The 57,671-nt window shown below is 43.6% G+C and carries 50 protein-coding genes and 1 pseudogene (2 of these 51 cut by a window edge); 18 read left to right on the plus strand and 33 right to left on the minus strand.

Annotation, left to right across the window (positions count from 1 at the left end):
* Positions 1 to 1,004: the 3' portion of a monovalent cation:proton antiporter-2 (CPA2) family protein gene (locus WR49_RS10565; protein WP_046223962.1), read on the plus strand. It extends 922 nt beyond the left edge of the window; only the last 1,004 of its 1,926 coding nucleotides appear in the window; its start codon lies off the left edge, out of view; it ends in the stop codon at positions 1,002 to 1,004.
* Positions 1,005 to 1,544: 540 nt separating this feature from the next.
* Positions 1,545 to 2,768, plus strand: a complete 1,224-nt coding sequence (locus WR49_RS10570) for a DUF819 family protein (RefSeq protein ID WP_046223963.1) — start codon at positions 1,545 to 1,547, stop codon at positions 2,766 to 2,768.
* Between the two features lie 86 nt (positions 2,769 to 2,854).
* Here the strand turns inward: WR49_RS10570 and WR49_RS10575 are convergent, their stop codons facing one another.
* From WR49_RS10575 to WR49_RS10585, 3 genes are all read right to left on the minus strand, one after another.
* Positions 2,855 to 3,715, minus strand: a complete 861-nt coding sequence (locus WR49_RS10575; RefSeq protein ID WP_046223964.1) for a hypothetical protein — start codon at positions 3,713 to 3,715, stop codon at positions 2,855 to 2,857.
* A gap of 196 nt (positions 3,716 to 3,911) precedes the next feature.
* Positions 3,912 to 4,943 carry an L-threonine 3-dehydrogenase gene (tdh, locus tag WR49_RS10580; protein ID WP_046223965.1) on the minus strand — a complete coding sequence of 344 codons (1,032 nt, stop codon included), beginning with the start codon at positions 4,941 to 4,943 and terminating at the stop codon, positions 3,912 to 3,914.
* 110 nt (positions 4,944 to 5,053) lie between these two features.
* Complete coding sequence (locus WR49_RS10585; RefSeq protein ID WP_046223966.1) at positions 5,054 to 6,247, minus strand: glycine C-acetyltransferase; 1,194 nt, start codon at positions 6,245 to 6,247, stop codon at positions 5,054 to 5,056.
* A gap of 431 nt (positions 6,248 to 6,678) precedes the next feature.
* Between WR49_RS10585 and WR49_RS10590 the strand changes: the two genes are divergently transcribed.
* Both WR49_RS10590 and gloA2 read left to right on the plus strand, forming a co-directional pair.
* Complete coding sequence (locus WR49_RS10590; protein WP_046223967.1) at positions 6,679 to 7,611, plus strand: LysR family transcriptional regulator; 933 nt, start codon at positions 6,679 to 6,681, stop codon at positions 7,609 to 7,611.
* Positions 7,611 to 7,994: an SMU1112c/YaeR family gloxylase I-like metalloprotein gene (gene gloA2 / locus WR49_RS10595; protein ID WP_046223968.1), complete on the plus strand. Its 384-nt coding sequence runs from the start codon at positions 7,611 to 7,613 to the stop codon at positions 7,992 to 7,994. The genes WR49_RS10590 and gloA2 overlap by 1 nt, the downstream gene beginning before the upstream one ends.
* Positions 7,995 to 8,106: 112 nt before the next feature.
* Here gloA2 and WR49_RS10600 read toward each other — a convergent pair whose 3' ends face one another.
* The 6 genes and pseudogenes from WR49_RS10600 to WR49_RS10625 all read right to left on the minus strand — a co-directional run bounded on the left by WR49_RS10600 (position 8,107) and on the right by WR49_RS10625 (position 14,623).
* The gene (locus tag WR49_RS10600) at positions 8,107 to 9,642 is read right to left on the minus strand and encodes a PepSY-associated TM helix domain-containing protein (RefSeq protein ID WP_046223969.1); all 1,536 of its coding nucleotides are present in this window, start codon (positions 9,640 to 9,642) and stop codon (positions 8,107 to 8,109) included.
* 111 nt (positions 9,643 to 9,753) lie between these two features.
* Positions 9,754 to 10,104 (minus strand): hypothetical protein, encoded by a 351-nt coding sequence (locus WR49_RS10605; protein WP_046223970.1) that lies wholly within the window; start codon positions 10,102 to 10,104, stop codon positions 9,754 to 9,756.
* Positions 10,105 to 10,351: 247 nt separating this feature from the next.
* Positions 10,352 to 11,660 (minus strand): annotated as a pseudogene (locus WR49_RS10610) (IS4 family transposase).
* Between the two features lie 175 nt (positions 11,661 to 11,835).
* A complete protein-coding gene (locus tag WR49_RS10615) occupies positions 11,836 to 12,231 on the minus strand; it encodes a cytochrome b562 (RefSeq protein WP_017058552.1) in 396 nt (131 codons plus the stop codon).
* Positions 12,232 to 12,397: 166 nt separating this feature from the next.
* Complete coding sequence (locus tag WR49_RS10620) at positions 12,398 to 13,144, minus strand: phosphatase (RefSeq protein ID WP_046223971.1); 747 nt, start codon at positions 13,142 to 13,144, stop codon at positions 12,398 to 12,400.
* A gap of 156 nt (positions 13,145 to 13,300) precedes the next feature.
* Positions 13,301 to 14,623 carry a GGDEF domain-containing protein gene (locus WR49_RS10625; RefSeq protein ID WP_017094971.1) on the minus strand — a complete coding sequence of 441 codons (1,323 nt, stop codon included), beginning with the start codon at positions 14,621 to 14,623 and terminating at the stop codon, positions 13,301 to 13,303.
* Between the two features lie 358 nt (positions 14,624 to 14,981).
* Between WR49_RS10625 and WR49_RS10630 the strand changes: the two genes are divergently transcribed.
* Complete coding sequence (locus WR49_RS10630) at positions 14,982 to 17,999, plus strand: HD domain-containing phosphohydrolase (RefSeq protein WP_046223972.1); 3,018 nt, start codon at positions 14,982 to 14,984, stop codon at positions 17,997 to 17,999.
* 15 nt (positions 18,000 to 18,014) lie between these two features.
* On the opposite strand, the gene WR49_RS10635 is transcribed toward WR49_RS10630, so the two are convergent.
* Positions 18,015 to 19,034 carry a DMT family transporter gene (locus tag WR49_RS10635; RefSeq protein WP_046223973.1) on the minus strand — a complete coding sequence of 340 codons (1,020 nt, stop codon included), beginning with the start codon at positions 19,032 to 19,034 and terminating at the stop codon, positions 18,015 to 18,017.
* Between the two features lie 91 nt (positions 19,035 to 19,125).
* On the opposite strand from WR49_RS10635, the gene WR49_RS10640 reads away from it, so the two are divergent.
* Complete coding sequence (locus WR49_RS10640; protein WP_017058556.1) at positions 19,126 to 20,025, plus strand: LysR substrate-binding domain-containing protein; 900 nt, start codon at positions 19,126 to 19,128, stop codon at positions 20,023 to 20,025.
* A gap of 104 nt (positions 20,026 to 20,129) precedes the next feature.
* On the plus strand, positions 20,130 to 20,450 hold the full coding sequence (locus WR49_RS10645; protein WP_004730185.1) for a heavy metal-binding domain-containing protein: 321 nt from the start codon (positions 20,130 to 20,132) through the stop codon (positions 20,448 to 20,450).
* Positions 20,451 to 20,593: 143 nt separating this feature from the next.
* Here WR49_RS10645 and WR49_RS10650 read toward each other — a convergent pair whose 3' ends face one another.
* The 6 genes from WR49_RS10650 to WR49_RS10675 form a co-directional block, all read right to left on the minus strand.
* Positions 20,594 to 21,433 (minus strand): tetratricopeptide repeat protein, encoded by an 840-nt coding sequence (locus WR49_RS10650; protein ID WP_017058557.1) that lies wholly within the window; start codon positions 21,431 to 21,433, stop codon positions 20,594 to 20,596.
* A gap of 151 nt (positions 21,434 to 21,584) precedes the next feature.
* Positions 21,585 to 22,019: a hypothetical protein gene (locus WR49_RS10655; RefSeq protein ID WP_046223974.1), complete on the minus strand. Its 435-nt coding sequence runs from the start codon at positions 22,017 to 22,019 to the stop codon at positions 21,585 to 21,587.
* Positions 22,020 to 22,092: 73 nt separating this feature from the next.
* Positions 22,093 to 22,377, minus strand: coding sequence for a hypothetical protein (locus WR49_RS10660; RefSeq protein ID WP_046223975.1), 285 nt, complete (start codon positions 22,375 to 22,377; stop codon positions 22,093 to 22,095).
* A 233-nt stretch (positions 22,378 to 22,610) separates the two neighbouring features.
* On the minus strand, positions 22,611 to 24,395 hold the full coding sequence (locus WR49_RS10665) for an ABC transporter ATP-binding protein (protein ID WP_046223976.1): 1,785 nt from the start codon (positions 24,393 to 24,395) through the stop codon (positions 22,611 to 22,613).
* Positions 24,389 to 26,155, minus strand: a complete 1,767-nt coding sequence (locus WR49_RS10670; RefSeq protein ID WP_046223977.1) for an ABC transporter ATP-binding protein — start codon at positions 26,153 to 26,155, stop codon at positions 24,389 to 24,391. Before WR49_RS10670 ends, WR49_RS10665 begins: the two co-directional genes overlap by 7 nt.
* Before the next feature lie 246 nt (positions 26,156 to 26,401).
* Positions 26,402 to 26,920 (minus strand): NUDIX hydrolase, encoded by a 519-nt coding sequence (locus WR49_RS10675; protein WP_046223978.1) that lies wholly within the window; start codon positions 26,918 to 26,920, stop codon positions 26,402 to 26,404.
* A gap of 371 nt (positions 26,921 to 27,291) precedes the next feature.
* On the opposite strand from WR49_RS10675, the gene WR49_RS10680 reads away from it, so the two are divergent.
* Entirely contained in the window at positions 27,292 to 27,546 is a 255-nt protein-coding gene (locus WR49_RS10680; protein ID WP_046223979.1) for a putative hemolysin, read from the plus strand.
* Between the two features lie 234 nt (positions 27,547 to 27,780).
* Entirely contained in the window at positions 27,781 to 28,458 is a 678-nt protein-coding gene (locus WR49_RS10685) for a hypothetical protein (protein ID WP_046223980.1), read from the plus strand.
* A 4-nt stretch (positions 28,459 to 28,462) separates the two neighbouring features.
* Here WR49_RS10685 and WR49_RS10690 read toward each other — a convergent pair whose 3' ends face one another.
* Entirely contained in the window at positions 28,463 to 29,359 is an 897-nt protein-coding gene (locus WR49_RS10690) for a YdcF family protein (RefSeq protein ID WP_046223981.1), read from the minus strand.
* Between the two features lie 290 nt (positions 29,360 to 29,649).
* On the opposite strand from WR49_RS10690, the gene WR49_RS10695 reads away from it, so the two are divergent.
* Positions 29,650 to 31,020, plus strand: a complete 1,371-nt coding sequence (locus WR49_RS10695; protein ID WP_017058616.1) for an L-serine ammonia-lyase — start codon at positions 29,650 to 29,652, stop codon at positions 31,018 to 31,020.
* Positions 31,021 to 31,348: 328 nt separating this feature from the next.
* Positions 31,349 to 32,131 carry a siderophore-interacting protein gene (locus WR49_RS10700; RefSeq protein ID WP_017058617.1) on the plus strand — a complete coding sequence of 261 codons (783 nt, stop codon included), beginning with the start codon at positions 31,349 to 31,351 and terminating at the stop codon, positions 32,129 to 32,131.
* A 126-nt stretch (positions 32,132 to 32,257) separates the two neighbouring features.
* Here the strand turns inward: WR49_RS10700 and gntR are convergent, their stop codons facing one another.
* The 13 genes from gntR to WR49_RS10765 all read right to left on the minus strand — a co-directional run bounded on the left by gntR (position 32,258) and on the right by WR49_RS10765 (position 46,944).
* Positions 32,258 to 33,259 carry a gluconate operon transcriptional repressor GntR gene (gene gntR / locus WR49_RS10705; RefSeq protein WP_077681652.1) on the minus strand — a complete coding sequence of 334 codons (1,002 nt, stop codon included), beginning with the start codon at positions 33,257 to 33,259 and terminating at the stop codon, positions 32,258 to 32,260.
* A gap of 177 nt (positions 33,260 to 33,436) precedes the next feature.
* Complete coding sequence (gndA, locus tag WR49_RS10710) at positions 33,437 to 34,945, minus strand: NADP-dependent phosphogluconate dehydrogenase (RefSeq protein ID WP_046223983.1); 1,509 nt, start codon at positions 34,943 to 34,945, stop codon at positions 33,437 to 33,439.
* A 3-nt stretch (positions 34,946 to 34,948) separates the two neighbouring features.
* Positions 34,949 to 35,446 carry a gluconokinase gene (locus WR49_RS10715; RefSeq protein WP_017058620.1) on the minus strand — a complete coding sequence of 166 codons (498 nt, stop codon included), beginning with the start codon at positions 35,444 to 35,446 and terminating at the stop codon, positions 34,949 to 34,951.
* A 118-nt stretch (positions 35,447 to 35,564) separates the two neighbouring features.
* Positions 35,565 to 36,887, minus strand: coding sequence for a TRAP transporter large permease (locus tag WR49_RS10720; protein WP_046223984.1), 1,323 nt, complete (start codon positions 36,885 to 36,887; stop codon positions 35,565 to 35,567).
* Positions 36,880 to 37,437 (minus strand): TRAP transporter small permease subunit, encoded by a 558-nt coding sequence (locus WR49_RS10725; RefSeq protein WP_017058622.1) that lies wholly within the window; start codon positions 37,435 to 37,437, stop codon positions 36,880 to 36,882. Before WR49_RS10725 ends, WR49_RS10720 begins: the two co-directional genes overlap by 8 nt.
* Positions 37,438 to 37,502: 65 nt before the next feature.
* On the minus strand, positions 37,503 to 38,519 hold the full coding sequence (locus WR49_RS10730) for a TRAP transporter substrate-binding protein (protein WP_017058623.1): 1,017 nt from the start codon (positions 38,517 to 38,519) through the stop codon (positions 37,503 to 37,505).
* 200 nt (positions 38,520 to 38,719) lie between these two features.
* A complete protein-coding gene (locus WR49_RS10735; protein ID WP_046223985.1) occupies positions 38,720 to 39,622 on the minus strand; it encodes a multidrug transporter in 903 nt (300 codons plus the stop codon).
* Positions 39,623 to 39,757: 135 nt separating this feature from the next.
* A complete protein-coding gene (phnR, locus tag WR49_RS10740; RefSeq protein WP_046223986.1) occupies positions 39,758 to 40,462 on the minus strand; it encodes a phosphonate utilization transcriptional regulator PhnR in 705 nt (234 codons plus the stop codon).
* Positions 40,463 to 40,530: 68 nt separating this feature from the next.
* The gene (locus WR49_RS10745; protein WP_443083157.1) at positions 40,531 to 42,240 is read right to left on the minus strand and encodes a putative 2-aminoethylphosphonate ABC transporter permease subunit; all 1,710 of its coding nucleotides are present in this window, start codon (positions 42,238 to 42,240) and stop codon (positions 40,531 to 40,533) included.
* Positions 42,241 to 42,261: 21 nt separating this feature from the next.
* Entirely contained in the window at positions 42,262 to 43,371 is a 1,110-nt protein-coding gene (locus tag WR49_RS10750) for a putative 2-aminoethylphosphonate ABC transporter ATP-binding protein (protein WP_046223988.1), read from the minus strand.
* 307 nt (positions 43,372 to 43,678) lie between these two features.
* Positions 43,679 to 44,320, minus strand: a complete 642-nt coding sequence (locus WR49_RS10755) for a haloacid dehalogenase-like hydrolase (protein ID WP_046223989.1) — start codon at positions 44,318 to 44,320, stop codon at positions 43,679 to 43,681.
* Positions 44,321 to 44,394: 74 nt separating this feature from the next.
* Complete coding sequence (locus WR49_RS10760) at positions 44,395 to 45,813, minus strand: FAD-dependent oxidoreductase (protein WP_017058628.1); 1,419 nt, start codon at positions 45,811 to 45,813, stop codon at positions 44,395 to 44,397.
* 120 nt (positions 45,814 to 45,933) lie between these two features.
* Positions 45,934 to 46,944, minus strand: a complete 1,011-nt coding sequence (locus tag WR49_RS10765; protein WP_046223990.1) for a putative 2-aminoethylphosphonate ABC transporter substrate-binding protein — start codon at positions 46,942 to 46,944, stop codon at positions 45,934 to 45,936.
* 326 nt (positions 46,945 to 47,270) lie between these two features.
* On the opposite strand from WR49_RS10765, the gene phnW reads away from it, so the two are divergent.
* The 4 genes from phnW (at position 47,271) to WR49_RS10785 (ending at position 52,163) form a co-directional block, all read left to right on the plus strand.
* The gene (phnW, locus tag WR49_RS10770; RefSeq protein WP_046223991.1) at positions 47,271 to 48,374 is read left to right on the plus strand and encodes a 2-aminoethylphosphonate--pyruvate transaminase; all 1,104 of its coding nucleotides are present in this window, start codon (positions 47,271 to 47,273) and stop codon (positions 48,372 to 48,374) included.
* A complete protein-coding gene (locus WR49_RS10775) occupies positions 48,374 to 49,795 on the plus strand; it encodes an aspartate aminotransferase family protein (RefSeq protein WP_046223992.1) in 1,422 nt (473 codons plus the stop codon). Before phnW ends, WR49_RS10775 begins: the two co-directional genes overlap by 1 nt.
* A gap of 84 nt (positions 49,796 to 49,879) precedes the next feature.
* Complete coding sequence (gene phnX, locus WR49_RS10780) at positions 49,880 to 50,722, plus strand: phosphonoacetaldehyde hydrolase (RefSeq protein WP_046223993.1); 843 nt, start codon at positions 49,880 to 49,882, stop codon at positions 50,720 to 50,722.
* 373 nt (positions 50,723 to 51,095) lie between these two features.
* Positions 51,096 to 52,163, plus strand: coding sequence for an OmpA family protein (locus tag WR49_RS10785; protein WP_046223994.1), 1,068 nt, complete (start codon positions 51,096 to 51,098; stop codon positions 52,161 to 52,163).
* Positions 52,164 to 52,288: 125 nt separating this feature from the next.
* Here WR49_RS10785 and WR49_RS10790 read toward each other — a convergent pair whose 3' ends face one another.
* Positions 52,289 to 52,687 (minus strand): OsmC family protein, encoded by a 399-nt coding sequence (locus WR49_RS10790; RefSeq protein WP_046223995.1) that lies wholly within the window; start codon positions 52,685 to 52,687, stop codon positions 52,289 to 52,291.
* Between the two features lie 198 nt (positions 52,688 to 52,885).
* Between WR49_RS10790 and msrB the strand changes: the two genes are divergently transcribed.
* Positions 52,886 to 54,028, plus strand: coding sequence for a peptide-methionine (R)-S-oxide reductase MsrB (msrB, locus tag WR49_RS10795; protein ID WP_046223996.1), 1,143 nt, complete (start codon positions 52,886 to 52,888; stop codon positions 54,026 to 54,028).
* A gap of 97 nt (positions 54,029 to 54,125) precedes the next feature.
* Here the strand turns inward: msrB and WR49_RS10800 are convergent, their stop codons facing one another.
* On the minus strand, positions 54,126 to 55,493 hold the full coding sequence (locus WR49_RS10800) for a TrkH family potassium uptake protein (protein WP_046223997.1): 1,368 nt from the start codon (positions 55,491 to 55,493) through the stop codon (positions 54,126 to 54,128).
* 19 nt (positions 55,494 to 55,512) lie between these two features.
* The gene (locus WR49_RS10805) at positions 55,513 to 56,169 is read right to left on the minus strand and encodes a potassium channel family protein (protein ID WP_017058637.1); all 657 of its coding nucleotides are present in this window, start codon (positions 56,167 to 56,169) and stop codon (positions 55,513 to 55,515) included.
* Between the two features lie 186 nt (positions 56,170 to 56,355).
* Between WR49_RS10805 and WR49_RS10810 the strand changes: the two genes are divergently transcribed.
* Both WR49_RS10810 and WR49_RS10815 read left to right on the plus strand, forming a co-directional pair.
* Positions 56,356 to 57,468: a mechanosensitive ion channel family protein gene (locus WR49_RS10810; protein WP_046223998.1), complete on the plus strand. Its 1,113-nt coding sequence runs from the start codon at positions 56,356 to 56,358 to the stop codon at positions 57,466 to 57,468.
* Positions 57,469 to 57,526: 58 nt separating this feature from the next.
* Positions 57,527 to 57,671, plus strand: the start of a protein-coding gene (locus WR49_RS10815) for a mannose-1-phosphate guanylyltransferase/mannose-6-phosphate isomerase (RefSeq protein ID WP_046223999.1). Its footprint extends 1,391 nt past the window's final position; the window shows 145 of its 1,536 coding nt (coding positions 1-145); it begins with the start codon at positions 57,527 to 57,529; its stop codon lies off the right edge, out of view.

Below are 57,671 nucleotides of genomic sequence, written 5' to 3' on the forward strand. Positions count from 1 at the left end.
TCAACGACTTTGGTTTGATCATTGGCCTCACTCTTGGCGTTATGCTTCTTAAAGCCTTGGTGCTATTTACGTTGGCATTGATCTTCAAAATCAAAAACAGTGACCGTTGGCTGTTTACACTGAGCTTGGCGCAAGCAGGTGAGTTTGGTTTTGTACTACTGAGCTTCTCAGCTCAAAACCACGTATTACCTGCTGACATCGTCCAAACATTGTCGCTGGTTGTGGCACTTTCAATGTTCCTAACGCCAGGGCTGTTCATTCTATTTGATAAAGTGATTCTTCCTCGTTACGAACAAAAATCTAACGACCGCGAAGAAGATACCATCGAAGAGAAAGGTACCGTTATCATTGCGGGCATTGGTCGATTCGGTCAAATCGTTAACCGCTTGTTGGTGTCGAACGATGTCAATACGGTGGTTCTGGATCACCAAGCGAACCAAGTAGACTTACTGCGCTCTATCAATATCAAATCTTACTTTGGTGATGCGACACGTCACGACTTATTGCATACCGCCGGAATCGAAGAAGCCGCGATGCTAGTAGTAGCAATCGATAATCAAGACTCAAGCGTTGAGTTAGTGAATTACGTTAAACACACCTACCCTAAAGTGAAAATCTTAGCCCGCGCATTCGACCGTGGTCATAGTTATCGCCTAAGAGAAGCGGGGGCAGACTTTGTGGAATCAGAGACCTACCATTCTGCTCTTGAAATGGGTGCTGAAGCCTTGCGTTCTTTGGGTCATCACCCATTCTTCGTCGAGCAGCAAAAATCGACGTATCAACGCGTTGAGAGTCGTAAGTCTGAAAAGCTTTACCAAGCTTGGTCTGAAGCAGAAGAGAATCCACGCTACGACAACAACTACCGACAAATCTTCATTCACCTTGAAGAAGCAATGAAAGAAGATATGAAGAAAGACCGTTCAGACAAACACTCTCGATCTGAGCGTGGTTGGACACCTCCACCAAAAGGCTATGCAGATGGCTTTGAGGAAGAAGAGTCTTAAGCAGCATCTAGACTTCAGCTCTAGATAACCATGCAATTCAACCATCAAAAGCGGCTATTTAAGCCGCTTTTTCTTTCATTTACCCCCTACAAAACGTCAAATCAGCATAAGTATCAGGTGCTGAAACTCGTAATCCGAGAGATTTGTGTGATCTAGCTAAAATTTCTAATTTCTGACCACATAGCAAAAGTGGATTCAATTTTTACATTATTGAAACATTCTAACCCTGCATAAACCACACCATAAACATGGCTATATATGCACTCATTCCTGCCATTCAAGCACCAACCCAATTCATAGCGACCACTCGCTAAGGCTTGAATTACATTGCATATATCGAAATACGCCGCAAAAGCCCCAACAAACCCATTCATCAATCAAATAAATAACGCACGACATTCACAAATTCAAACCATCAAAATTAACATAAACATTTCAAAGTATGTCTATCGTTACAATTTGTAACGAATGACGGTTGTCGGTATAGTCCTGCAATTCAAAAAGTGAGACCTTTGCGCTCACCTTAAAGGAGATATAATAATGATTACTAATGATGCTGTAATAATGGGCATGTTAGCTGTTATTCTTGGCGGTGTTTTTATCACGGAAAGTAGCCAAAATAGCGCACTGAAAAAATTCTACTCGTTCGTTCCGGGTCTATTGCTCTGTTACTTTGTTCCTTCTCTATTGAACAGCCTAGGCATCATCGACGCATCAAACTCAAAGCTGTACTTTGTTGCAAGTCGTTACCTATTACCAAGCGCACTCGTTCTACTGATCATCTCAGCTGACTTACGCAAAATCTTCGGCCTTGGCTCAAAAGCCGTCATCATGTTCCTAACGGGTACTGTCGGCATCATCATTGGTGGCCCTTTGGCGATTTTAATTATCGACCAAGTTAACCCTGACCTCGTATCTGGCGATGTATGGCGTGGCCTTACAACTGTGGCTGGTTCTTGGATCGGCGGCGGTGCGAACCAAGCAGCAATGAAAGAAGTGTTCGAGGTTGATGACCAACTCTTCTCTGCAATGATTACGGTTGATGTTATCTGTGCGAACATTTGGATGGCCGTTTTGCTTATCATGGCTGGTCGTCAGAAGAAGATTGATGCATGGTTAAAAGCGGATACTTCATCTATTGAAGAGCTAAAAGAGACGGTATCTAAATACCAAGAAGAGAACGCGCGCCCAACAACTACAACCGATCTCATGAAGATCACGGCAATTGCCTTTGGTTTAACAGGTTTGGCTCACTTATTCAGTGACATGATTGCACCGTGGATCTCAACCAACGCGCCAGAACTTGCGAAATACAGCCTAACATCTGGCTTCTTCTGGCTGATCGTAATGGTAACAACGTTCGCGCTGATCGCTTCATGCTTCAAATCAACACGCAGCCTTGAGCACAGCGGCGCGTCTAAAGTTGGTTCAGCATTCATCTACATCCTAGTTGCAACTATCGGTATGCAAATGGATGTGACAGCTATCTTAGACAACCCAGGTTACTTCTTCATTGGTATCACATGGTTAACTATTCATGCCCTTCTGATGATTGTAATGGCGAAGCTAATTCGTGCACCATTGTTCTTCATGGCTGTAGGTAGCCAAGCTAACGTAGGCGGCGCTGCATCGGCACCTATCGTCGCGGCTGCATTCCACCCAGCATTGGCACCAGTAGGTATCCTAATGGCGGTATTGGGTTACGCTCTCGGTACATACGGCGCTTACATCTGTGGCCTCATCATGCAAGTTGCTGCTGGTTAATAGAATCGCTTAATCCAATAACACCAAAGGCTGAACGATGATCGTTCAGCCTTTTTCGTTTCTAAAACTGTATTTCAAATAACGGCTTAATCGAACAAAGATGTCAGTTTATTTTCCACCACAGGGCTGATATTAAAGCTCAACATAAAATCTGGACGCGTTTTTTCGTCTTTCTCAAGGTAATAGTTCGCTTCAATGCCAAACTTCCAAGGGCGTCCATTCAGAACCGTTGTTTTACTAACACTGATGTTTAACGGAATTTCCGCCTGATCCTTATTCCAGTCGTACGAGAATGTTGGTGCAGAGCCCACCGTCCAACCACCTCCTAATATCTCTACCCAAAACACTTGTGTCGATGTCTTGTTGATTCGAGTATCAGAATGGTCGGCTCCGTCTCCAGAAATACCATACAAGTGATTTGGGAACATACCGACAACTCGTTCACTACTCGCCTTCCCGACCATAAATTCAGGCCCGACAGCAAATTGGTCCGCCGTTAAGTCACTGCTGCCCGTTGGCAAAGAAGCAAAGAGACCGAAAGCGACAATGGTACCGCCCTCCATTTTAGGCGCATAAGCTAAATCAAATGAGATGTCTGTAACGCCAGAGTGATCCATATTCTGCGAGCTTACTGGCGTATCCACATGGAAATCGTTCTGTACATAAGAGATAGCCGGGCGGAAGATCACTTTGTCGCCGTTATCCATGGGGAAAGGAAGAGTTGGTTGTAATACTGTAGCGAAACTGTCCCCTCCACCATCGTAACCACCTGAATACTGGAGCTTTAGATTGAGGCTAGCGTAAGCTGTGTTTGGGTTTGCAAGTTCCTTTGCTGCCTGTTCTGCCGCTTGATCGCTTTCAGATTTCGAAATGTCGACCTTAGCGCTAGCAAAATTCGGCGTTAATAATAGTCCAGTTATTATCAGTGCAAGTGGTTTACAAGCCATGAGCCCTCTCTTCAATAGTAAAACAATAAGATGTAACTGCTTATTGAGTATTTTAGAGATTACCGGGCAGTAAAATGGCCATTAAGTGACAGAGAGATAAGTTAACCCTAGTTAGAATTTAGATACAAAAATGCCCCAAATCGCTTTGAGGCATTTTCAATTAATCAGGAAGCTCGGGAGTGTTTACTCCTTTTGCTTATTCCCAATCAAGAATTACTTTTCCTGACATACCAGAGCGCATCATGTCGAAGCCTTTCTGGAAGTCGTCCACTTTGTAGTGGTGAGTAATGATTGGTGTTAGATCTAGGCCAGACTGGATTAGTGAAGCCATCTTGTACCAAGTTTCGAACATCTCACGACCGTAGATACCTTTGATAACCAAGCCTTTAAAGATTACTTGGTTCCAGTCTACCGCCATATCTGATGGTGGAATACCTAGTAGAGAGATCTTACCGCCGTGGTTCATGTTAGTCAGCATGCTGTTGAACGCAGATGGGTTACCAGACATTTCTAGGCCTACGTCGAAACCTTCAGTCATGCCAAGATCTGCCATTACGTCTTCAAGCTTCTCTTCCATCACGTTTACTGCGCGAGTCACACCCATTTTCTTAGCAAGATCTAGGCGATATTCGTTTACATCAGTGATTACAACGTGACGAGCACCAACGTGCTTAGCAACAGCTGCAGCCATGATACCGATTGGGCCAGCACCAGTAATTAGCACGTCTTCACCTACTAGGTCAAAAGAAAGTGCTGTGTGTACTGCGTTACCAAACGGGTCAAAGATTGATGCTAGATCATCAGAGATTTCAGCAGGGATCTTAAATGCGTTGAACGCAGGGATCACAAGGAACTCAGAGAACGCACCAGTGCGGTTAACACCAACACCTGTTGTGTTACGACAAAGGTGAGTACGGCCGCCACGACAGTTACGACAGTGACCACATGTGATGTGACCTTCGCCAGATACACGGTCGCCGATTTCAAAACCACGAACTTCTTGGCCGATGCCAACAACTTCACCCACGTATTCGTGACCCACTACCATAGGTACTGGGATTGTGTTTTGTGACCATTCATCCCAGTTGTAGATATGTACGTCAGTACCACAAATTGCGGTTTTCTTAATACGGATAAGAAGATCATTATGACCCATTTCAGGTTTTTCAACCTCGGTCATCCAAATGCCTTCTTCAGGCTTATGCTTAGAAAGTGCTTTAATTTTCATAATGTTACCTAGTTCATCTCGCCTAACTGTAAGGCGAGAATCAAAAATCTATATGTTCTATTGGACGTTGTTCTATCTAATTAAAAGGATGCCGTGGCACCTCTTTAAAATTAGATGATACCCATGTCTTTACCAACTTGGATGAACGCATCGATTGCGCGGTCTAGTTGCTCACGAGAGTGTGCAGCAGACATTTGCGTACGGATACGAGCTTGGCCTTTTGGTACTACAGGGAAAGAGAAACCTACCACGTAGATGCCTTTCTCTAGTGCGCGCTCTGCGAACTCAGCCGCTACTTTTGCATCACCAAGCATGATTGGGATGATTGCATGGTCTGCACCGCCCATAGTAAAGCCAGCTTCTTCCATGCGAGTACGGAAGTGAGCAGAGTTTTCCCATAGTTGAGTACGTAGGTCGCCAGATTCCGCTAGAAGATCTAGAACGCGGATAGACGCCGATACGATTGCAGGTGCAACAGAGTTAGAGAATAGGTATGGACGAGAACGCTGACGTAGCCAGTCGATCACTTCTTTCTTACCAGAAGTGTAACCGCCTGAAGCGCCACCCATTGCTTTACCTAGCGTACCTGTAATGATGTCGATACGGTCAACAACGTTGTGGAACTCGTGAGTGCCCGCGCCGTTTTCGCCCATAAAGCCCACTGCGTGAGAGTCATCAACCATCACTAGTGCATCGTACTTGTCTGCAAGGTCACAGATAGCAGGAAGGTTAGCCACTACGCCGTCCATAGAGAACACACCGTCAGTTACGATTAATGTGTGACGAGCGCCAGCTTCTTTAGCCGCGATAAGTTGCTGCTCTAGCTCTTCCATGTTGTTATTCGAGTAACGGAAACGCATTGCTTTACACAGACGAACACCATCGATGATAGATGCGTGGTTTAGTGCGTCAGAGATGATTGCGTCTTCTTTACCTAGAATTGTTTCGAACAAACCAGCGTTTGCATCAAAACAAGATGTGTAAAGGATAGTGTCTTCTTTACCTAGGAACGTAGAAAGCTTTTGCTCTAGCTCTTTGTGAGAATCTTGAGTACCACAGATGAAACGTACTGAAGCCATACCAAAACCGTGCTGATCCATACCACCTTTAGCTGCCTCGATAAGAGCTGGGTGGTTAGCAAGACCTAAGTAGTTGTTTGCACAGAAGTTTAGTACTTCTTCACCAGTCGAGATAGAAACCGCTGCTTTTTGTGCAGAAGTAATAATGCGCTCAGACTTGTAAAGACCTTCTTCTTTAACTTCTTCGATTTGAGTTTGAATCTGTTGGTAAAATGCAGAAGACATTGTCTCATTCCTTCCTAGTTATTATTTAGCAGCATCGCGCGCCGCTTTATGTAGGGATGCAAAAGATCTCAACACGATCATTTACACTGTAAAACTTATGCCTATATTCTAGTTGAACATCCCCGTTCCGATTATCCCTTTAGTTGGAAAAACATTAGTGAACCTGAGGCACGAATAATAGTTCATCCCAGTGACACAGGGCACATAAACGCGTCTTACCTGTTCTTTTTAACTTCAAATCGCCCTCCATTTCGGTCTAATTTCGCTTTCATATCGAATATTAATTTTTCACTTCAGAACAATATGGTGATGATTATCCGCTTCTCTCAGAATCTTCAGCCGCTTAATTGATGAAATTGATTCACAAATCAAAGTAAATCGCTCACAATTGCCATTAAGCTGATCGTTGAAACTTGTCTAACTGGATACTTATGATTAACCCCAAACTCATTGCCCTACTTCCTGATCTCGCCTCGTTCATTTTAGTGGTAAATGAAGGGAGCTTTACTGCGGCAGCAAAACAGTTAGGGGTGACTCCCTCAGCGTTGAGTAAGCTAATCACACGTTTAGAAAAAGCACTGTCTGTGAAGCTGTTTGAGCGTACGACTCGCACATTGATCATCACGCAAGCTGGCCAACTGGTTTACGACCAAAGCGTGGTTATGATTAATGCAGCGCAGCAAGCGGTTGAATTGTCTACCTCCGACCATACTGAACCTGCTGGCTCGATAACGGTAGCGGCACCAGAGGCATTCTTGAATTCGGTATTGCAGCCTTTCGTTGTCCCATTTTTAAATCAGTACCCAGAGATCCAACTTAAATTGAGAGCGGCTGATGGCGACATTGATATTTTACGTCAAGGCATCGACATCGCTTTCCGCCTGACCGATAAGCCCGACGAAAGCTTAGTATTGAAAGAGTTAGGAAAAACAAACCTCGTCTTATGTGCAAGTCCTGATTATCTTAAAGCCAAAGGGGTTCCTAGCCACCCAACTGACCTTTCTGAACATGACTGTTTATACCTTGCAGAGACAGACAAAGACCACATTTGGGATTTTCTCAAAGATGACGAATTTTACACAGTACCCGTCAGTGGGCGTTACGCGATAAACCACTCGCAGATGCGACTTAAAGGCGTGAAAGAAGGTCTAGGTGTAGGTATTTTCCATGACTTCGTGATTCAAGATGCGTTGTCTGAAGGCTCCGTAGTACAAGTGTTGGAAGATTGGACCATCAAGAGTAATTACCACGGTGCGATTGCGATGCAGTTTGCTCAAACCAAGTACATGCCCGCTCGACTGCGTGTATTCATTGATTACGCCATGGAGCACTTAGGTGACAAGTTGGCAGGAGAAATAAACTGATGCTGAAAGGAATACACCACGCGGCCATAATCTGTTCAGACTACGACGCGTCGAAACACTTTTACACTGAGATTTTGAAACTCGAGATAATTGCTGAAAACTATCGTGAGGCTCGCCAGTCGTACAAGCTTGATTTAGCGCTACCTAATGGTGCTCAGATAGAACTATTCAGCTTCCCTAACGCGCCAGAAAGACCTAGCTTTCCAGAAGCCCAAGGGCTGAGACATTTAGCCTTTTGTGTGGATGACGTTCAACACGTCAAAAGCTATTTGGAAGGACAAGGAATCGAAGTCGAACCGATCCGAATTGATGAATTTACAGGCAAAGCATTTACCTTTTTTGCCGATCCTGACGGGCTTCCGTTAGAGCTCTATGAAATCTAAAGCTTTATCAAATATAGAGTTGTATCAAGTCTAATATCTTCTTAGTAAACAGAGCATGTCATCTGATTAATGAAACTGACCTCCTCAACAAGAAGGTCAGTTTGTGTATCAATTAACTCAATGCCGTCTTGAATTTCTCGACACGTGAAAACAATAACCAATCCAATAGCATTGCTGCCACGATAGTCGCTCCCGCCAGTGGAAACAGTATTGAAATAACTATCACGGTCACTAAGCCTGCTTTCCAAAGCCCTGCATCACCGAACTTCGGTGGCGTACCAAGCTTTCTTTGACCGGAAGGTCTACGCATCCACCACATCACACCGCCAGTCACTGACACCACGATGAACGCCAAGCAAAACAAGGCATTTAGAAGCTTATTGATGATGCTGATGTCACCTTGATGCAATGAAATACCCACAGCTAACGTCTTGGCAATGAAGTTATAATCTTGCCATGTCACCTCACCCAGAATACGACCTGAGTATTGGTCGAGGTGTGTCGTACGATCCTGCGTTGGATCGATGATGTCACCGCCCATAGTGTTGGCTGTGACCGTGTAAACACCTGTTTCTGAACGCGGGAAATTCACCTTGTATTGAGTGAAACCAAGTGAGTGCGCTTTTTGGATAACATCATCAATCCCGAAACTGCTTGCTGACATCACATGTTGAGAGTGGTCTTCGCCCATCTTAGAGTGATCATGAGGTTCAGATGCCTCTTCCACGTGATGTACATGTTCTGCAGGCTTATCTTGAGACAACGGCAGCGGTGTTTGTTCTAGATTCCATGGAAGTTCTTCCTCTGAGCCATGGTTAAGCGATGCGTGCGTCTTATCAGACAGTGGTATATCGTCCCACATTTGAGCAGGGAAAGTGCTCCATGCTTGAACTAATTTACCGCCCCAGAAGCCTGTCCAAGCTAATCCTGAGAGAATAAACAGCAGTAGGATGAGAGATAACGTGCCACCGATGTTTGCATGTAAATCACGCAAAAGCACACGTGGGCCAGATGAAACTCTCAGTTTGAGAAATCCAGCACGGCTCGCGTTGTCTCGTGGCAGCCACAAGTAGATACCGCTGACAAGAAGCAGAATCGATAAGCTGATTGCGACTTCAATGAGGTAATCCCCCCAATCGCCAATCAATAATGTGCCATGAATATCATTCGCGAGTTCGTAGAGGCTTTCACTACGTGGGACTTCACCAACGACTTCGCCAGTGTATTGATTCACAGTGGCGAAAACGGAAGTGCCATCTTCAAGCGATACAGAAAATCGGTTCGCCAAATCCGGCGTTTTGCTCGGAGCAAACTGCGTCACCGAACCTTTTGGGTATTGAAGTTGTACTGCCGTTAGCTGTTGTGAAACCTTGACAGGTTCGCCCGATACTACAATCTCAATCGCATCGTGATGGAAAGCGAGTTCGATTTCATCATCAAACAGCATCACCAAGCCAGTAATGCTCAACATTAACATAAACGGGATAACAAACAGCCCAGCATAGAAGTGCCAGCGCCAGGTTAGAAAATAGAGGATTTTATGCCGTTCTTTGCTTTTTATATTGGTTTCCGAACCGGTTGTTGCACTGCTTTTAGATTGCGAAGTTGCTTGTGCTTTCGCAGAGGTTTGAGATTCATTTCTCAACATTATGATTTCCTTTGACATACACAAACTTACCTTCTGAAAAATCAGAAAGTAACTTGAGCATGGTTAACTTTACTTAATACTTTATTTTTTAATTATTTTGGTGAGTTAGGTTTAAGCAAGATCAAAGGGAGGGCCACGTGGAGCTTGCCTCGTGTAGCGTTCACTTAGAGCCAAAAAAGCGTAGCTGTCTGAGACAATAGAACTCAATCGAGTTGTCAGTAGTGTAGTTGGAAGTTCGTCTTGGTGAAACGTGGAAAAATGGCTAAAGGGACACGGCTTACCTTTGTGAGTATTGGGTTCACCCTCTTCAATTTGAACCAGTTCAAAGCCGTTGACCGTACATAACGACGCCCATACTCCCGCACTATTACCATGAGCATTGATAACAGGCATTAGTGTTACTAACACCCAGCTTAATACTGTGGCAAGTAACATTGGGAAGTTAAACGAGGTTCGGCGCATTATTCCTAATCTTTATAAATTTTCCTTATTATGAGGCACTTGGAATATAGGTAAACGTAAAGATTAACAGCAAGTTAAAAAATTGAAGCTAACGCACACTCTTTTTAGTTAAAAACGGGCTACAACGGAAGAGCCAAGAAAATGTGACGAAACTCTACATAACAAACTGTTTATAAAAAAGACAATAAAAAACGCCGCCTTACACCTTCCTCTAACGAAGGGAATGTAAGGCGGTAATGCCGTTCACTTAAGAGTGAACGGCATTTTTGTTCTTAGCATACCGTTGTGGTCTGGGTTTAACTGTTCTAGGGAATGTCCTTTCCCTTCGCCCTTCAAGTATTAAGCTTTCAGCCATGTTGTGGAACCCCTTTAGCTGACGAGGTATTGCGCCTGGTGTTGAGTAAGGTAAGCCTACAAGTAACGCAGATACATGAGCTAATGTGCCGTTAAAACTGAGTTAATAAGGAAGGTAATTTCCCTTTAAATTGAAGCAGAGCTCGACCATCTGGTATCGGATTAAATTATAAGTAAGCAAGATGCCCCATAACTCCTGCTTTACCAGTTCTGGTAAACGACTTCGCAGCGTGAGACGATTTCCAAGCATGTATTGTTTCTGCTCTCGATAGCCTAGCTCAATTTCCCAACGATGTTCATAAAGGCCTGCAATATCTTTTGATGGGTAACGCAGGGAGTCCGTCATGGAGGTTAATACTTGGTAGTCTTTTCCTTTAATTTTACGAGTGACAAGTCGAGCGGTTATCGACTTTGGTAAATCAGGCCATAGCTTTCTAGCCCTTGGGTTACTGTGTAATTGAACCAGTTTGTCATTTCGCCCTAAAGATTGAACAATGTCATATTGTGTATTTTTCTTGAGGGGGGATAAGCCAATGACGCTCTGAGCCAGAGTCTTGCCATTTATGTAATAAGCCTAAAGAATAGAACCCCTTATCGAACATTGTCACGCTATGGTTTGGTGTTGTTTCTATCAGTTTTTCAGCTAATATCATTTCGTTTGTATTGTAATTATCAAATGCACTGGCCGTAATAATGTGACTGCTTAGTTCCATTTGGCAGACCATTCTCACTTGCGGATATTGCGTCCCTTTTTGTCGAGAAAATGCCTTTTCATTTTGCGGGTTATCGGGCGTTCGCCAAACAACGCCATCGACGCCAAGAAGCGTTAATCCATTCCACTGGGGTAACTTTGCACTTTTTAACCATGACGTAGTCATTCGCTCAAAGACCGCTTTAATTGCGTCTTCACCCAACGTCTTTCGACGTTGAGTTAACGCACTCGGTGCGACAAAAGCTTTACCTGTACGGTCGACAATATCAAGTTGGTTCACTAAATCTTTCATGGATTTACTGTTATAGATAGCCATTCCAACAAGCAGCCACACCATGGATTCTAAAGTTAATTTCCTCTTTCTCATCGTGACAGTATCAGTAAGAGAATAGGCTTCGTCGATGAGTTCAATTGGAAGCAAGTCAGACAAAGTCTCAACGCTGCTAGGTTTCCAATCATTAATTATGTTTAGAGCTTGAGAGACATCCATAAAAAAATCCAAGTGCATTAAATACACTTGGATTTTGACAGCTCTGAAGGATCCTTCAACCGATCGCTTTGGCTTTAACTGATCGGCATTAATGTAAGGCGGCGTTTTAGAAATCGAATCTTGAGGTTTTGCTCTTTGTTACGTATCGAGCGAGCAAACGCTCATGATTTACGAATTAGCCGAAGATCTTGCTCCAGATGCTTGGGTTACGCTTCTCATGGTACTCTTCACGAAGGCCATCGATAGTGCGAAGTTCTTGCTGTGCAGACGCAAAGTCACCTTGGTCTAGCTTTTGCTCAATGTTATCAATTGATGCGCTGATCTTTTTAAAACCTTCCATGAAGTGTTCTTCTTTCTCAATTGGGTAAACACCCGTTTTCAGTTCTGCAACTAACGTGTCTATGCGTACGATAGGCTTTTGCATCTCTTCAATGCTTTGAGCTTCTGCCGCTTGTTTGAATGCAAGCTTCATTTCTTGCATATTTTTCTTAAGGTCAACATTAGCAAAAGCGTTGCCAGACAATACTGAAGCAGCGATTAAACCAGATAAAAGGATTGAGCGAGTTTTCATTATTTCTCCAAGTGAAGCGGTGTCTTCGAAGATAGCGCCATCGTTATTGTGGCACTTTGACTTTATTATTTTCGGCTAGTGTATACAAAAATCTACCGGGTACAAAAATTGATTGTGTCGAAATGCAAACTAGCTAGATAATTACTAAAAATTATCGGGCCTTCCATCACTCAAATACCGAAAACTCGGTGATAGATTGACGACCGCGCAGTGCTAAAAAGGCTAAGAATTGCTGTGGTGAATGGGTGATCACTTTACTCGAATCCACACCTACTTTGTCTAACAATGCAGCGACTAAGTCCAAGCCACCGACATCTAAACAGAAATGCGCATCGCTACCTGTGGTAATAAACGCACCTTTCTCTTTCGCTATTCTTGCAATCTCATCACAGCGGTCAACACTGCCAGCTCGGCTATTGCCTTTGAGTGTGGTGTTGTTGATCTCAATCGCTACGTTATGTTCCGCCGCACATTGAATCACAGCTTCAAAATCAAAATCAAAATTAGGGTTTCCTAAGTGACCAAGCGCATCAATTCGACCACCTTTAATCACATTCAACAATGCTTCTGTATGGGTAGCGACATCCGATGGGCGAAATACTGGCTCATGAAAACTCGCGATCACCCAATCCAAGTTCTTATCCACACTCGGATGAATGTCGATTTCACCCTGTGTGTTCATGATGTTTGACTCGACACCTCGAATAATTGCGACATCTTCAATAAAACGAGGGAGCACACGCTGGTTACTGAAGAACCAATAGTGTGGCGCGCCCGGCATAGACTCTGAATGGTCGGTCGTACAAAACATAGCTAAACCGTTTTGCTTCGCCGATTTCGCGTTTTCGATCAGCGTGCTGTAAGCATGGCCACTTGCGTATGTGTGGGTGTGGGTATCTACTTTGAGTTCCATAAATCAAGGCCTTAACCGTGTGGTCTAGTCAATCAATTTCAAGTTGGGTTGGTCTAATACAGCTTATTCAAAAATGCCCAACAGACACTTGCTTAATGTGATGCTGAGTGAACCGAAATTATATACTGTTCATCATTCAGTATTGTTAAAATTAATTCAATCGACAATAACCTGATTTCTCCCGCTATTCTTTGCTTTGTAAAGGCGCTTATCAGCAAGCATAAATAGATCATTTGGCGATGTGCTTTTCGTCGGAACGCATTCCGCAACCCCTAGGCTCATCGTTACATGAGAAGCAATGGGTGAGGAACGATGAGGAATCGGTTGACTGTGCAAAACCGTTAAGAATGAATTAAGGCGAGCTCTGCTTTGCTCTATAGATGTGCTTGGCAATATAATGGCAAACTCCTCGCCTCCTATGCGAGCAGCAAGGTCTGACGGACGGTTAAAAACGTGCTTCCATAACTTTGCGACTTGTTTAAGGCAGACATCTCCTTGATGGTGGCCATATGCATCATTATATTGCTTGAAAAAATCAATATCGCCGATCACCAAGGTTAAAGTTTGCCCTTCGCGTTCACATCTAGCCCATTCAGACTCAAACGTTTGATTAAATTTACGTCTATTGGGGAGTGAGGTTAGCTCATCAAAAAGTGCAATCTTTGTGAGATCTTGTTTTTCTCTCTGCAACTGCTCATCACGCAACTCATATTGATACAATGTTGCCAGCAACTCTTTTCGAGGAGCTTTAGTCAAATCCTTTATGGATAGTGGAGAACTAACAAACTTGGCAAAATCTCCCCTAAACAAAAAGTAAAAGATCAGCATTGGGACACTATAGCAGGCCGCAATCAACAACTTACCCAGTATATTTCCGAATATGATAGGAACGATCTGCGGGCTTAGGCCAAAAGCTAAAAGAGGAAACAGTGCTCCATCCAAACAAAGGATAAAAACAAATGCTAGCGTATAGATGAATGCCAACGCTGGTAGGTTGGAAAGGAACTTACTCACTTGTGTAAAAATAAACATCAATAACAATATTTCGAGGAGAATCAAAACCCCTCCAAGAACAAGAACTTTCAACGACACGTCAAAGATACTGAAAGGGATAGCAAAAGGGTTCAACACATATTCCGATTCCAGCAACCAAGCCATAAAGTTAAAACCAACAAAAGCAATCAAATCCACAACCACTACTAACCGAAACATGTGTTTAAAAGTGCTAAAATCTCGCTCAATAATAATGAGCATTATGGTGCTCATCATGAATGCACCATAAGCAATATTTCCGCCTGAAATACTTAAAGCTTCGGATAATGGAAAGGAATAAACGGCACCAGCAAGCCCTCCCACTAAAAGCACGATACTAAGATAGTTATAAAATGCAGCTGTACGCACACGGTTTTTTAACGTAGCAAAATACAATGGGAAAATTGAGTATATTCCTACATTGAGAATATATGCTTCTAACGTCATTACTGTTCCTTCTAGGCTCAACACATACAGCACTCAGATAATTTTATAGATGTGCAGAATAATTAATAATATTAACATAATAATGATTAATTAATAAAACGTCCGGAGTGCTTGGTTTTCTAATCAGGAATATTAATAACATTAGATATCTATTGCCCCCATAGAGCCTGTCCAGCATCTTGGAGAGATGCCCTACCAATCACAAGTGGCAATTAGTACTTAAAGATAAGGCTTTATTATCATTTCACTTAGTCATAGGAAGCACAACTTAGTCGTACCGCCGTCTTAATTACGCCAATTTTTTGCAACCTACCCAAGTTCGTCAATACTTAAACCAGTCTACAAACTGGAGTGTTAGATGAGAAGAAGACAATATCCGCTGAGTATCCACATCACTAGCCTTTTCTTAATTTTGACAATACTTGCCGGTGCAGTACTTATCTCAATCAGCTACCGTCATTCTCAAGAATTGTTACTAGGCACAGTGCGCGAAATTAGTAATGAGCATCGCGATAAGCTGGAATCGGTATTTAAGCAAGCCATCGCCCCCGTTATCACAACCTTGAATGTGATGGCTGTGAGCCCATTTGTGGCCCATCAAACCTTCTCTATCGAGAAAGAATCTTGGCTGGCATCAGTCGATATCATTTTCAAGCAGAATAAAAGTTTGGTTGCTTTATTCTATGCCTCTGATGATGGTGAATTCAGAATTTTCCGCCCTTTAAGTACCAATAGACAAAGAGCCGAAAACAATGCACCAGCCAAAGCGACCATGATGATCAGCAGTACGAATCTTAAAGGTGAAAATTTTATTACTTTTCTTGATGGTACACATCAAGTGATCAGTACCATGCAAGCTGAAAGCAAGTTTAATCCCACGGCCCGCCCTTGGTTCCGTAACGCAAAGCCTAATGGCTCAATACAACTTTCTGAGCCCTATCAGTTCTATTTTTTACAAACCAATGGAATTACGCTTTCTAGACGATCTGCAGACGACAAGCATGTGGTTGGGGCCGATTTCACATTAGAGTCTCTCTCGTCTCAAATCAGTGAACTGGCCTATTCCCCGCAAACCCGACTCGCCTTATTTGACAAACACTTTAACCTTCTTGGCCAACATCAGCTTGATCTACCGGTACCTAACCTTGCCCCTGATCAACCCGATGGTTCGATTAAACATAATGGCCAAGCTACAGGGAAGATTTCTGGTAGTGAACAAGAACACAGCTTCGTCAAAATGCCTAAACGAGAACAAATGGAAGCATTAAAATCATCCGTATTAGCACCTCTTATCTCTGATGAACAGAAATTTAATCTCAAGCTAAAAAACGTTGATTACAACTTAAATACTTGGGCACTAACGTTAACGCCCGTTGAGCTGACTCCAAACGTCACCCTTTATTTGGCAGAAGCAACACCGCACAATGATTTGCTCTCTGACCTTATTTCCATGCGAGATAAGCAAGTTGGCGTCGCAATTGGTATGTTATTAATCTGCTTCGGCATTGTATGGTTTGTCGCAAATCGCCTATCTCAACCACTCAATACGCTCGTGCAACTCACTGACAACATCACACGATTTGATTTCAGACGAACCCGCTCCCCCAAAAGCATGATTAAGGAAGTAGTTGACCTCACGCACTCGATTGAGCTGATGGAACACACGCTTCATGATCTTATCTCTCTACTTCGAGACACCGCAGGTAATCAGGAATTTTCGATATTAACCAAGAACATTGCTCATCAAAGCTACTTAATAACCAAAGCAGAAACCATTGTGCTCTTTACTCAATCAAAAGAAAAAGGCGTGTTTGATACAGCGGCCAACCTATCCATTATTCCTTTTAAAGCAGATATCAATGATTTCATCGAACATACTCCTTGGTTGCTATCCCAGCTCAAACATGGAGAAACTATCCACTTAAACCGAGAGGATAACGTTCTTAACTATTATCAAAACTCGATCTTCAATTCAGACCTGTTCCTGTTTCCTTTATTGAACCGCGAGAAATTATTGGTTGGCATCGTCGTGATTGGTTATGAGAGACCTATTACTAAGATTCAAGCAGACAAACATGCCTTTCTAAGAGAGCTGCTGAGTTTTGCTGAAATAGCCAAAGATAACATTGACCAAATGCAACAGCAGAAAAACATGCTCAATGCCTTAATTGAACTTATTGCGTCAGCGATTGATACCAAATCACCCTATACGCAAGGGCACTGCCAAAAAGTACCTGAACTCACCAAATGGATAACCCAAGCAACCATTGATGATGACCATTATTATCCGCAATTTTCACTCGATAATAAGCAATGGGAAGAGCTGATGCTAGCCGCCTGGCTTCATGATTGCGGTAAGGTCACTACCCCTGAATATATCGTAGACAAAGCAACCAAATTGGAGACGGTTTACGACCGTATCCATGAAGTTCGCATGCGTTTCGAGTTGTTAAAACAACAAGCTGAAACGGACTATTGGAGGGCCATAGCTAATGGTGCGCTTCAAGCAGAAAGCCTCAAGATCCTCAAACAAAAACAATCAGAACTGGACGAAGAATTTTCCTTCGTTGCTAAATGCAACCTGGGTAGTGAATCAATGACAGAAGAACAAATAGAACGCTTGGACCAAATTGCAAAACGCCAATGGAAACGCACATTAGACGATCAATTAGGCTTGTCTTGGGCTGAAAAAGAGAGGTACAGCACTAACCAAGGTACAGCAGAACAGGATGAAACAGCACCAAATAACAACAAACAGGCGCTTCCCGTAATGGAACCATTACTTGCTGATAAACCCGAACATAAAATACCGTGGGATAACGGCTTTAACCCAGCAGACGTGTGGCCAGAAGAGTTCGTACTCAAACCCGGAGAAACAAAATACAACCAAGGTGAGCTGCATAACTTGAAAGTGCGCCATGGTACGCTAAACGATGAAGAACGTTTCATGGTAAACGACCATATCATTCAGACTTTCATCATGCTCAGCAAACTCCCTTACCCATCTTATCTCAAAAACATTCCCGATCTCGCCAGCGGCCACCACGAGCGTATTGACGGTAAAGGTTATCCAAGAGGTCTAAACGAAGAGCAATTGCCCTTACCGTCTAGAGCAATAGCGATTGCCAGTGCCTTTGAAGCTTTAACGTCAAGTGACCGCCCGTACAAGAAGGGCAAACATTTAGATGAATCACTGAGTATCATGACCGACATGGCAACCAGCGGTCACATTGATCCGAAACTGTATTTACTGTTTCTGGAGAACAAGATCTATGACAAATACGCGGCTCGATTCCTTGAACCTAACCAACGGTGTAACATTGATCAGGATAAGCATATCCGTCGAGTGAAAGAGTACATGCGCTCATTGTTCTAGCCTTTAATCTATCGTTTAGCTTTTAGCAGCGGAGCTCAACACAGAAGAGGCTATCTCATTGATTGTCGCTCGCGGTGTCTGCTTAGTTTTTGCCTTACTGTGTCTTTTGGCCAATAGCGTATTCGTTATGCTCGCGACGACAATTAGATTAATACCCATTAATTGCTGAGTTGAAAACACATCATCAAAGAACAAGCTCTGCCATAGCGCACTGAACAGCATGTTAGTGAAAATTAGAGGTGCCAACTGAGATCCACTGTCTACCAGCTTATACGCTTTAGAGCGGAAAATTTGCGTATTAATAGTAAATAGCGCCAACCCAAAGACTCCAAAGCCAATCCAACTGATGCTATCAATTGACACTAAGGTCGCTAAGGCCTCATACCCTCTATCATTCCCAATTACTTCCGCTGCGGAAGAGAGCGACGTGACCGCGATCATGGGAAAAACGAGTATTGCTGCGACTAAGAAGGTCCATGCGTTTAATTCTGCTGGTGTAAGGCTAGTCTTGGAGGCTCGATACAAACTCACTTGTGAGCCCGAATTAAACACACCAGCTAACAACCCAAGCAGCAGCTCGGGCCTAAAGAATCTCGAGTCTAATTCAAACTGAGACCAATCCCCTGCCATCAGCACAACCCCAACAAATGTCACTCCCAAGCAAATCACCGTCGTTGTATGAACTCTAGTTCCAAACATTAACTTTTCTAACAAGGGTATAAATAAAGGGCCAGTACTAAATAATACGATACCCTCAACCAATGTTAAGGTTTGTAATGATGTAAGAAAGCACCACTGACACGCAACCATGAAGATAGCCCGCATCACCAAAGGTTTCCACATCTCTCGTGAAGGCTGAGTGATTTTGTAAAAGGCCAAGAAGAAAAATAGAAATAAGCTAGGTAATAGAAACCGAGCGAAGCTCAGCAATGAGATTGCCATCGTTTCAGACAAATACTTGGCCAATAAGCCGCTTAAAGACAAACTGAATGTCGACAACAACATAAAAACTGTTGCCTTGGTAATATCAGACATAATTATCACCTCCTATGACCACTACTTTAAAGACATGACGAGATGAAAAATAGCGAGTAATATTAACCACAACTGTAAGGAAAACTTACCAATGAAGAAACTCGTACCACTAAAATCCGTTTACGCTTTCGTTGCTGTCGCAGAAACAGGCAGCATGACCGAGGCTGCTCATGTGTTATATGTCAGTCACTCAGCGGTCAGTCAGGCGATAAAATCGTTGGAACAACAGGTCAATAAACCACTGTTCCAGAGAGTGGGACGTCGCGTTGTGCTCAATGCCGCAGGTAAACGATATTATCGAAAAGTCGCACCAGCACTAGAACAAGTGATCGAAGCCACCGAGGAGCTGGCAAGAACGCCTAACGATCACCGCATAACTCTTAACATGGTGAACTCTCTCGCCATGCATTGGTGGATACCCCGAGTCCCTGATTTCCAAAATTTCGCTCCCTCACTCGATATCCGTATTTCCACGTTAACAGGGCCTTTCGATATAGAGCAAGAGGGTGTAGATATCGCCCTTGTGCATGGTAAACCCAATGAGTGGAACCAGTATTACAGCGAAAAATTAGGCGACGATGATCTGGTGTTGGTGTGCAGTCCAACTCTATTGAAAAATCAAATGGGCTTAAGCGTTGAGCAGATAGTAAAACAGCGTCCACCCATTGGTGTATTTAATCCTAGACGAAAACTAGACTGGCAAGTGTGGTGCGACCATTACCAAGTTCCAATGCCCACTTTCCACAGTAACTTGACGTTCGATGTCTCTATTCAAGCTGTGCAAGCCGCAATTCGCTCGCTTGGTGTCTTGGTCACTCATCGCCTATTTGTAAAAGATGACATAAGCCACGGCATGTTGGTTGAGCTTGGAGAGCCAGTCCCTAATCCACACCAGGATTTCTATTTTGTTTGCCCTAACAACAAATTGAAACAAGAAAGTGTGCTACAACTAAGAACATGGTTAAGGCATGAATTCACACGCAAAAGTTGACGCTCAATAGTGATTCAATAAGCAATAACGAATAGAACCCAACCATAACGTCAAAAATAAGATCTAAACCATCTAACAATAAAGCTAGCTTATAAGAGGACACTATGATTATTACCACCACGCAATCTGTCGAAGGCAAACGCATTGTCGATTACAAAGGGGTTATTGCCGGAGAAGCCATTCTAGGAGTGAACGTTTTCAAAGATATGTTTTCAGGAATTCGTGACTTTGTGGGTGGACGTTCTGGCACTTACGAAAAAGAGTTGGAGAAAGCACGTAACTACGCATTCAAAGAGTTGGAGCAAAAAGCGATAGAAGCAGGTGCCAACGCGGTGGTTGGTGTTGATATCGATTACGAAGTATTAGGCACAGGTAATGGGATGCTGATGGTTTCAGCAAGTGGTACAGCGGTTGTCGTAGCTTAATAGAGCAGGTAAACACGAAAATGTGTTACGTAACGATTAACCCTTCCTATCAAACTTGGAAGGGTTAAATTGTACTCATCTAGACATGAACGTCCATTCAGCAGTCAGCCAATCACATCACCGAATACTGCTTGTCATGAATATTACTCTTCTCGAAGCGCTTCGAAACGGTCTAGGCCTCGCAACATTTCAAAGTCCGGCTCTTCAGCTAACAGTTCTCTCATTGAGCCACTAGCTTCAATAGCGCGCTCTAAATCATCGATAGACTGAGCTTCTGCTCCTAATCTTGCGTATGAGCAAGCCCGTTGATACAAAGCGTGAGCATTTTGATCATCGACTTCTAATACACGATTACATAGACTCATTGCCCAGTGGTATTCCTGCATATCCATAGCAGCATCGGCTTTAGAGGTTAGCGCTTCTAAATCTCCAGGACGAATCTTTAATATTTCATCATAGATTTCAATCTTTTGTTCTGCCGTTTGCGCATTCTGCGCTCTCAACCACAAGTTATGAATCTCATTGATAATTTCAATCTCTCGGTTGTTATCCGAGATGATTCTAGTCTTACGCTTAAGATCCCTTTCAAGAACATTGAATTTCTTCTCATAGTCTTGAGCAATAGAATTAAGTCGCTGATCGGCCATTTCTTTAGTGGTATGTTTGAGCTCTTTAATTGATTGCCAACCAACCAAGGCAATGAGTGAAGCAACACCGGCAATGATATAGAAAAAATACGTCACAGTGACATTCGCATAGTTCAGTGACTTGTCAGCCACAGAAAGCTCACGATCCGTCATTTGAATGGTTAAGCGTCTTTCAAGATCTTGCTGTTCCATTCGCAACTGCTTCAACTCGTCTAAGATATAGCGTTCCATCAGCGGCCTATCTAAATACTCTTTTTCTGAGTAAGTAACCTCCTCGCTTGCAAAGCTCATGGTTGTTACCAGTGAGAACACTGCAATCAATAGGATTCGAAGCATTTACATATTCCTTATATATTTCATGGTTGTGTCACTGTGTCTCCTAAATGAGAGACAAGCGATAAAGCCGGCAATTTTAAACTTCAGCATTATTCGTAAAAAAACCATAGCATACTCACTATGGTTTTCTTATTTCTATTTAGTTATTTAGTTATTTAGTTTGAGTATTAAGCATCAATTGCCAGTACTCACATTTAGCTAAGAACTCTTTTAAGTAAAGCTCTGGGTTAGCAAGCTTCTCACCGCCTTTCACATCAGCACCAGTCACTCGCCAAAAGTTATGAATCACTAAATTTCTGTGGTCAATAAATTCGTTAATTTCGCTTTTTTTAAGAGGAAGCTGCGCACCAAACGTTTGTTCATAAAAACTCAGCGACGAGTCTTGTTCACTTGGTTTTTCTCTTAAAAATGTATCCAAATTCAAGCCTAGTTGATGCTGTCTTTCCTTTGGTAGTGCTTTAGCTAATCTAGAAATAACACTGAATAGAGCTAACTCAACTTTTTGCGCTGCTAATAAAGACGCACCTAGAAGCGCATTCTCACTGGAAATATGTTGCTCTGTTGGTGATACGGTAGCTATTGTCACTTTATTAACCTCTAATAATCATAACTGGTGTTACTGTACTAAGTTCGATTTACTGAACTTAGTGTTGCCTTGCTTACGCTATTTTGTTGATTTGAATAGCGTCTTGTAATTGAGTACGTCCAGCATCAATAATGAGGAAGCCGGATGCGTCATCATTCTTCTCAACTCGCACCTGGCCGTTGAAGCCACTTTGCGACAATTTTTTTGCTAGCTGCTCTGGCGCCGTTTCAAAAACAATATCCATGAAAGGCAAAAGCTCAGCATCAACAAAGCCATACTCGTTAAAACGTTCCATTGCTTGAGATAAATGGTCTGAGTCCGTGAATTCAATAATCTCTACTACTTCTTCCAACAACATTTTCGATTCCATATTCGCCAGAAAGTGACTAACACAAGCACGTACGTTTTACTTACATACATTTTCATGCTCAAAGACAATCCTTAAGTTACCGCAAAATCATAACATATTAACACTCGTAAAATAGGCTTTATTTACCTCTAAGCTATTGGGAATACTAGAGAACAATAGAAACTAGCCAGGCGTGTTCAAGCCAAGATCGTCTGTTTAAGTGCGGCAATCTGTTGGAGGTTTCAAGCTAGAATAGACTGAGAATGACTCGTTTCAACAATTGACTCTTTCAACAAACCAGCATAAATACCATTCAGAGCAACCAACGATTGATGGTTACCTTGTTCGACAATTTCCCCCTTCTCCAACACCAAAATTGTATCAGAATGACGAACGGTGCTCAGACGGTGTGCAATCGCAATCACGGTTTTTTCCCTGAAAAGACGCTGCATCGCTTTTTGGATGAGATCCTCGGTGATGGAATCCACCGAACTAGTTGCTTCATCAAGCATCATCAACTGTCCACCCTGGGCGACCGCTCTTGCGAACGAAATAAGCTGCGTTTGCCCCACAGACAAATTTGTGCCGTTCTTTTCCAAGTGGAAGTCATAACCTTGTGGCAATTGTTCAATAAACTTATCGGCGTAAACATAACGCGCTGCCTGCTCAACCTCGGTTTTAGATAGATGCGTTTTACCCAACGCAATATTGAACTGAATTGTCTCTTCAAATAAGTGCACGTCTTGCATCATCATTGAGAACAAATGAGCAGAGTCTTCGCTTGAAATCTGCGACAGCTCAATACCATTCAATAAAATGCTGCCCTCATAGTTTTGATAAGTTTTAGAAATCAAACGAAGAATCGTAGACTTGCCAGATCCAGTGGAACCGACAAGCGCAATTTGATGTCTCTTCTCCAATACAAAAGAGACATTTTTCAACACATACGGAGCATCGTCTTTGTAGCGGAAACTCACGTTCTTAAACTCAAGGCTCTCAAACTGCTCTAGCTGTTTTTCAACCTTTTTTGATGGCAATAAATGATGCTCTTCCTCTTCAGTTGGCTCAACAAACAGCTCTTCTATATGGTCAAACGCCGCGAATGAACTCTGAATCGAAGCAATCTGCGAGGTAAAATCACGGATCGGGACAAACACTTTCTCTAACGTGTTGATGAAGGCGATCAACACACCTAAGGTTAGTGCGCCTTCAATCACTTGCTCAGAGCCATACCAGATCATAATCGCGATGGTGATAGAGGTGATGCCAGAGATAAACGAGAACAAAATCGCATCGTATTTATTGATCTTCTTCTGCGCTCTTAAAAACTCATCAGTATAGCCTTGGTAGCGCTGTTCGACTTGCTCTTCCGCTCGGTACATCTGAACAGTTTTCATGCCAAACAAGACTTCTTGTAAAAAGCCAATACCCCGAGCCAGCGAAGAACGAGTCACCTTATATAAGGCACGAAGTCGGTTTCTCACATACACCGTCAAATACATCACTGGCGGCATAATGATCAATACAATCATCGTTAACTGCCAATCAATAAAGAACATCATCACCAACAGAGCAATGGTATTGATGCTGTCTTTAACTAGCCCTACAACCGACTGAACAAACGTCTCGCCGATGGTTTCCAAGTCACTGGTTAATCGTGAAAGCGTTACGCCAATCGGTGTGTTATCAAAATAGCTGCGCGGCAGTTTAAGTACGCGAGCAAACAACACTGAGCGCATGTCAGTTATCGTGTATTGCCCTGTTTTACGCAGGTTGTACGAATAGGTGGTATCCACCACATAGCTCGCCACCAGCACGGTAACAAGATAGAAGACATATTCGAGCAGACCATCCATATCCCCATGACTCAGGTGAACATCGATCACTTGAATGATCAGCCAAGGGAACAACAAACTCGTGATGACAGAAAGAGGAAGCATAGCGATGCCCAACATCGCAGAGCCTTTGTATTTCTTAGCAAACTTAAAAAAGTGCTTGAGGTACTTGAGATCAACACCTTTTAACATGCTGCTGCCTCCGTTTCATTCTGCTGTAGTTGCCATGTATCGTAATAGTAATCACAGGTTTTCAATAACGTGGCATGGTCGCCCTTCGCGATCACCTTACCTTCGTTCAACACAATGATTTCATCCATATATTCAAGAGCATTAACACGGTGTGAAACCACAAGTACTGACTGATTTTCCAATCGCTTAAACAGGCCTTCCAAAATCTTACGTTCTGTTTCATAGTCGACAGCCGATAGAACGTTATCCATGATGATCAGGTCGGTGGGTTGCAATAAAGCACGCGCAATACTTAAGCGCTGCTTCTGGCCGCCTGACAGCATAATGCCTTTCTCACCGACTAAGGTTTGGTCACCATGCTCAAAACGAGTAACGTCACTCGCCAACTGGCTGAGCTCTAACACTTCATCAACCTGACTCTTTGCCAAGTCAGTATCCAAGCTACCAAAACGAATATTGTCTTCGACGGTTGCGGAAAACAGGTAAGGATCTTGAGTAACTGTTTTAATATAGCGGCGCAAGTCACGGCGTGAGAAGCTAGTGACATCTCTTTCGCCAAGAAAAACCGAACTTTCTGGTACATCCAAGTGATGGTTCAAGCAGTTCACTAATGTCGTTTTACCCGCTCCGATTCCACCTAGCACACCCACTTTCTTGCCCGCAGGGATATCAAAGCTGATGTCATCGAGAATCAGACGCTCTTCACCCGAATAGCTGAAGCTGAGATTGCGGACGGAAAACGTTTTTCCCTTTAGCGATTCAACATCTAACTCCGTGAGCTTATCTTCATCAAGCTCTGGGACTTTGGCATTAAGAATGGTCTGTGCACTTTGAATGCCTACCATGCCACGCTGATAAATGGTCGCGATTCTGCCAAGCTGCATCAATGGCATAGCGAGCAAAACCGAGTAAGTCAGAAAGGCGGTAATCTCACCGAGAGTTAGCTCTTGTCTCATTAACATGTAGCCACCCAGCCCAAGAATGATGATTTTCATCAGGTCATTGGCGTAGTCGAGTACCGGCATGAAGAAGACTTGAATGCGTGTAATTTTGAGGCGGCATTCAAGCAATAACTGGTTAAGCTTTTCAGTTTCGGCTTTCACCCAAGGTGACATCTGTTGACTTTTAATCAGATCAATTCCAGACAAGTAACTCATCAATTGAGCCGATAGGTTTTGTAATCGCTTCATATGTTCTAAATGCAGCGTTTTCATACGCTTGAAGCCGACACGGAAAATCACAAAAGCGATTGAGATAGGAATAATCGAATAAAGCGTAAGTTCTGGCGATATGCGCCACATGTAAAGAGGCGTCAGCGACAACGAAAGCAACGCATTGAAGAACTGCAAGAAGCCGACACCAAACAGCAGTCGAATGCCACTGAGGTCATTGTTGATAATCGAGATCAGTCGACCCGAAGCAAAGCGTTCATGGAAGCTGCTCGGTAAGCGATTCAGCTTTTGTAGAAGTGTACTTTTGAGCGCTGCTTCTGTAATTCGCCCCGGATTAAGCGCATAGATACGAGACAGAATTCTCACCACCACCATGGCGACAGACATGCCGACTACAATCCAAACATAGCTTTGCAGTTGCTGATGGCCAGTTGAAGAAGCGTCATCAATTAAATCTATCGCCAATTGGATATAACGAGGGATCTCTACTTGTAACCAGTTAACGAGGAAAATGAACACGACCGCCATCAAGTAAGAGGTGCGATTCATGCGCAGGTAGTGGGCAATAAACTGTCTTTTATTCTTCATAAGGATTCTTTGCTTAAGGCAGGTTCACTGCGATTGGATATATAACCCAAGCTAAGTTGAACAATCGCGGGGGCAAATATACACCAAAACAATTTAGCTAGTAGCACCAACCACATTGAACAACCTATGTACAATGCCAAACTAAATGTTGTGTTTGGCGCTGGGGAAATCCGCCCAAAGCCGGCCACTTTCAGGCGGTGCACAATTAACGAGTTTAAAAAAGGAGGTTTAGAAGTCGAAGACCATTTACAACATTTCTTTAGCGATCAAGTGCAATAAAAATGTCTCACGTTCAATGCTCATGCCTTTTTTAGGGCTTTCCGCTATGGTTTTTTCATTATGGGCAATCGCTTCATGGATATTCATCCAAACAGGCTTCATCCCGTTTTTCACTTCGTAGTCTTCGTAATCCGTCTCACCAAGCTCACGATCAATCTTGCACGAATAACAATAAGAGATCATGTGCATCATATCTGCATCATCTTTATACCAAGGACGAAATTCTTCAAATATCCCGAACGGTTTAATACTGTGAATATTCTTAGCACCAGTCTCTTCTTCAAGTTCACGAACCATACCTGCAATCACGTCTTCGCCTTCGTCCAAGCCACCACCAGGAATGGTGTAGTCGTGGTAACGTTCCGTATAGAGCATCAGAACATCCTCACCATCTAAAACGATTGCACGGGCGGCATTGCGCTTATATACCGTTTTATTATCTAAGTGTTCGATATCTGGGTGAATTGTGGTTTTTAGGTGTCTCATCGTTCTGACTGCTCAACTGAATTTGGGCGGCATCATATCATAACCAAGCGTAGATTAGAGGCTCAGAATGACCGACAAAACTCGGCAGATATTATTTTTATCGCGGGGGATTCATGGTCGTAAGAGAATAATTCCCATCTTACCAACCTCGAATCATAGGGTGTCTATCTTTTAAGGCCCCAACCTAACTGAACTTGATCTCATGCTCAAAAAACAGTTAAAAATGAGGAAATATCAACCTATTTCAATATCTTGACCAAATTAGAACAACCTTTTCTTAAATCTAAAATATACTGGTTTTATAGAGCTTCAAATTTAGTTCTGTAGAACTTAACACATTCACTTGTAGAGTTATCACTTAGGAGATAAACATGAAAAAAATTGGTTTGATGGCTGTGTTTGCCCTTGTATTAGGCGGTTGTGCGAATGACTATGCAGAATATAGCGAAGGTCAACGTGTTTCAGTCGCTAACCCAGCATCGGTTTATTGTGTTCAACAGGACGGCGAATTGGACACGGTAACGGAAAATAATCAACGAACCACTTATTGTGTATTACAAGATGGTCAGCGTATCGAACAGTGGGAATACTACCGCAATAACCACGATCAAAAAGAAAACAGCTAATCTGTGATGCTGTGATGCTTATGACGTCACATCGATATAATAAGCATTATTTCTTCACAACTTTCACCCAATAAAATCCCATGATATTACGTAAACTGCCCGCTACTCAGCGGCGGTTTACTTTACCGAAATAGCAATTGAACAGCGTTTTATTTATGACATAACCCTGACATTGTGAATGTATCAGGTCGATAAAATATCGATCTGTTACAGACATTTACATGTTAAATTGATATGAAAAGCCAACCTGAAAAACAAGAAAAAACTCATATGTCGTTTGAACTCCCTGAGTTCACGCTCTCACAATCCACCTCACAAGTTATCTATAAACGGTGTCAAACGGCGTTAGTCGTTTTAGCTATTGGTATTATCGTAAATTTGGCACTTCGAATTGATTTTGTATTGTTCAATGGATCTGTTGGCGAAGTGTCAGTGACCGAGATGCTGCAGCAGTTACTGCTTATTATTGCGTCTGGATCTTTTGCTTATCTAGCAAGAAAGAAAACCGAAGTTAAGCACGCAGCCCTGCTCATCAGCGCGTTTTTCAGTGTGATGTTTATTCGTGAAATGGATTTTTGGTTCGACAAGATCGTACATGGTGCTTGGGTAGTTCCTGCCCTATTGGTTTCTGGCAGTGCCATTTTCTATGCGATTAAAAATGGTAAACGAACCATTGACCAGCTTGCGCTTATTCTTGCATCTCCGCACATGAACCTTTTGGTTACTGGTGTAATGCTGTTATTGGTATTTTCTCGTCTGTTTGGCATGGGCAGTTTTTGGCACAACGTTATGGGGGATAATTACGTGCGCGTGGTTAAAAACATCGCCGAAGAAGGTACTGAGCTTTTAGCCTATTGTTTGATTGCTTTTGCTAGTCTTAAAACGGTTCTTGGCATCACGAGAAAGAAATAACGGCTTATCGCCACCAGCGATGTGTGTGGTCAGATTCTGGGTCTAGATATCGGTTCAACAAAGTCAGGTTTGTGTTTAGTAGCGCTAGATACTCCCTGACTTTTTTAATATTTGTACCTGCTGGAGTATGTTGAATACAGCGTTCCAATACCGGAAGTAAACTGTCTACAATATCAAACAGAGCTGACAGCGTCGCCGAGCCTTTCTTCGTGGAGCTTTTCGCGACTAGCTCTTTTACAACAACTAAGGCTTCCAAAGAGAGTCTTTCTGGTTCTTGTCTTACTGACTCTAAATCTCGCTGAAATACCCCCGCGCAGACACCTTCAAGATAGACTCGATAAGTCGTCAGTACATCCATCAATAAAAACAACTGCCCCTGAACACTTTGATGGGGGTATGGCACCGCAACATGAGCATCTAGCCGACGGTCTACTTGAAGTTCGATCCCAAGCGAAGAACACTCCTCAACCAGAATCTTAAGCAAGCCTTGTTCATCCATCAACGCTTGAACTTCGAAAATACGCTGTAAGTGGTAGTCATTGGAAACAAACGTCACCTTCACACTTTGCCCACGCGTAAACAGACCGCTTTCAATCATTTCTGAGGCCAAATTCTGAATATTCTCAACCGTACTTGTCGATGCCTTCTCCAGTAAAATAGCCCCTAAGGTAAACGGATACTCACGCTGAGCTTCAAGTTTTCGATAATATTGGTACATCACATCCGCTTCTGAGCGGGTTTGGCCTTTGGTCACCCCACCGCAAAATGCAACCGCCAGTTTCTGATTAGATTCGACCGTAAGATAATCAACTAAAGCATCAATTCGACTCATTCCCTCATCAGTCAATTTGTTCTCATTAAGTCGCTTACCCAGCACAATAAGGAGGTGATTAATGCTCATTTTATGTTCAAGTCTCGTTTTGGTGTTCTGATGGAGTGAATTATGTATACAATACCTGTTAACAAAAGTATTTTTAAGTTCTTACATGTTGCTTACAATAATGCTCACTATTAATAGCAGTATCATAAATCACACACACAAGAGCCACGTGCCACTGTAAAGCAAAAATAGCACGATCTTGAGTTTCACCACCTATGCTTGTTAGCATTTGTCTCACTCAAAGAAATAAAGCTAACAAAACAAAATTTAACCAGAGTTCGTTCATCGAACCGTCTTCACAGGAAGTTACTATGCTGTCTATTTTTGATATTTATAAAATTGGGGTCGGGCCTTCCAGCTCCCATACAAATGGACCAATGATCGCTGGGTTTAATTTTACACAAAAAATTGAATCTGTACTTGAACAAGTTGCTCGTATTCAGATCGACCTATACGGTTCACTGTCGCTAACCGGTATCGGTCACCACACCGATCGTGCAACGCTGTTAGGTCTGCTTGGCAACCGCCCTGATACTATCAAAATAACCAGTGCTAATTTAGCAATGCGTAAAGCGATTGAAGACAAATCTCTCATGGTTAGCGGTAACCATGAGATTCACTTCAATGTAGAAAGCGACTTACTATTCCACAAAACTAACCTTCCACTTCACGAAAACGGTATGACTATCTCAGCCTTTGATGCAAGCGGCAGTCTTCTAGAAATGGAAACTTACTACTCGATTGGTGGTGGTTTCATCGCAACGGCTGACGAACTACAACACGGAAAAAAAGAGTCCGAAACAAAAGTAGAGTTCCCTTTTTCTTCTGCCGATCAGTTGTTGGAGTTGTCGGAACAAAATGGTCTCAGCCTGGGTGGTTTAATCCTGCGTAATGAAATTTCGTTCCAAGATATGGATGTAATTGACCAAAAAGCCGACCAGATCTGGAAGGTGATGTCACTTTGCATGCAACGAGGTTTTGATACCGAAGGTATTCTCGATGGTGGCCTAGAGGTCACGCGCCGTGCCCCTGCACTTTTGAAAAAGCTTGAGGCTAATGCTTCCATCGAAAGCGATCCAATGGAAATCATGGATTGGATCAATCTGTTCGCCTTTGCAGTAAGTGAAGAAAATGCGGCTGGCGGACAAGTGGTAACTTCTCCAACCAATGGTGCTGCCGGTGTTATTCCAGCCGTGTTAATGTATTACCATCGCTTCATAAAAGAACTTGATACAAAACAGCTTAAAGACTTCTTGGCAGTATCTGGTGCGATCGGCATTCTTTACAAAACCAATGCGTCTATTTCTGGTGCTGAGGTTGGCTGTCAAGGTGAAGTCGGCGTATCTTCATCAATGGCTGCTGCAGGCTTAACTGCATTACGTGGTGGTAGCAACGAACAGATCTGTATTGCTGCTGAGATAGCAATGGAACACTCACTGGGCATGACATGTGATCCAATTGGTGGACTTGTCCAAGTACCGTGTATTGAGCGTAATGCAATGGGTGCAATGAAAGCTATTAACGCATCACGCATGGCGTTGAAACGTACCAGCAAGTGCCTAATCTCTTTGGACAAAGTGATCGAGACTATGTATCAAACGGGTAAAGATATGAACAAGAAATACCGTGAGACTTCTTTAGGTGGCTTGGCAGTAATCCATATGGCGCCACCTTGTGAATAGCACAAATTAAAAATGATTAACTGATAGAAACCGAGACTGTTAGAAACCACTGTAAGAAAGCCTATACCAAAACTGCATTCTTATAATGCTAACTTATAACAGTGCTCACTATCCAAACAAAGCCAGCCAACAACTGGCTTTTTTCTAAAGATCAAAGAGGTTTCCCCATAAAGGCGCGATGAACTTTTTTTGTCGATGACTTTCGATCTAACGGAATGATTCAAAATGCGTCACGCTTGTGTAAACAAAGGTAAATGATAACCATTACTATTGAGTGTTATCTTATTCAGGATTATGATGTAAAAATCAAACCCTAAGAGAGCCTTTCATGAGCAAACCTAGTCCTATCACATTAACCGTTAGCCAAACCTCAACAATCACACCGAACATGCAACGTATAACGCTTAGCGGTGAGGGATTAAGTCAATACCCAACAGAGTGTGCCGGCGGATACATCAAGCTTTTATTCTCTCCATTAGGCTCAACTGATTTAAACCAATTGAAGGACGGTGATCGTCCAACCATGCGTACCTACACGGTTCGTCAATACCACCCTGACGAAAACTCTATCGAGGTTGATTTCGTTCGCCATATCACCACAGATTTGCAATGTGGTTTTGCTGCAAGATGGGCAATGAACGCACAAGTGGGCGATACTATTTCAGTGGTTGGCCCTGGCTTGATTCAAGGGCTAAACCTTGAGTCGGATTGGTTCTTCTTAGTGGCAGACATGACGTCACTGCCTGCTCTTTCAGCCAAATTAAAAACACTTCCAGAATCAGCAACGGGTTACGCTGTTGTTCAAATTAATTCTGAACAAGACAAGCAAGCACTTGAAGCGCCACAAGGTATCAAGGTTACTTGGTTAATTGCAGATGAAGTCTCAGACACCCTTTCACAAACTGTGCGCAACACAGAATGGTTAGAGGGCCAAGTTTCAGTATGGACGGCGTGTGAGTTTGAAAGTATGCGTGAACTGAGACAGTACTTCAGAAACGAAAAAGACGTAGCGAAAGAAAACATCTATATCAGCAGCTACTGGAAACGTGGCGTCACTGAAGATGGCCATAAAGTATTGAAGCAACAAGATACGCAAGCTTTAGCAAGCTAAAATGACCAGTTGTTTAAGCATCTTTGAAAACGCTTAGCTCCTAATGCTGATAACAACGCCTTTAACGATGTGTCTATCTTTAAGGGCGTTTGGCTTTAATCCCGTCAAAGCAAAGCATAATACAAATTAAATACTCTCACCGATTTCAATCTCATAACCAAGATCCAGTTTCGCAACCCACTCTTTATTTCCTTGTAAACGCGCTACCACTTGTTGCGCAGCGACTTTACCAATCTGTTCTCTTGGTGTTACCACCGTAGCTAAACGAGGCGTCATCGCCACTGTGATGTCGTGTCCATGGAAACCTGCAATCGCCATCTGTTCAGGTACTTGAATACCACGCCTTACACACTCGTAGAAAGCACCAATAGCTAAGTCATCGTTAGTACAAAAGATACCGTTCACTTCAGGGTGCTTCTCGAGTAAATCGCCAATCAATTTAGCGCCTAGAGTAAACGAGGACGCGTCTTCTGTTTGCAGTGTTACTGGCACTTTATCGGCCTCTTGCATCGCATGTTCATAGCCTGCCATTTTTAAGCGAGTACGCTCATCCATACGAGCAGCTAAATAAGCGATATTCGTCCGCCCTCTGTCGAGTATGGTTTTAGTCATCGCCCTAGCGGCTTCGAAGTTATCAAAGCCAACCGCTTGTTCAATCCTTGGAGACACCGAATCCATGATTTCAATCACCGGGATCGAGACCGTTTGCAGCATTTTTCTAGCTCTATCGGTGTGAACGTTTTCTGACAAGATAATCGCATCAACGTTGTAAGAAAGCAGCGAAGCAATGCTCTGCTCTTCCAACTCAGGGCTATAGCCATAGTGGGCAATCATGGTTTGATAACCTGCTGGTGCAGTCACTTGCTCAATACCACGGATCACTTCAGCGAAAACTTGGTTGGTTAATGAGGGAACCAAAACGCCAATCGCATTACTTTTGGCGTTAGAAAGAATATCTGGGGCACGATTAGGGATATAACCCAACTCATCGACTGCTGCGTTAATCTTGTCTCGCAAAACCTCTGATACCTGACAAGGATCACGTAAACAGCGACTCACCGTCATTTTAGTTACGCCAACTAGGTTGGCAACATCTTGTAATGTAGGGCGTTTTTTCTTATTCGACATAATTAATAGTTATTATTTTTGAGTTATGTTACTGGTAACAGTGTATCCAACTGACTTGGAATTTGAAGCCTTATCTAACAAAAGGTTGATGCAACGACAAGAACATAAAGAAGATCTATCTATTGTTACTTCCGGCTCAAACAATAACGCCCTCATGGCGAGGGCGTTATACATCATTTAGGTATTAACTTTTACTTCAGTTCTTGGAGACTGACTCCAAGTTACGTGAAATTTTTCAGCTTCCTCTCTATCGACTCTTGCATAGGTATGGGAGCCAAAATAGTCACGCTGCGCTTGCAGCAAGTTCGCAGGTAACACTTCGCAGCGCAGAGAGTCGAAGTAGCTTAATGCTGAGCTTATCCCCGGCATCGACACACCAAACAAAGCGGAGTTCGCTACCGCGATACGCCAAGCAAGCTCACGCTCTTCCACTTGTTTGATGAAAGCCTCATCAAACAACAGGTTCGCTAGCTCATTATTTTGTTGGTAAGCCGCTGTAATACTTTGCAAGAAAGCCGCACGGATAATACACCCCGCTCGCCAGATTTTTGCTATTTGAGTGAAATCTAGGTTCCAACCTTCTTTGTCTGACGCTGTTTTCAACAAATCAAAGCCCTGCGCATAAACGGACAGTTTGGCGCAATACAGAGCATCGTGAAGTTCAGAAATCACTTCTGTTTTATCTAACAGGTTTGCATCAGCAATATTACCTTTTAAAAGCTGACTTCCCTGGACACGTTGTGATTTTTGACCGCTCATCGCACGCGCGTAAACCGCTTGTGCAATGGTTGGCGTTGGGCAACCTTCTTGAAGGCTATTAACCGCCGTCCACAATCCCGTGCCTTTCTGTCCAGCTTTATCTAGCACGACCTCAACGAATGGCTTACCCGTCACTACATCTTCATGCTGAAGAATATCGGCACTGATTTCCATCAGGTAACTATTAAGTACACCGTTGTTCCATTGCTCAAAGACTTGTCCAATCTCTTGAGCTGGCATATCAAGCACATCACGCATAAACTGGTAAACTTCACAAATTAGCTGCATGTCGGCATATTCAATACCGTTGTGTACCATTTTCACATAGTGCCCTGTGCCAGAAGGACCAACATACGCCGCGCACGCTTCACCCGCTTCAAACTGAGCAACCGGTAGTCCATTAGCATCCACTTTTGCAGCAATCGCTTCCCACATCGGTTTCACATATTGCCAAGCCGATTGGTCACCACTGGCCATGAGCGCTGGGCCAACACGAGCGCCTTCTTCACCACCAGAAACGGCGGTGCTGAAGAAACGGAGCTTACCTTTATAATTCTGTTCACGTGTCTCGGTATCAGTCCATAAGCTGTTACCCGTATCGATAACAATGTCGTCGCTCTCCAAACCGGCATCAAGCAGATTATTCACAACGATATCAACGGGCTTTCCAGCAGGAACCGACAGTGCGATTACACGAGGTTTTGCTAAGCCCTGCAACACATGTTCAAGACTCGTGCCTTTGGTGAACTTACCTTTGCCGTCAAAGGATTCATTAAGCTGCTTTGCTTCTGAACTCGCACGCTCAATGTTGTCAGCGTTTAAATCAAAACCAGCAACGTTAAATCCATTATCGAGCAGGTTGAGTGCTAAGCTCTTACCCATCACCCCTAAGCCAATCATAGCGATGTCATTTTTTATCTGAGTCATGGTTTAGCCTATCTGCTTAATTTGTTTAACTGCACTTTCTACTACTTGATCGACATCTTGTGAGATATCGACAAATAACGCTTCACCTAGCTCAGGTTCAACCAAGGTTTCAAACTGGCTTTTCAACATCTCTTGACCATTAAAATAATGATTTTCACGGGCTTTGTGACGATTCCAAATCGTATCGAAACTGCCCTGTAGGTACACAATCACCAAATCTTCATTGTTGTTGCGCAGAATATCGCGGTATTGCGGCTTTAGTGCCGAGCAAGCAATCACTGCGCTTGGTTGCTCGATATATTGCTTATTCAGTGTTTCCAGCCATCCTTGACGATCGTCGTCTGTCAGTGGAATACCTTGACGCATCTTTTCTACATTACTTTGCGGATGAAAATCATCGCCATCAAAAAACTGGAGCGTTAATGCTTCTGCGATACGGCTACCAATCAGGCTTTTTCCGCATCCAGATACGCCCATCACGAGTATTTTTTTGCTTTTCATAAGGCAAGCCTTCCCTAAGCCCCAACCAAAACTGGGGCTGACATTCGAATCTAATAGTTAAACTTATATTGCTGCTGATCGGTCCCCGAGTACTAAATCCGCTCAGGGGCCTTTACTGTTATTGCCACCAAAGTGCTAGCTGAGGGAAGATAATAACCAGCCCCAGAACCAAGACTTGAAGTGCAATGAACGGCAGTAGTGAGGTAAATATCTCGCCCAAGCTGATGTCTTTTGGTGCGACCGATTTTAGGTAGAATGCCGCAGGGCCAAACGGTGGCGACAAGAAAGACACCTGCATGTTTAGACAGAACACAACACCAAACCAAACTGGGTCAAAACCAAGGCCTGTAATGATTGGAACGAAGATTGGCATTGTGAGAAGCGCCACACCGACCCAATCAAGGAACATGCCTAAAACCAACAAGATAGCCATCATGATTAGTAGCGTTACTGTTGCGTTGCCGCCACTTAGGGCAAGGATGGTTTCTTCAACAAAATCAATACCGCCCATCAAGTTGTAGATACCCACCAGTGCACTTGCACCGATGCCAATCCACATGATCATGCCGCAGGTACGCATGGTTGCCATGGCACTCTCTTTCAACATGTTGAAGTTCAGTTCGCCACGGATTAGTGCGCTGATCATGATACCAACGACCCCCAAAGCAGAAGCTTCTGTTACTGAAGCAATACCTGTGTAGATACTGCCCAAAACCGTTGCGACTGAAAGCAGTGGAAAAAACAAAGCCTTGAAGTAGCTAGGCTGATTTGAGATGTCTTCTTCAGTCTCATCATCACTTGGAATAGGCGCGAGAGAAGGGTTTAGCTTACAACGAATCAATACGTAGCCGATGTAACAACCCGCAAGAATAAACGCTGGTAAAAAAGATGCTTTAAACAAGTCACCAATCGATACGCTGGCTGTCATACCGTAGATGATCAATACAATACTTGGTGGAAGCATGGTACCTAATGCACCACCCGCACAGGTTGTACCGATAGCAAGCTTACGGTCATAACCCAAACGAAGCATTTGAGGCAAAGCGAGAATACCAAGTAGTACCGTTTCACCACCGATAACGCCCGACATTGAAGCCAATAAAACCGCGACTAATAACGTTTGTACCGCAACGCCACCGCGAACCTTACGGCCGACAGATTTCATGGCATCAAACAAATCACGCGCGATACCAGAACGGTCTAGTAAAGCGGCCATTAATACAAACATTGGAACTGCAAGAAATACATAACCAGAAGCGAAGCTGTAAGTACGGCTCGCAATCAAAGGCAAGGCATCAGGGCCAAACCAGCATAGAGTGAAGAAAATCGCGACAAAGCCTGTTACGAACGCTAGCTGCATACCAGTGAGTAGCAAACCAATCATCATAACCAGCATGAGCAAGCTGCCCCATGCGATACCAATAGAAGATAAATCAAACATCGTCATTCTTCCTTAGACCCATCAACTCTTGGATTAGGTGCAATACAAACTGGACAACAAGAACACACAAAACGACAAAGATCAGGCCTTTCAACAGCGCAGGATAAGGCGCGTTTAACACTGAGCCTGATGTCTCTAAGCGAAACTCTCCCCAAGGTGCAAACCATGCTTCTTCTGCTGTGAAGTAAGCCGCGTAAGCCAGCATGCCCGCAAAGGCCAAGCCAACTATGTGGTGAACAAGATTAAGGTACTTACGTGTTTGGTTAGACACTGAATCGTAGATAAGAACAACACGTACATGCTTATCAGCTGCGAAAGCGTAGATGCCGCCGATAATGAATAGAGAACCACCGATAAATGAAGCCGTTTCGTGTACCCATGTGGTCGGGGCATCAAATGCATAGCGCATCACAACTTCGTAAAATGAGATCAATACAGTGAAGATGAACAGCCAGCTAACTAAGTTACTGAATTTTATGATAAGACGATCAAGCCCGTTTCTTGGCTTTTCATCGTTTTCTGCTGGTGCGTGAGGGATTTTGTCTGTCATGGGCCAAATTTCCTGGGAGAAAAAGGGAGAGCAACGCCCTCCCCCATCAATAAGCTAGGTTTGAATTACAGTAGGCCGTTTTCTTCTAGGAACACGGTAACGGAAGTGTAAACTTTCCCTGCGTTGTCAGAGCGCTCTGCAAATACTTTCCATTGACCTTTTGCAATTTCACGGAACTTCTTACGCTCTTCTTGAGACCAGTCATGAATTGTGATTTCTGGATTCGCTTGTGCTTCTTTAACTGCTGCTTGATCAGCCATTTTTAGCTGAGTCGTCATGTCGTAAGAGAAGTCACGTACGGATGTTTGTAGAATCGTTTGTAGATCCACAGGCATCTTGTCCCATTTCTTTTGAGAAACAGAGATATCGATTAACGGTAGCGAATGGAAACCCGGTTGAACTGGGTGGGTCGCAATGTCGTTCATGCCCGCTTTTTGGTTTGTAGAGAATACCGTATAGTCCGCGGCATCAATTACGCCCTTGCTTAGACCGGTAAATACTTCAGAACCCGGAAGGTTTACTGGAGTCGCACCCGCTGCTGCAAACACTTGTTGTACTAAGCCTTCAGGCGCACGCAATTTAAGACCTTTAAGATCCGCAACACCGTCAATTGGCTTTTTAGAAATGAAAGATTCAACACCTGTTGTTGAAGCACCAACGAACTGAACACCGTAAGGCTTGTAAAGCTCAGTCATTAGTTCGTTACCGCCACCGTAGTTCATGTACTGAAGCAGTTGTGTTGTGTCTGACCATGCACCCACCATGTTACCGATTAGGCCGAATGCTGGATCTTTACCAGAGAAGTAACCCGTTGCTGTGATATGACCATCTAAGATGCCCATTTTGATCGCGCCTAGCGTTTCAGTGTGCTTAACCACAGCGCCTACAGGAAGAAGATCAATGTCGATACGTCCGTTAGACATCGTTTCTACGCGCTCAGCCCATTTCTGCTGAACCTTGAAGTTCAAATCACCAGATGGATCTGAAGATTGAATCTTAAGTTTGAAGTCTGCAGCCATTGCTGAAGTAGCAAATAGGCCAGTGAGGGAAGCAGCGATCAGCGTTTTAGTCAGAGCTTTCATTTGGGTATCCTTATGAGTTTCACAGAGTCCGGTTTGTTGTTATATGTTACCGGTAACGTTAAGCCAAATGTTACCGGTAACTTAACAGCTTTGTCTATGAGAAGGATCACATCTTTAACATTAGTAAAACGTTTGCTATCAATAATAAAAATGTGACTGAAAAGACACATTATAGGTTAGAAGTGTATTTTAATTTCTTTTTAATTCAGTGAGATAACTAAGCCAGCAATGATAAAAACGACGCCTACACCGCGAGTCATGTGCCACTTTTCCTTTAAAAAGTAGATCCCCATCACGACGCCGAAGATGATGCTTACTTGCCTAAGTGCCACCACCAAGCTGACGTTCTCTGTCATAGTCATCGCAAACAACACCAAACCGTAAGTCGATGCCATCATAATGCCTGCAACCGTGGCTTTTTTACGTAGTACCCATGCGTTGGTAAACTCGACTCTTTGATTGGTCACCAACAACCAAATACTCAGCGGAATTACGATCGCCCAAAACTGAATGCCTAGGTAAAAAATCGCCGTGTGTTTATTAGTAATGGTGAGCGTGCTTAACGGCTCCAATAACAGAAGTGCTTCTTTATCTATAAGGGAATAACCCGTGGTACCTATCGCGGCTATTAGTGCCCACAGCACACCAAGGTTAAGATAAGCCTTAAGTCTCAGCTCAGAGAATTGTTTCAGTGGAACGAACAAACAGCCTAATGTGATCATTGCAAAGCCAATCCATTGATTCAATGACAACTCATAGCCAATCAATACAGTACCCAAACCAACCATTAACACAGGCAGCGCTCGTGCCATTGGGTAGATAACACCAATATCAGCCTGTTTATAGGCAATGCCTAAGCTGATTAAATAGATGATTTGGCAAATGCCACTCAAGAAGAGCAACTGCCAGAATGGAATTGTGATGTTTGCAAAGCCGACGCTGTAGACATACCAAATCAAATAAGGGGTCAGAATCACGGCAGCGGCAAAGCCAGACGCTAAAAAGAAAGATGAGCCAGAGCCTTGATTTGATTTACCTAGGACATTCCAACCCGCATGCAGCAGAGCCGAAATAATCACGATGATGATGGCAGAGAATTCCATTTCATTCCTAAATTGATAACTGATAAGAACAGTCGCTGAAAACAAGGGATAAAAAAGGCCTCCAAATAAGAGACCTTTGATCATTCCAGTTCGGCAAATCCTTAAAGTGAGATGTGCCAGCGTTCTAACGTACGACTAACGCTCTAACTGCGCTATCGACTCAATACTGATCGCGTCATGACGCCAATACTCAATATCGCAATCAATCAGATCGCCATTCTGGTTGTAGTTAACACGCTCAACCACCATTGCAGGAGAACCCGAAGTCGCACGCAGAGCTTGCGCTGTTTCACCCAGCAAAGACGTTGTACTCACACGGTAACGGATCTTCTGATACACCACGCCAAAGTGTTCGCGGTAGATGTCCGTCAGTGATTTAGACAGGTCATAATCGAGCAAGTTAGGAAACAACTCTGGTCGAATGTAGTTGGTCACATACACAACAGGCCTGTCTTCAAGGTAGCGAACTCTATCTACACGATAAACATCTGAAAAAGGTTGAAGCTCAAGAAGCTTAGTTGCTTCCTTGGTTGCTAACATTCCTTTCGCTGCTACTAACTCTGTTTTTGGCTTACGATTCTGCGAGAGAGCCATGTTGGTGAAATTCAATGTTTGTGTCGGGTTGTAGCGAAGCGGCGCCGGCGAGATAAACCAACCACGGCGGTCTTCTCGATAAATGCGCCCTTCCGCTTCAAGTGAAGACAAAGCTTCACGTAAGGTAACTCGAGTCGTATCAAACGATTCAGCCAGTTTGCGCTCCGCAGGCAGCTTCTGTCGTGGCGTTAACATGCCCGACTCTATCTGCTCTACGATGACGTCTTTGATTTTTACGTACTGCACTTCATTTCCTTTTATTCTTGTTCTTGTCGTCAGCCATTCCTTGGCCAACTGCAATATAAAATGGTTCGCTAGCGTTTGCGCCAAGCTTGGGTGCGCTTCTCAAATAACTTGTTGATTAGCATATGAATCAACTTCGCACTTGCCGCTGATATCATGATCATGACGGCCATGGCTGCTGCTGCACCGGTTTGTCCCGCATCGTCCATATTCAGTACTGAAACTGACGCAGGTATCGTATCGGTAGAATACAAGAATACTACCGCAGATGTCGTGGTAAGTGCATTAATAAACAGGTATGTCGCAATATCTAAAATCGCAGGCAAACAAACCGGCACCGTCACCTTAAAGAACAGCTTGTATTGCGGTAGGTTAATCGAAGCCGCTGTCGCTTCTATCTCCTCAGGTAGCTGTTTTAATGCGGTTAATGCCGTCATGTGCCCTACCGTGTAGTAGTGAACCACGGTGTTGATCACCAAGAACGCCATCGTGCCATACAAGAAGTTGAGTGGGTTACTCAAGTCATTGAAATAGAAGATATATCCCAAACCCAACACCATACCCGGAACAGCCATCGGTACCACACTGAGCATTTGTATTGCTTGACGAACAGGACCGAAGGCGCGGCCTTTCTCAATGCAATAAGCACCCAAGAAAATCAGCACTGTACCGATAATCGCAGTCCAAGCCCCGAGGGTTAACGAGTTGAAGAATGGCGTCCAACCATAAGTACTCATCTCTGCGAAGTTATAATTATTTAGCGTTAACGTTTTATTCCAAGGCCAGAAGGTGACCATAGATCCGTATATCGCCATGCCCAATACGATAACCACAGCAGCAGAGATGATCGTGCAGTAAAGGAAACATAAGCCATCACGTAACGTGCTAGGTTCAGGTTGGTACGCGACAGAACGAGTATCAAACAAGCTCTTCTGTTTCTTTTGAACCCAACGATCCACTGTAAACGCAAGTAACGCAGGCAATAGCAGCAAGATACTGGTTACCGCACCCATAGAGAAGTTCTGTTGACCAACCACCTGCTTAAAGATGTCCGTCGATAACACGTTGTAGCTACCACCAATCACCTTTGGCACACCAAAGTCACAAACCACCAGCGTAAACACAACGATCAGCGTGCTGATCAAACCATACTTTGCCGCAGGTAGCGTCACCATGAAAAAGGTTTTTAATGATGAAGTATTGAGGGCACGAGCTGCCTCATAAAGACGAGCGTCAGAGGTTCTTAACGAGGTGGTCAGGATCATCAAGGCATGTGGAAACGTCCAGAATATCAAGCCGAGTGATATACCAATCAAGCCATAAACCGAGTTACCACCCAAGACTTCTTTAGCGATACCTTGATTACCAAATAAGAAGATCAAACTGATCGCTGGAAGCAATGAAGGAGCAAGAATAGGCGCAGAACCCAGTACTTGAAAAAGCCCCTTAAAAGGCATGCATGAACGAGTTAGCGCATAGGCATAACCAAACGCTAATACCCCCACAACAACGGTCACTAACAAACCGAGCGTGAAGGTATTGCCTACCGACTGCCACAGGCTTTGAGACGCAAAATACGTTGCGAAATTCTGTAAACCTACAAATTCGCCGTCTCCGTTCTGAACACTCTTTTTCAACATTGCCCACAATGGCATCAGGATAAACAGCGTCATGACTACAGACAAAAATGCCAACAGCCCAAACAGAATTACGTTGTCTTTGCTTAACCGAGCCAGAAAAGGTTGTACTCGTCGTTGAAATAGCAGATTAGATTGCATCATTTGAGTCGATTCCATGATTGATTACGCCGCCTCGTCTTTCATCACTTGCAAGCTTTTCGATGGGTAAGCTCTCAAGCCTTCTTGATCAAACGCCACGTAACGGATATCACTGCGACGCAGCTTCAATCGATTGAACTCTTTAACAGGCACATCAACGATGACCTCTTTCGCCGTTGAGTCATGTTGCAATTGACACTCAACGCGATAAAACGCCCCCAAGAACTCGCTTGATACGATTCGAACCGGTAAGGACTCATTAAAACGATCAACAAACTGGATTTGCTCAGGACGAACCGCGATATCAAACACATCACCCTGTTTTGGTGTCAGGTTGTCTAACCCAGGTAGTGGCAACATAGACTCAGCAATGCGCATCTTGCCTTGAGCTGCTACAGACGCTTGGATGAAGTTCATACTGCCCACAAACTCAGCCACAAAACGGCTCACTGGTTTTTGGTAGATCTCTTGCGGTGCACCGACTTGCTCGATAACTCCATGATTCATTACCACAATACGGTCGGCCATGGTCAAGGCTTCATCTTGGTCGTGCGTCACCATGATTGTGGTGATGCCCAATTTGCGCTGCAATTGACAGATCTCGTCCCGCAAGTGTGTTCGTACTTTTGCATCCAATGCAGACAGTGGTTCATCAAGCAGTAGCAAGCCTGGAGACAAAGCCAAAGCACGAGCCAAAGCCACACGCTGTTGTTGTCCTCCAGACAGCTGATTCGGGAATTTTTGAGCAGACGTTGGTAAACCGATGGTTTCTAACCAAGATTCCACCGTTTCAAGGGCTTCTTTGGTCGACATACCTTGGTTTTTAAGGCCAATCGCAATGTTTTCTTCCACCGTGAGATTTGGGAACAGAGCATAAGATTGGAACACAATACCAAAGTCGCGCTTTTCTGGCGGTAAGAAGGTTGTGTCGTTACCGTTTTGCTCGATAGAACCAGAAGTTGGTAAGTCTAAACCTGCAATCGCACGTAATAAGGTGGTTTTTCCGCAGCCAGACGGGCCAAGGAAACAAACGAACTCGCCTTTATCTATCGATAGGGAGATGTCTTTTAACGCTGTAAATTGGCCAAATTGTTTTACAACGTTTTCAATATTCAAATAAGTTTGGTTGCTCATACTACAGCACTCTCTATATGGTATATACCAAACTTAAACTGAGAATATTGCAGTTGAGTGACAAATTTATAGTAGCTAAATGACAGTTATATTGCAGAAATAAAATTCATTCTAACGGGAAAAAATACGCATTAAACAAGTCCGAATGTTCAATAACTTATAGCAAAGTGTTTACCACTCGAAGGGGATTTGGCGATAAAAACTAACGTACTTTTTACCGCCAAATATCAACTGATGTTTATGATTTTAACTGTTACTTTTAATCACGATAGCCTCAAGTAGCAACAGTCCTTATCAATGACTAAGCTCAGTACACCGCACACCACGGAATAGAATCTGCTCGAGTTCTTAAACGTTCATGTGGGTTAGCTAAATGAGGACGATCGGCCAAATCATATTGAGGCAAGTCGTTAATTGAACCACAGAGGCCTTGTTGGTGATCAAATGCTGTGCGCCACTCTTTAAAACTCACAATCTTACCGTACATGTGATTTGGAAGCCCCAGAACTTTAACACTATATTGACCAGACTCTTCCATTAATTCGATGCCGACTGCATTCGGAATATTGAGCTTTTTCGCTACACAGGCAGGAATGAGCGATACGATGGCAGAGATAATCACCATCGTCTGCCCTTGTATTTTGGAAGACCAGTTCCCTTGCATCACTTGAGGAAAGATCTTACTCAGTACTTTGCTATCAATACACTCCTCTAATAAAGCACACACCTCTTGATGTGTTTTATTTACTAGAGAGCGAGTAGCAAATTCGAGGTAAGCGTCTTCATTAAGAATACCTTGAACATACAGTGTCATTAACCGGCGTTCTTCGTTCAAAAAACTAGGTTCATTCGCTAAGCCTTTTTCAACCAAAAACTCATTCCAAATCATGGCACTGTTTCCGTCCATGAGTGTTTCATCTAGATCAAATACATACAGCGGGGTCGTCATATCAATTCTCACTTCAAATCAAACTTAACTTCCAACTTATACTTAACAGGCAAGAAACAACCTAAACCACAGGTTTATTCCACCTTGTCGGCTTTGCCTGCCGCACCAGCGAGCTTTGCCAATTGCTTATCCAGCCACAATGGCGTGTTACCAGAATCTTCCGCGTTCTCTTTTCTTCGTACCGCATCGCGAACCATCATCGCTCCCACCCAACGGAATGGCTCTGGCGGGAAGTGTCCTAACGGACCTTTAGTTAAACCGCTTCGTGTCCAAGCATTGTCGATATCGAGTACCATTGCTGACAAAATCTTCCCGCCCATACGGGTTTGAGCAACGCCATTGCCTGAATAACCAAGCCCATAATAGATGTTGTTTTGGCCTTTTAGGTTACCGAAAAATGGCAATCCTGTGACCGAACGATCTGAGCCGCCAGACCAGTTGTAATCGAATTCACTTTGTTCCAATTTAGGGAACAGTTTTTGGAACGATTGATTGAGAATCGGCAGGTAGTTGGTCGTTTGGTTAAACATGCTTTCAACTTGATTGGCAAACGAGAACTTATTACCGCCTTTACCCAACATGAGTCGTCCGTCCTGGGTGTCTCGGTAATAGTGGACAAAGATACGTGAATCCACCACCGCCGCCCCTTTCTCGGGACCAAACTGCTTAAGTTTTTCTGGGATTGGCTTAGTCACCACCATGTCTGACGAAACAACCACAATGCTGCGTTTGAACTCTTTGAAGTGATCGAGCATCCATGCGTTGAGTGCCAAAATCACTTTATCCGCAAATAAGGAACCGCCTTTGGTTTGAATTCGAGCGGGAGAGCCATAGTCGAGTGATGTCATCTCTGTATTTTCGTAAATTTCGACACCCAAATCGAGCGCGACCCGGCGCAAACCTCTAGCCAATAACGCTGGCTGCACACTGCCCGCAGCTTCTGAGTAGTAACCCTCAATGTGGCGATCAGACCCAGCTTTGTCAGCCAAAGAATTGTCGCACTTCTTCCAGCTATTGATACCCTGCTTAACCAGCTCATTAACAACAGGCTCCATTCCACCCTTTTGAGCTTCATTGGTCGCCGTGTAGTAAGTTCCGCTTCGATATAGATGCGCGTCAATCTTGTGTTCGTTACAGAAGGCTTCGATCTCGTATATAACCTTTTCCGATTCCTTAACCAACCATTTCGCTTGTTCTTTTCCGTAAAGCTTTTTCAGCGTCGGATACTTAGTTGACCACGTCAGCATGCAACCGCCGTTCGCACCAGAAGCACCGCTACCACATAGGCCTTTTTCAATCACGACAACATGTTTTTCGGGTTGCTGTTGTTTGATTAAAATCGCCGTCCATAAACCCGTATAGCCACCGCCAACAATAGCGATATCACAGTTGACATCTTTTTGAAGCGGCTTAACCGAATCTAGCCCCGCATTAATATTGCCAAACTCTTGTTCCAACGCTTGCTTGAACCAATATGAGTAGTGCTTTGTCATTTGTTGTACCTTACTTAAAACCTAAAGGCGTAAAACTAAAAAAGGAAGACCGAAGCCTTCCTTTACTGATTTCTAACTTCTAATGAACTCAATAGTTAATTAACTGAATAGGTCGTCAGATTAAGATTTTGGCTCTGATTTAGCGTCAAACTTCTCAGACCATGTTTTCAGAACATCTGCACGTTCACTGCCCATACGAGCGAAGTCCATTTTTGCCATGTTCTTCTCTACGTTCGGGAAGTTCTCTGCTTTACCTGTTACATCTTGGTGGCCAACAACTGGGTACATTTCGATGTAAAGCTCATTTGCCGCTTTAGAAATAGACCAATCGATAACACGTTGTGCTGCATTAGAAGGCTTAACAAGGCCGACCGCTTCAGATTCCCAACCGATGCCTTCAGGCGTAATCACTGAAAGTGGCGCGCCTTGAGTTTTCAGCTTAGCGCCACGGCTCGCCATAGAAATACCGATAGCGACTTCACCCATGCCCGCTTGAACACATGGCTTAGAACCAGAGTGCGTGTAGTGAGCAATATTTTGGTCTAGCTTCTGCATGTAGTTCCAACCTTGGTCTTCACCCATGTTTTGTAGCCAAGCCGAAACCTGCATGTAGCCCGTACCAGAAGACGCTGGGTTTGGCATAGCAATGTGGCCCTTGTAGATAGGCTTTGTTAGGTCATCCCAAGATTTAGGTGCAGGTAGGTTCAATTGCTTAGCAACTACTTCGTTGAAACAAACCGCATTGAAGAATGCGTCATTGCCATACCAAGCTTGAGTAGATTGCGGGTCGTTAAGGTTAGCGCGTAATGCTTCTACACCTTGAGGCGTATAAGGTTTCAGGATGCCCTCTTCTTTAAGTAGTGCCATTGAAGAACCAGCAAGCCCCCAAACTACCTCTGCGCGAGGGTTGTTTTTCTCGGCCAATAATTTTGCCGTCATGATCCCAGTAGAATCACGTACCCACTTGATTTTGATGTCTGGGTTTTCACTTTCAAATGCGTTTTTGTATTTCGCTAAAATGTCAGTTTCAAAAGCGGTGTAAACCGTCACTTCCTGTGCTGCATAAGCATTACCAGCTAATAGAGTAACTAATGCTGCAAGTGATCCTTTCATAAAACGGTTTTTCATCATTTTCTCCAGTCAGGCCCGATGCCAAGGTTAGAAGTTAGAAGCTCCATCTAGAGGCTTCTATATCCATAAATTCATTTAGGTTGTGAGCACACATCTTTATATTGGTATGTACCAGATTTCGAGTATTAAGCTAACTGGCTTTTATGACGATTAAATGAACAAAAAGTGGCAATTTCAAGATCGGAAAATTTCTCAACACAAGTGACAAATTTGAATATGAAGCTTTTGTGAAAATAACGTTTGGGCTATTTACGACCGTTTAAATTGGTTGTTAAAGTAATTGCAAATATTGGTATAGTCCAAAATGAAAATCACGAGAATTGAACATGAGAAACGAATACTTACTACTGACACCGGGTCCTCTATCTACTTCTGAAACCGTTCGCCAAGCGATGCTAAAAGATTGGTGTACTTGGGATGATGAATACAACAAAGACATTGTTGAAGTGATTCGTAGCAAGCTAGTGACTTTGGCGACTAAGCAAACGGGTTATACGAGCGTATTAATGCAAGGTAGCGGCACCGCTTCAGTTGAAGCAACAATCGGTAGCGTTATCTCAAAAAGCGGCAAGCTTCTTGTTGTTGACAATGGAGCGTATGGTGCTCGTATTGCTCAAATCGCAGAATATTTAAACATTCCATGCCATGTCGTTTCCCCAGGTGAAACATCACAACCTGACTTGAACGAAATGAAAACGGCACTGGCCATGGATTCAGACATTACTCACGTTGCGATTGTGCACTGTGAAACCACAACTGGCATGCTGAATCCAATTGAAGACATTGCCAAATTGGCAAAACAGCACAACAAAACCGTCATTCTAGATGCGATGTCGAGTTTTGGTGGCATCCCTATGGATATTGCTGACTTAGGTATCGATTACATGATCAGCTCAGCAAACAAGTGTATTCAAGGTGTACCGGGGTTCGGCTTTGTTATTGCGAAGCAATCAGAACTGGAAAAATGCAAAGGCCAGGCTCGTTCACTAAGCCTTGACCTGTTTGATCAATGGTACTGCATGGAAAGCAACCATGGTAAATGGCGTTTCACCTCTCCTACTCACACAGTGCGTGCTTTCTACCAAGCTCTACTTGAATTGGAGCAAGAAGGTGGCATCGAAGCTCGTCATAATCGCTACCAAACCAACCAAACCACATTGGTTGCAGGTATGCGCTCTCTTGGCTTTGAGCCACTGCTTAATGATGATCTTCATTCACCTATCATTACCTCTTTCTATTCTCCAACTCATAGCGATTACCAATTCAAGGAATTCTATGACCGTTTGAAAGAACAAGGTTTTGTGATTTACCCAGGCAAGGTTTCAAACGCAGACTGCTTCCGAATCGGTAACATCGGTGAAGTGTATCCGTCAGACATTGAAGCCCTCATTGGCGCAGTGAAAAACGCTATGTACTGGGACATCAAATAATGACGACGACCAATCAAGAGCCGATTCTAAAGGCCACACACTTTCGAAGCGAAGGCGATGTGAACACCACGCCAGCACGCGAAAAATGGAACGAATCGCTAAACGATGATGCGACTCAAGCGATGTTAAAGCGTGACTCTGACGTGTTTCTTCATCAAGCCATGTCAACGCCTTGCCTAGACACACTTGAAGCAGCCGAAGGCATCTATATTCAAGATGCGACGGGCAAAAAGTACATGGACTTTCACGGTAACAATGTTCATCAGCTTGGTTATGGCCACCCACATATTATTAATAAAGTGACTCAGCAAATGGCGTCGTTGCCATTTTCACCACGTCGCTTCACCAATAAAACTGCGGTTCAGTGTGCTGAGAAACTCACACAGATTTGCGGTGGTGATTTGAATCGCGTGTTGTTTGCTCCCGGTGGCACATCAGTGATCGGCATGGCGCTAAAACTTGCTAGACATGTCACCAGCAATTTCAAAGTAGTTTCATTATGGGACTCATTCCATGGCGCGTCACTTGATGCGATTTCAGTGGGTGGCGAAGCGTGTTTCCGCGAAGGCATGGGGCCATTAATGGCTGGCGTAGAACGCATTCCACCAGCGGTTTCCTATCGTGGTACTTTTCCGCTTCGTGGGCAAAACGCAGGCGGTGAAAGTGAGGCTGCATGCGATGTGCACTACGCCGATTACCTTGAGTATGTGATTGAAAAAGAAGGTGGCATTGGTGCCTTCATTGCAGAAACGGTTCGTAACACAGACGTTCAAGTTCCAAGCAAAGCTTATTGGAAGCGCATCCGTGAGATCTGCGATAAGCATAACGTCATGCTGATCATCGACGACATTCCAAACGGTATGGGTCGTAGTGGCGAATGGTTCACTCACCAAGCGTTTGATATCGAGCCTGACATCCTATGTATCGGTAAAGGTTTCGGCGGTGGTTTGGTTCCAATTGCAGCCATGGTCACCAAAGATAAATACAATACGGCAGCGCAAGTATCACTGGGTCACTACACCCATGAGAAAAGCCCTATTGGCTGCGCGGCAGCACTTGCCACCATGGAAGTAATTGAACAAGAGAATCTGCTCGAAAAAGTGCAAACAGACAGCCTGTTCGTGCGTGAACAGCTGCTTCAAATGAAAGAGAAGTACCCAGTCATTGGCGATGTTCGTGGCATCGGCCTGCTTTGGGGAGTTGATTTGGTCACTGACCATATCACCAAAACCCGAGCTTTCGATGAAGCGGAAGCCGTACTTTACCAATGTCTAAACGATGGCCTGAGCTTTAAGGTGTCACAAGGTAATGTGATTCAGTTAAGCCCACCATTGATCATCAGTCGCAGCGAACTAGAAGTCGCTCTGTCTGTGTTCGAAAAAGCGATAGCAAAAGTCTGCACAGACTTTGATTACCTCTAAACCATCATCTAACCAATAACTTAAAACAATCATTCATCTCCCAGAACAACTTGAGCAGGGAGAGAACAGAAATAGGACACGACTATGAACACAACATCACCTATCCAAGCGGTTATCTTTGACTGGGCTGGCACTATCGTTGATTTTGGGTCATTTGCTCCAACCAGTATTTTCGTTGAAGCATTCAGACAAGGTTTCGACTTTGATATCGACTTAGCAGAAGCGCGTGAACCTATGGGGATCGGCAAATGGGACCACATCCAAGCAGTTGGTCGAATTCCTGAGGTTGACGCTCGTTGGAAGGCTCAGTTCGGACGCTCGATGACAAGTGAAGACGTTGACGCGATCTACGCGGCATTCATGCCTCTTCAAAAAGCGAAAGTAGCCGACCACGCAGCACCGATTTTAAACGCGATTGAAGTGGTCAATAACCTTAAAGAGAAGAACGTAAAAATCGGTTCTTGTTCAGGTTACCCACGCGAAGTAATGGATGTGCTGATCCCTGCCGCCGCAGATTATGGCTACCGACCAGACAACGTAGTTGCAACGGATGACTTGCCTCAAGGCGGTCGCCCAGCTCCTTTCATGGCGCTTAAAAACGTCATTGATCTAGGTGTGACGAACGTTGCTGCGTGTGTAAAAGTAGACGACTCAGCACCGGGTATCGATGAAGGTCACAACGCAGGCATGTGGACAGTTGGACTTGTATTATCGGGGAACGAAGCAGGATTAACGTACCAAGAATACTTAGATGCAGACGAAGCAACACTGGCAGCAGCACGTGAAAAAGCAAGCGTGAAGCTAAACAAGTCCAACCCACACTACTTAATCGACACCATCGCCGATCTACCAACCGTAATTGCAGATATCGAGAAGCGTTTACTGGCAGGCGAACGTCCACAGAATAAAAAACTAACCACAATCTAAAATCCAAAAATATACATATTTAATTCAAATCCCCGTACACCAAAATGTTGTATGGGGGTTTTCAGTTTTATAAATATGATATGGGTCAAGTTTCTTAATTTTACTGTCTACATTATTTGTAAATGATTACATATAAGCTATAGGTTAAATATAAACATTCAGATATTTAATAATAAACTTATTAAATATGAAATAATTAGCAATTTCATTGACTCCAATACTCAATCAGATTAACAATATAACTACGGAAAAAAAAGAGGTTCAGCTGAACCAACGCCTTGATTTACTTATTATAAGCAGTGTCATCAACTAATAGGTAATCGTCTTACTGGCAGGTTCAGATAACAATAAGAGTTAATCCAAGGAAATAATTATGAAAAAACTGTCAAAAATCATGTGCGCTGTTGTTGCCGCTTCAGGCTTAGCAGCAGCACCGTCAATCTCAGCAACAACTTATGTTGGTGCTAAAGTAGGTATGGGTTGGTTAGACAGTGCTTGTGTTGACAGCACTAACTGTGAAGATGATTCAGTTGCGGGTGGTATTTACGGTGGCTACAACTTTACTGATACGCTCGCGCTTGAGTTGAATGCCGATTACTTAGGTGATTACGACACGAGCTTCAACAATAATGGAGCCACTCAAAGATACAGCGACTCTATCGTAGCAATATCTTTGAGCCCAATGTATCGATTAGCGATTAAACAAGAATTTGATATTTTCTTCAAAGCTGGTCCTGCATATATCATGCATGACGACGAAGACGACGTTGTATTAGCCCTAGGTATCGGTGCTGAGAAACAGCTATCAGACGATTGGGCACTTCGAGTTGAATATCAATACTTCGATGATTTTGACGATAAGATCATCCAAGATCTTAACTCCAACCTTGTTACTGTAGGTCTTAGCTACAACTTCGGTACAGGCAATACTACCGCATCGGCAGCTGCTGCCGCAGCCACAGCTTCAATGACACAAGCGCCATCTGAGCCAATCACAGAACCAGTCGTTGTGGAAGAAGAAAAGACAACAGTTGTTGTGACGAAAGCACACACTGAAAGCTTCTCTCAAGGCATGTTTGAGACGAACAGTACCGAGCTGTCTACAGACGGAAAAATCGCACTAGTGCCATTAATTGAAGTACTGAAGGCTCACCCTCAATCAACAGTTGAAGTTGTTGGTCACACTGACTCAACAGGTGCAGCTGAATACAACATGATGATCTCTAAGAAACGTGCCGCTGCAGTAGCTGCGCACATCGAAGAGCAAGGTATTGATGCTGACCGCATCACAGCTACAGGTGAAGGTGAAGAGAACCCAGTAGCATCAAATGATACTGCTGAAGGTCGCGCTCAAAACCGTCGTGTTGACGCTACGATCCCTGGTTTCGAATACCAAGAAGAAGTACAAGTAGAAGAAGTGATAGTAGAAACCGCTGAATAATCGCACTCTACCTTAATCAAAATAACAAGGGCAGTACACTCAACGTGCACCGCCCTTTTCTTTGCCTATCTTTACTGTAATCAGTTAGAATAAGCAGCCGAATTCTACGCTCTATAATCAGAAGGCTAGACAATATCCCAGCTGTGAGTCATCTCTACGCTAGCACCTAGCATTAGACATACTGAACAGTATTTTTCTAATGAATCCGCGCAGGCTTTAGCAACTAACTCGGGATCAAGGTTGTCACCAGACACTTCAAAGTGAATATTAATCACAGTAAAGAGCTTTGGCGCAGTTTCACGACGTGTCGTTTCTAGCTTTGCATTACAGCCTGTGATGTTCTGGTCCGCAGATTTCAAACCATCAACCACATCAACAGAGCTACAACCACCAGCGGCCATTAATACCATTTCCATTGGGCTTGGGGCCGTAGCACCGCCACTTCCATCCATCACCACAGAGTGTCCTGATTGAGATTTACCCAGGAATTTAAAGTCTTCGACCCATTTAACTTCTGCTTGCATGTTGTTCCTTAGATGTACAAAACGTCATCATTATCTAGTGTTTTATATCAATGCCTACACCCTACTACTGGCGGCATTCATGAGCAAGATTTTCTGAGTGGCATATTTTTTTCGTGAATGATGCAATTTTTTCCATCTAAAACCTGTCTCTATTCGTACATTCAAAATCGAATGAGAAAACGTCAAGATGAGGTATCTATGAATAAATTATCTAAAATATTGGTATCACTCGTGGTTGCGTTACCACTGATTTCGCTGTTTGTAAGCCAGGCTGGCACTGCCAATACAATGGATAAAACGGCTAACTCAGGTAAAAGTGAAATCGCGACACTAGCTGGTGGGTGTTTTTGGTGTACAGAATCCGATCTAGAGAAACTGACCGGTGTTACTGACGTCATATCAGGATATTCTGGTGGTGAATTAGAAAACCCTACCTACAAACAAGTTTCATCAGGTAAGTCAGGGCACATCGAAGTGATCAATGTGGCTTATAACCCTGATGTTGTTAGCTATGAACAGGTTCTTGACCAATTCTTCAGACACATCGACCCAACCGATGACAAAGGCTCTTTCGTAGACCGAGGCCCACAATATCGACCTGCTATTTTCTATCATAACCAAGCACAAAAAGACGTTGCTCAGAACTTCATGATGGAGATCGACAAAGCTCAGATCTTTGGTGAACCTCTAAAGACAGAACTAATTGAATTTGAAAAATTCTGGCCAGCGGAAGACTATCACCAAGACTATTACAAAAAGAGTAAAGTTCGCTACAACTACTACCGCTATGCTTCTGGCCGCGATCAGTACCTAGATAAGGTCTTCGGTGACGATAGAAAAGAGAACCCGAAAACACTCCGTCAGATCATCGACAATAAAAATGCGGCAGCCAATGCTAAAACCTACGTTAAGCCATCTGATGCTGAGATTAAGGCGAAGCTAACCTCACTTCAGTACGATGTAACACAAGACGATGCAACAGAGCGCCCGTTTGACAACAAATACTGGGATAACAAGCAAGAAGGTATTTACGTTGATATCGTAACTGGGGAGCCACTGTTCTCTTCAAAAGACAAATACAAATCAGGTACAGGTTGGCCTAGCTTTACACAGCCAATCAGCGAGGCTTATGTAGTCACAACTACTGACTACAAACTGCTTTACCCAAGAACAGAGGTTCGCAGCAAGTTTGGCGATTCGCACCTTGGACACGTGTTCAAGGATGGCCCGAAACCAACAGGCCTGCGTTACTGCATGAACTCAGCCGCAATGCGCTTTATCCCTGCGGATAAACTAGCAGAAGAAGGCTATGAGGAATACGTTGAGATGTTTGAGGGCTAAGCATTCAGCAATTAACGATAAGCCTATAACAACAAAGCCAGTATATCGCTGGCTTTGTTGTATTTTCAGAACTTTATTTATTTGTCTGTTCATCATATTAACCCGTTAACACCGTGTCTTCTGGGTATTTCAACAAAGAAGGTTCTGGGCGAGCTAGCATATAAGCCAAGGTCAAGGGACCGATACGTCCAATCACCATCACCACAATCATGATGTATTTACCTAGCTCAGTCAGATTTGCGGTTAACCCAGCAGTCAACCCGACCGTCGCAAAGGCCGAAATCACCTCAAACATCACTCGATCAAACGCGGCCTGCTCTGTAAGCATTAACAAAAACATCGCGGTAGTTAATAGTGCCCCACTGACCACTATGATGGCCAATGACTTTGTTACCGCTTGCCAAGTAACGGTGCGCTTAAACATCACTACATGCTTTTTCTGACGCAGGAAGGTCCAAGTCGCGACAAATGCAACCGCAAAGGTCGATACTTTAATCCCACCACCAGTGGAAGTTGAACCAGCACCAATCAACATCAATACTATCATCACCAACAATGCAGGTTGCGTATATTGAGACAAATCCACACTGTTAAAACCAGCAGTACGAGCACTCGCTGACTGAAAAAACGCCGCCAGCCACTGTCCTTGAGTCGATAGCCCTTCCATAGTTGCGGAATTATTTCTTTCCAGCAGCCAGAACAATACCGTCCCCACCAGTAATAGAGTCGGAGTGGCGGTTAGCATAATCTTGGTGTGTAAATGAAGATGTCGAAAACCTTTACGCCAGTTACTCGATAGGTCGCCGACGACTGTGAAGCCTAGCCCGCCGAATATAAACAAACCAGCTAAGGTAAAGATCACCAGTGGATCATCAACAAAACTCATCATGCTATCTGAAAATAGAGCAAAACCTGCGTTATTAAATGCTGATATCGCATGGAAAAGTGCGTAAAAACTTCCCGTTGTCCAGCCCATTTCAGGCACCCAACGGAAACAAAGTAATACAAAGCCGATACACTCCGCCACCAATGCAAAAATAATGATCTTCCTTACTAATTTACGAAGGTTAATCTTACGATCTTGCCCAAGTGCTTCTTTCGCCAACGCTTGTTGCTTCAAACTTAGCCTAACACCAAACATATAGAGCAATACTGCTGACAGCGTCATCTGACCTAATCCTCCGACTTGCATCAAAAACATCAGCAAAATTTTACCAGCCAAAGTGAAATGTTGTCCCGTATCGACAACCCCTAAACCCGTCACACTGATTGCTGAAGTTGCAGTAAACAGCGCATCGGTAAAGCTAAGTCCAGAGACAGAGAAAACAGGAAGCGTAAGCAATAATGCGGCAGGGATAAGGACACCTAAAAAACTCGTAAGGATGATTTTAGGTTCAGACCCTTTCCGTGGTTTTTCATCTCTCTTAAGCGTGTAGAAAATACCTTTACGTTGAAACGAATTCATACTCTTACCTTATTACCAATCACCAATTACGTAATTTTTTAGACAAGGTCTCTTTCGGCCCAACAAGAATCACCACATCCCCCGTTTCTAAGCTGATATCAAGCCCTGGTGCTTTGGTTAAATGCGGTCCTCGCTTAAAACCAAGGACATCAACACCGCTCTCTTTACACAGCTTAAGGTCACCAAGTTTCTTACCCAACAAATTATGCCCGATAACGACTTCCGTCATCGCCAAGCCACTCCCAAGGTCAATAAACTCTAGAACGCGTCTATCTAACATTTTCCGCGCCACACGAATGCCCATATCTCGTTCTGGCATAATGATATAATCAGCACCAATCTTAGAAAGAATCTTGCCGTGAAACTTATCATTAGCCTTTACCCAAACCGCCTTTGATCCTGATTCTTTCACCACCAAAGTGGTTAGAATACTAGAGTTGACATCAGAGCCAATCGACACCATTACCATATCGTAATCGTCGAGTCTTAACTCTTTCACTGTCTCTTCATTCGTACAATTGGCAACAATCGCTTGTGAAACAAAAGCCGCGGCTTCTTTAACTCGATCTTCATCAATGTCGACGGCGAGTACTTGTGCTCCTGAACTTTGCAGCTCTCTACAAACAGATAACCCAAAACGACCCAAGCCGATAACTGCATATTGTTTGTCGCTCATTTGAAGTCCCATTTAAGAAATTGAATTACATCGGATAGCCAAACCTACATTAGTTTCTATCTCAAAAAAAGTCGAGTATGCAATAATAAGCTTATTCCATTATCATAATCGTTTGATTTATAAAGGTAGAGAACAACAGCAATTTCTGCTAATTTCCAACTCATAATTTCTGCGGCAGTACACACAATGAATGAATTCATAACCCAAGTTCAAACCTACATCAACCAGAGCCACAGTAACTGGTGGAGTAGCGTCTTATTTATCACCATCGCGAGTTTCTTAGCTTGGGTGGTTTGGCGAATTATCCATAGTCGTTTAGAAGTACTGGCTCAAAAAACGACTTTTCATTGGGACGACCTCCTGCTAGAAGCACTAAGAACCCCTGTCAGCACGTTACTTTGGTGTTGGCCTGCGACTGTATCGGTTGGATTGATTCTTCAAGACCAGTTTGGCAATGAAATCAACTGGTTAAAGACTCTCAAACACATACTGGTTATATGTACCTTTGTTTGGTTTACATTAAGAATGATCAGTAATGCAGAAGCATACGTCTTGGAACAGAAAACCAGAGACGAAACCACTGTACAAGCTATCGCCAAAGTCGCCCGACTATTCTTTATGACAATAGGTGGCCTCACTATCATGCAGGCATTTGGGCTCAGTTTATCTGGATTACTCACTTTTGGTGGTGTTGGTGGTTTAATCGTTGGTTTAGCAGCTAAAGATCTGTTGTCTAACTTCTTTGGCGGCATGATGATTTACTTCGATCGTCCTTTTAAAGTCGGTGACTGGATACGCTCTCCAGATCGTCAAATTGAAGGTACAGTAGAGCGCATTGGGTGGCGCATGACGATCATTCGCACTTTTGATAAACGCCCTTTGTACGTTCCAAATTCAGTGTTCAGCAGTATTGTGGTGGAGAACCCATCTAGAATGCTGAACCGCAGAATCCATGAAACTTTTGGACTTCGTTATCAAGATGCCGAAAAACTCGCTCTAATTGTTAACGATGTAAAATCCATGCTTGAGGCCCACCCAGATATTGATGCCAAACAGACGTTGATCGTTAACTTTGATAAATTTGGTCCATCAACACTGAACTTTTTTATCTACACCTTCACAAAAACGGTCAATTGGGCGAGATACCACAGGGTGAAGCAAGATGTTCTATTACAGGTATTGGCGATTATTCATAAACATGATGCGAATATCGCCTTCCCAACCCAAACACTGAAGATCGACTCTCAGAAGGTCAGCCTGTCTGAAGGTGTTATTAATTCACATCCTGAAGCTCATTGATAAGCGATAAGCGTGGTAATATGGTGAGAGTAGCCCTTATACACCTAATTACCACCTTATGATTTTACCTGTCATTTTAGCTGGCGGCTCTGGTAGCCGCCTTTGGCCATTATCTCGTGAACTTTACCCCAAGCAATTTCTAAGTGTCGCTGGCAAACATTCAATGTTGCAGCAAACACTCAAGCGTTTGCAGGGTTTAGAAA

Source organism: Vibrio sp. ECSMB14106 (assembly GCF_000972265.1).
GTDB lineage: Bacteria > Pseudomonadota > Gammaproteobacteria > Enterobacterales > Vibrionaceae > Vibrio > Vibrio kanaloae.

What these genes read in the sequence shown, in the direction of transcription:
- WR49_RS10625 (WP_017094971.1), bottom strand. Translation starts at nt 14,623, where the DNA reads ATGACGTTAGAAGCATATATTCTCAATGTAGGAATATACTCAATTTTC.
- phnX (WP_046223993.1), top strand. Translation starts at nt 49,880, where the DNA reads ATGAACACAACATCACCTATCCAAGCGGTTATCTTTGACTGGGCTGGC.
- WR49_RS10645 (WP_004730185.1), top strand. Translation starts at nt 20,130, where the DNA reads ATGATTATTACCACCACGCAATCTGTCGAAGGCAAACGCATTGTCGAT.
- WR49_RS10785 (WP_046223994.1), top strand. Translation starts at nt 51,096, where the DNA reads ATGAAAAAACTGTCAAAAATCATGTGCGCTGTTGTTGCCGCTTCAGGC.
- WR49_RS10575 (WP_046223964.1), bottom strand. Translation starts at nt 3,715, where the DNA reads ATGGCTTGTAAACCACTTGCACTGATAATAACTGGACTATTATTAACG.
- WR49_RS10715 (WP_017058620.1), bottom strand. Translation starts at nt 35,446, where the DNA reads ATGAAAAGCAAAAAAATACTCGTGATGGGCGTATCTGGATGCGGAAAA.
- WR49_RS10725 (WP_017058622.1), bottom strand. Translation starts at nt 37,437, where the DNA reads ATGACAGACAAAATCCCTCACGCACCAGCAGAAAACGATGAAAAGCCA.
- WR49_RS10635 (WP_046223973.1), bottom strand. Translation starts at nt 19,034, where the DNA reads ATGTCTGATATTACCAAGGCAACAGTTTTTATGTTGTTGTCGACATTC.
- WR49_RS10630 (WP_046223972.1), top strand. Translation starts at nt 14,982, where the DNA reads ATGAGAAGAAGACAATATCCGCTGAGTATCCACATCACTAGCCTTTTC.
- WR49_RS10790 (WP_046223995.1), bottom strand. Translation starts at nt 52,687, where the DNA reads ATGCAAGCAGAAGTTAAATGGGTCGAAGACTTTAAATTCCTGGGTAAA.
- WR49_RS10690 (WP_046223981.1), bottom strand. Translation starts at nt 29,359, where the DNA reads ATGAGCATTAATCACCTCCTTATTGTGCTGGGTAAGCGACTTAATGAG.
- WR49_RS10670 (WP_046223977.1), bottom strand. Translation starts at nt 26,155, where the DNA reads ATGAAGAATAAAAGACAGTTTATTGCCCACTACCTGCGCATGAATCGC.
- WR49_RS10660 (WP_046223975.1), bottom strand. Translation starts at nt 22,377, where the DNA reads ATGTTGTTGGAAGAAGTAGTAGAGATTATTGAATTCACGGACTCAGAC.
- WR49_RS10755 (WP_046223989.1), bottom strand. Translation starts at nt 44,320, where the DNA reads ATGACGACCCCGCTGTATGTATTTGATCTAGATGAAACACTCATGGAC.
- WR49_RS10765 (WP_046223990.1), bottom strand. Translation starts at nt 46,944, where the DNA reads ATGATGAAAAACCGTTTTATGAAAGGATCACTTGCAGCATTAGTTACT.
- WR49_RS10680 (WP_046223979.1), top strand. Translation starts at nt 27,292, where the DNA reads ATGAAAAAAATTGGTTTGATGGCTGTGTTTGCCCTTGTATTAGGCGGT.
- WR49_RS10695 (WP_017058616.1), top strand. Translation starts at nt 29,650, where the DNA reads ATGCTGTCTATTTTTGATATTTATAAAATTGGGGTCGGGCCTTCCAGC.
- WR49_RS10805 (WP_017058637.1), bottom strand. Translation starts at nt 56,169, where the DNA reads ATGAGCGACAAACAATATGCAGTTATCGGCTTGGGTCGTTTTGGGTTA.
- tdh (WP_046223965.1), bottom strand. Translation starts at nt 4,943, where the DNA reads ATGAAAATTAAAGCACTTTCTAAGCATAAGCCTGAAGAAGGCATTTGG.
- WR49_RS10700 (WP_017058617.1), top strand. Translation starts at nt 31,349, where the DNA reads ATGAGCAAACCTAGTCCTATCACATTAACCGTTAGCCAAACCTCAACA.
- WR49_RS10750 (WP_046223988.1), bottom strand. Translation starts at nt 43,371, where the DNA reads ATGAGCAACCAAACTTATTTGAATATTGAAAACGTTGTAAAACAATTT.
- phnW (WP_046223991.1), top strand. Translation starts at nt 47,271, where the DNA reads ATGAGAAACGAATACTTACTACTGACACCGGGTCCTCTATCTACTTCT.
- WR49_RS10620 (WP_046223971.1), bottom strand. Translation starts at nt 13,144, where the DNA reads ATGGAACTCAAAGTAGATACCCACACCCACACATACGCAAGTGGCCAT.
- WR49_RS10650 (WP_017058557.1), bottom strand. Translation starts at nt 21,433, where the DNA reads ATGCTTCGAATCCTATTGATTGCAGTGTTCTCACTGGTAACAACCATG.
- gloA2 (WP_046223968.1), top strand. Translation starts at nt 7,611, where the DNA reads ATGCTGAAAGGAATACACCACGCGGCCATAATCTGTTCAGACTACGAC.
- WR49_RS10640 (WP_017058556.1), top strand. Translation starts at nt 19,126, where the DNA reads ATGAAGAAACTCGTACCACTAAAATCCGTTTACGCTTTCGTTGCTGTC.
- WR49_RS10570 (WP_046223963.1), top strand. Translation starts at nt 1,545, where the DNA reads ATGATTACTAATGATGCTGTAATAATGGGCATGTTAGCTGTTATTCTT.
- WR49_RS10685 (WP_046223980.1), top strand. Translation starts at nt 27,781, where the DNA reads ATGAAAAGCCAACCTGAAAAACAAGAAAAAACTCATATGTCGTTTGAA.
- WR49_RS10800 (WP_046223997.1), bottom strand. Translation starts at nt 55,493, where the DNA reads ATGAATTCGTTTCAACGTAAAGGTATTTTCTACACGCTTAAGAGAGAT.
- WR49_RS10745 (WP_443083157.1), bottom strand. Translation starts at nt 42,240, where the DNA reads ATGATGCAATCTAATCTGCTATTTCAACGACGAGTACAACCTTTTCTG.
- WR49_RS10775 (WP_046223992.1), top strand. Translation starts at nt 48,374, where the DNA reads ATGACGACGACCAATCAAGAGCCGATTCTAAAGGCCACACACTTTCGA.
- WR49_RS10675 (WP_046223978.1), bottom strand. Translation starts at nt 26,920, where the DNA reads ATGAGACACCTAAAAACCACAATTCACCCAGATATCGAACACTTAGAT.
- WR49_RS10590 (WP_046223967.1), top strand. Translation starts at nt 6,679, where the DNA reads ATGATTAACCCCAAACTCATTGCCCTACTTCCTGATCTCGCCTCGTTC.
- gndA (WP_046223983.1), bottom strand. Translation starts at nt 34,945, where the DNA reads ATGACTCAGATAAAAAATGACATCGCTATGATTGGCTTAGGGGTGATG.
- WR49_RS10615 (WP_017058552.1), bottom strand. Translation starts at nt 12,231, where the DNA reads ATGAAAACTCGCTCAATCCTTTTATCTGGTTTAATCGCTGCTTCAGTA.
- gntR (WP_077681652.1), bottom strand. Translation starts at nt 33,259, where the DNA reads ATGTCGAATAAGAAAAAACGCCCTACATTACAAGATGTTGCCAACCTA.
- msrB (WP_046223996.1), top strand. Translation starts at nt 52,886, where the DNA reads ATGAATAAATTATCTAAAATATTGGTATCACTCGTGGTTGCGTTACCA.
- WR49_RS10735 (WP_046223985.1), bottom strand. Translation starts at nt 39,622, where the DNA reads ATGGAATTCTCTGCCATCATCATCGTGATTATTTCGGCTCTGCTGCAT.
- WR49_RS10585 (WP_046223966.1), bottom strand. Translation starts at nt 6,247, where the DNA reads ATGTCTTCTGCATTTTACCAACAGATTCAAACTCAAATCGAAGAAGTT.
- WR49_RS10720 (WP_046223984.1), bottom strand. Translation starts at nt 36,887, where the DNA reads ATGTTTGATTTATCTTCTATTGGTATCGCATGGGGCAGCTTGCTCATG.
- WR49_RS10600 (WP_046223969.1), bottom strand. Translation starts at nt 9,642, where the DNA reads ATGTTGAGAAATGAATCTCAAACCTCTGCGAAAGCACAAGCAACTTCG.
- WR49_RS10605 (WP_046223970.1), bottom strand. Translation starts at nt 10,104, where the DNA reads ATGCGCCGAACCTCGTTTAACTTCCCAATGTTACTTGCCACAGTATTA.
- WR49_RS10810 (WP_046223998.1), top strand. Translation starts at nt 56,356, where the DNA reads ATGAATGAATTCATAACCCAAGTTCAAACCTACATCAACCAGAGCCAC.
- WR49_RS10760 (WP_017058628.1), bottom strand. Translation starts at nt 45,813, where the DNA reads ATGACAAAGCACTACTCATATTGGTTCAAGCAAGCGTTGGAACAAGAG.
- WR49_RS10665 (WP_046223976.1), bottom strand. Translation starts at nt 24,395, where the DNA reads ATGTTAAAAGGTGTTGATCTCAAGTACCTCAAGCACTTTTTTAAGTTT.
- WR49_RS10730 (WP_017058623.1), bottom strand. Translation starts at nt 38,519, where the DNA reads ATGAAAGCTCTGACTAAAACGCTGATCGCTGCTTCCCTCACTGGCCTA.